The organism is Bremerella sp. TYQ1 (genome assembly GCF_020150455.1).
Classification (GTDB): Bacteria; Planctomycetota; Planctomycetia; order Pirellulales; family Pirellulaceae; genus Bremerella; species Bremerella volcania_A.
In genome coordinates this window covers 4,670,856-4,728,526 of sequence record NZ_CP083740.1, presented here as the reverse complement: position 1 = coordinate 4,728,526, position 57,671 = coordinate 4,670,856, and the positions used below count along the sequence as shown (strand labels likewise).

Sequence of the window (57,671 nt, the reverse complement as noted above, 5' to 3'; positions counted from 1 at the left end):
TTCGGCGACGACCTGCCGAAGCTGTTCCCGATTGTGGAACCAGAATGCTCCGACTCCGGTACGTTCGACAACGTCCTCGAGTTCCTGCTGATGGGTGGACGTACGCTTCAGGAAGCTGTCATGATGATGGTTCCGGAAGCTTGGCAGAAGCACGAAACGATGCCGGAAGACAAGCGTGCGTTCTACGAATTCAACTCGAGCTTGATGGAACCGTGGGACGGTCCTGCTTCGATCGCATTTACCGATGGTCACTACATCGGGGCCGTGCTCGATCGAAATGGTCTGCGTCCGAGTCGCTATTATGTGACGTCCGACGATCGCGTCATCATGGCGAGCGAAGTGGGTGTTGTGCCTGTCGATCCGAGTATCGTGATCGAAAAGGGACGCCTGCAGCCTGGCCGTATGTTCCTGATCGACTTTGAAGAAGGTCGCATGATTCCTGATGGCGAGCTGAAAACCAGCTTTGCCCGCAAGCGACCGTACGCCCAGTGGCTTCGCGAACAACGCATCGAACTGGCCGAGCTGAGCCCGAACAAAGAGCCCCACGGCTTCGATCCGGAAACCTTGCTTCAACGAATGCAGGCCTTCGGTTTCACCACCGAAACGATCAACTTCATGCTGCTGCCGCTGATCGAGCAGAAGCGTGATCCGATTGGTTCGATGGGCAACGACTCCGCACTGGCATGTCTGAGCGACAAGCCACGCATGCTGTACGACTATTTCAAGCAGCTCTTCGCCCAGGTCACCAACCCGGCGATCGACTCGATCCGCGAAGAAGTGGTCATGTCGCTGGAATGCTACATCGGCCCGGAAAGCAACCTACTGGAAACAACTCCAGAGCATGCTCACCGTCTGCTGGTGCCGCATCCGATTCTGACCAACGAAGAACTGGCCGCCTTCAAGCACATGGATCACCGTGGCTGGAAGACGAAAGTCATCGACGTCACGTTCGCCCGTAGCGAAGGACAAGATGGCTTGGTCAAAGCTCTGGATCGCATTTGTGCCGAAGCCGAATCGGCGATCGACGAAGGCTTCAGCAACATTGTGCTGAGCGATCGTAAGATCAGTGCCGAGCGTGTTCCTGTCAGTATGCTGCTGGCTACTGGGGCAGTTCACCATCACTTGGTGCGTGCCTCGAAGCGAACTCAGATCGGTATCATCCTGGAAACAGGCGAAGCTCGCGAAGTCCACCACCACTGCTTGCTAGTCGGTTACGGTGCGGACGCGATCAATCCTTACCTCGCCTTCGAAGCGTTGTGGAAGTCGCGTGAAGATGGTCTCTTCAAAGCCGAAGACTACCCCGACGACGACTCGTTGGTGGCCGCCTATCGCAAGGGTGTTGCCAAGGGCATCTTGAAGGTCATGGGCAAGATGGGCATCAGTACGCTTCAGTCGTACAAAGGTGCTCAGATCTTTGAAGCCCTCGGTCTGCAAGACGAAGTTATCAGCCGCTGCTTTGCTGGAACTTCCAGTCGCGTCCAAGGCGTCAGCTTCAAAGTGCTTGCCGAAGAACTGCTGCGTCGCCATGAACTCGGCTACCCAGCTCGCGAAGATGGCCGCCTTCCGGTTCTGCCGAACCATGGTGAATTCCACTGGCGAGCCGAAGGGGAACGTCACGCTTGGACCCCAGATGCGATCGCCAACATTCAAGTCGCCGCTCGTACCAACAGCCGTGAGTCGTACGATCAATTCGCGAAACTGATCAACGAAGATTCGCGTAATCGCTGCACGCTGCGTGGCTTGCTTTCGTTCAAGCAGGAAACGACTTCGATCCCCATCGAAGACGTCATGCCTGCCAGCGAGATCGTCAAACGCTTCTGCACCGGGGCGATGAGCTACGGCTCGATCTCTGGTGAAGCGCACGAATCGCTTGCCATCGCGATGAACCGCATGGGCGGTAAGAGTAACACCGGTGAAGGTGGCGAAGATTCGATCCGTTTCCAACCGATGGAAAATGGTGACTCGAAGCGTTCCGCCATTAAGCAGGTCGCTTCCGGCCGCTTCGGTGTGACGATTAACTACCTGACCAATGCCGACGAGATTCAAATCAAGATCTCGCAAGGTGCCAAGCCAGGTGAAGGGGGTGAACTTCCCGGGAAGAAAGTCGACGAGTACATTGCTCGCCTTCGCTACTCGACCCCCGGCGTCGGTCTCATCAGTCCTCCGCCGCACCACGACATTTACTCGATTGAAGACCTTTCGCAGCTGATTCACGACCTGAAGAATGCGAACCCTGAAGCTCGCATCAGTGTGAAATTGGTCTCCGAAATCGGTGTCGGTACCATCGCAGCCGGCGTTGCCAAAGCAAAAGCGGATCATATCCTGATCGCTGGTGACAACGGCGGTACAGGGGCGTCGCCGCTGACAAGTATCAAGCATGCCGGTCTGCCATGGGAACTTGGTATCGCCGAAACGCACCAGACGTTGGTCATGAACGATCTGCGTAGCCGTGTGGTTCTGCAAACCGATGGTGGTTTAAAGACCGGTCGCGACGTCGTGATCGCCGCGATTCTGGGAGCCGAAGAAATGGGCTTCTCGACCGCACCACTGATCACGCTCGGCTGCATCATGATGCGTAAGTGTCACCTCAACACTTGCCCAGTTGGTATCGCCACCCAAGATCCGGAACTACGCAAGAAGTTCAAAGGTCAGCCAGAACACGTGGTGAACTACTTGTTCATGGTGGCGGAAGAAGCTCGCGAATTGATGGCCAAGCTTGGCGTCAAAACGCTCGACGATTTGATCGGACGTGTCGATCTTCTGGAAGCCAACAAAGCGATCCAGCACTGGAAGGCTGATGGTTTGGACCTGACGCCGCTGCTGAAGCCAGCCGAGAATAAGAATCCTGATTCGCCGCAGTTCTGCGTGATGAAGCAGGACCACCGTTTGGAATTGGCTTTGGACAACTCGCTGATCGAGCAGTCGCAACCGGCTCTCGAGAACAAAGAAAAAGTCCAGATCAAAACACCGATCATCAATATCAACCGTACCGTCGGCACGACGCTCAGTCACGAGATCGCCAAGCGATACGGTGAAAACGGTCTGCCGGACGAAACCATCAAAGTCAATTTGCATGGTTCGGCAGGTCAAAGTTTTGGTGCCTTCCTCGCCCACGGGGTAACCCTGGAACTGGAAGGGGACGCGAACGACTACGTCGGCAAAGGCCTCTCTGGCGGTCGCGTCATCATTTATCCTCCGAAGCAGAGCTCGTTCAAGGCGGAAGAGAACATGCTCGTGGGGAACGTCTGCCTCTATGGGGCGACGCGGGGCCAGGCCTTCTTCCGAGGCCGAGCTGCCGAACGATTCTGTGTCCGGAACAGCGGTGCGCACACTGTTGTCGAAGGAGTTGGAGATCACGGATGTGAATATATGACCGGCGGCCGCGTGGTCGTCCTGGGCTCGACCGGCCGTAACTTCGCAGCCGGTATGAGTGGCGGTATCGCCTACATTTGGGATTACGAAGGCAACTTCCTGCAGAATTGCAATCTGGGAATGGTCGAGCTTGAACGGTTGGACAACCCCAGCGACATCGTGGAGGTGAAAGGCCTGATCCAAATGCATGCCAAGTACACGCAGTCACCTGTCGCCGAGAAAGTTCTCGCCGATTGGGACAATGCGGTAACACAGTTCGTGAAGGTCATGCCAACAGACTACAAGCGTGTCCTTCAAGAACGCATGCAACACGATGAAGAAGAAGACGTTCAACTAAGCGGAGCCGAAAGCAATGGGTAAGCCTACTGGGTTTATGGAATTTCAGCGGAACACCATTCCCTATCGTGATCCGCTGGTTCGTATCAACGACTACAACGAATTTCAAATCGACGTCACCGACAGCCACTTGCAAACGCAAGGGGCACGGTGCATGGACTGCGGTGTTCCGTTCTGCCAAAGCACGACCGGATGCCCTGTCGATAACCTGATTCCTGAGTGGAACGACCTGGTCTACAAAGGCCGCTGGCGTGAAGCTTTGGATCGTCTGCACAAGACCAACAACTTCCCCGAATTCACCGGGCGTGTTTGCCCGGCACCTTGCGAAAACGCTTGCGTGCTCGGCATCACTAATCCTCCGGTGGCGATCAAGAACATTGAATGTTCAATCATCGATCGCGGGTTCGAGGAAGGCTGGGTCAGCGCGATGGTTCCCGAGCATCGCACCGGCAAGAAGGTCGCCGTCATCGGCTCAGGCCCTGCAGGTTTGGCTGCCGCCGAGCAGCTCAACAAAGCAGGCCACAACGTTACCGTTTACGAACGTGACGACCGTATCGGCGGTCTGCTGATGTACGGCATTCCCAACATGAAACTCGACAAGGACACCGTCCAGCGTCGCGTCGATTTGATGGAAGCGGCGGGCATCAAGTTCGTTACCAATGCTCACGTTGGCGAGAACGTCGATGTTGCCGAGCTGAAGGAAAAGAACGACGCCATCATTTTGGCCGTCGGAGCCACGAAGCCACGCGATCTTCCTATCCCTGGCCGTGACTTGAAGGGCGTTCACTTCGCCATGGAATTCCTGCGGGCAAATACCAAGAGCCTTTTGGATTCTCAGCTGGCAGATGGCAACTACATTTCTGCCGAAGGCAAGAATGTCATTGTCATCGGCGGTGGTGACACCGGAACCGACTGTATCGGCACGTCGATCCGTCACGGCTGCGAAGGCGTCGTCAACTTCGAGTTGCTGCCGAAACCGCCAGAGGATCGTGCTCCAGACAATCCTTGGCCGCAATGGGCACGTGTCTTCCGAGTCGACTACGGTCACCAGGAAGCCGAAGCGAAGTTCGGCAACGATCCTCGTGAGTACTGCGTGCTGTCGAAAGAATTCGTCGACGATGGCAACGGCAACGTCGCTGGAATCAAGACGGTCACTGTTCAATGGACCAAAGATGACAGCGGCCGTTGGAACATGGCAGAAGTCCCCGGAAGCGAAAAGATCTTCAAAGCGGACTTGGTCTTGCTGGCGATGGGCTTCCTGGGTCCAGAAGCGACGATCGTCGAAAAGCTTGGCATGGAAACCGATCAGCGATCGAACTTCAAAGCCGAGTACGGTCGATTCGCCACGTCGGTTGACGGTGTCTTCGCCGCTGGTGACTGTCGCCGAGGTCAAAGCCTCGTCGTCTGGGCCATTAACGAAGGCCGAGCCGCCGCTCGTGAATGCGATAAATACCTGATGGGCGTTAGCTCGCTGCCGTAAGGCAAGTGTCCAAGACACCAACGGCAAACCAGTTTCGAAATAGGAAACGACGCGCGTCCCCTCATCACCGAGGGGATTGAGCCAACGTGAAGGGCTCCCTTCACCAAGCCAACCAATCAAGGTGTTTCATTTCACCTCAGATGCTCTAAGCTAGGGTGAGTCGCCAAAATCGACTCACCCTTTTTTATTGCCGAGTGTGCCCCAATGAACGATCTAGCCCAGAAGATTCTTAGCAATCCCATCGAGAACTATCCAGCTGCCACGGTGGCTTGTTTCGATCCGACCTGCGGCGATCTTCCGCGGCGAAAACTGGACGAAGATCGCCTGGTCAGCTATCTCGAAAAGCTGGCCGCCGCTGGTGCGGAAGCGGTCTTGCTGGCAGCTTCCACAGGGCATGGCCATCTGCGTACCGTCGAAGAATTAGAACGGTGGTTTGAAGTTGCCGCGAAAGCCAACGCTCCGTCGCTGGTTCGTATGGCGTTGCTACGTCCCGAAGATGGACCTGAGGCAAACGAGAAGCTAGTCGCGCTTTTGCGGGAACATAATTACCCTGTCGTGTTCGTTCGTCCCGGAACCAATCTTCCGGCCCATGCCACCGACGCCCAGATCGTCGAGAACATGCGTCCACTCGTCGAGATGATCGCCACCGCAGGCATGGCCGTGGGCGTTTACTCCATTCCCGATGTCAGCGGCGTTCCGCTTCCTGCGACGGCGACAGAAAAGCTTCTCGATCTGCCTGGTGGCGACGCGATTGTGGCCGCGAAGATTACCGAAGCAGACTACTTGAAAAGCACTCGCGAGTATCTCCTCAGCCCACGGCTGGCCAAGCTAAAGATCGTGCAAGGCTGGGATCCTCACCTGGCTCAAGCACTCAGCGAAGGACCACGGTCCAACATCGAAAACAAGCAGCGAGTCGGGATTACGTCTGGCCCGATGTCGTTTGCGGTTTACCAATACCTGTACATGCTGGACGCCGCCCAAGAGCATGACTGGGACGAACTCGCGCTGTCCCAAAAAGCGGTCACTGCACTCTTTCAAGCGATGCAGGACGACCCGACCAAGTTTGCCGATCTGCAGCGAGCCAAATTCATCATGGGCTTAGGCCTGCCGCTGACGGCCAGCCTGGAAACCGAAAAGATCGAACGCGTCCTGACCGCCCTCGAAGAACTTCCCCGCAAATCAGACCAACGCCGCCTGGCCAAAAGCCTCGACCTCATGGGCGACGGTCCCTACCACGACCGATTGATGAAGCTGTCTTAATAAACATCTGCCTCCCTGTTCATCAAACAGCGGCGAAGTTTACTTTTTCGCTTTCTTGATTTTCGCGTGTCGTTGCTTTAACAAGACATTGTTTGCAGTTTGATTGATCATTTGCACAGAAAGAATCGTGTGATGAATAAACGCGGGAAAATCAAGCGGCCGATTCTTTGGCTGTTTATGTACATTTTCGGGCTATTCACCGTTTCGGCAGCGTTCATTGACTATGGCCTGCCGAACGCTGGCCCCAATGCCCCTGGACAAGGAATCTGGTCGCTGATTGTTGGAGTTGCCCTCCTTGCTGGACTACCACAGATTTACTACCACTTCTTTGGCAGCGAGCAAGACAACTCCGGCGACTGGTCTGGAGATTAGTCTATTTCTGGCAGCGGGTTGGCTCGGACGGTTTGTTCTTCCATTAGCGTTCGGACGGCCGCATATGCTGACTCCCACCGGCCCTCGGTCGCTTGCTGGGCGATGCTTTGGAGCCAGGCAGCCTCATCTGGGCGTAGTTCTCCGGCTTCCGCCGATTGATGGATCATTTTCGTGATCTTGGTGATCTTGGCTTCGTTCTTTCCGTTGCATGCGGAGCCGAGCGCCATCGCGTAGTCGTAGCCTTTCGGGCTGATCTCGCCGAATGTGGGTCGCGACAGCCAGTAGGCCATCGCTCCGACGACTAACACGGCAACAACAATTCCGCCGATCACGGTTCCTCTCGATGAGTCCATGCTTAGAACCCCCTCGAGTTGATCACTTCTCCCTCATTCATGCTGGCCATTTCGGCCGCGAGAATAAGGTCGATCGTTTCTGGCTGAAAGCTAACCGATCCGTCACCGAAAAGTACGTTCCCGCCGCCAGGATGCTCGGAGTACATTTGACCGACATGCAGCGTTGGAAAATTCATCGGGTGGATGATCGGATCGCCAGTGATGTCGAGTTCACCACCGCTAGGACCGACATGCATCATCACCAAAGTCGCGGCCGCATCAGGACCATTTTCTGGCGTCGAGAATCTTGGGTGCGTAAACGCGCCAGGGACGACACCGACCCAAGTTTTATCGCTCAGCTTCGAGGAATGCTCGCTGATGAAAATCGTGTTTGTCGTTCCGTCGGTAATATCGCGAAAGCTGACTTTCGAGTTGCGATAGAACGGACCGTCGGCCACCTTCGAGGCATCACCATGAATTTGCACCGTTCTGGTGGCCCCGGTGTAGATGTTCGTGAAGACAGGACCACTGGCCGAAGAGCCGCAATCCCCCCAGCACGACTCCTGCCCATGGCTGGCGATGTAATGCGAACGTCCCACGACGATATTGCTGCCATACCGCGAAAGCGCATTACCGGAGCTGTCACGAATGGTAAACGGTTCGTGATCGCCACTGGAAGAAGGGCAGAGGTAAGCCTCTAGCTTCGTATCGATAAACGCTCGATTACCTGAATCCCAGATCGGTTGGCCCATATTCAGCGAATCGGTAATCGTACGCTGCTCCATGAACGGAAGAATCAATGCTCCCCAACCCCAACCTGGCGCGGCGTCCCACGTATCCGAATCGATCGATGCCGAAGCAGGGCCACTTCCGTCTCGCGTGGCGTAGCTAACGTAGCCTGAGGGAAACACGCGATGGGTCGACGCGTAGTTGTGAACCGCAAGACCGATCTGCTTCAAGTTATTGGTGCACTGCATCCGCCGAGCAGCTTCACGCGCTTGCTGCACGGCAGGGAGGAGCAGGGCAATCAACACGCCAATGATGGCGATCACCACAAGCAGTTCGACTAACGTAAACCCAGCATGCTGCCCAGGCGACTTCATTTTGGTTTTCATCTTCCCCTCGATACTTTCAATATCCGCACCAAGATTTTCTATGCGTCGACAACATCATTTTGAATACTCAAAAACTAAGTTGTACCGATACACTTTGTCAATAGACGAAACAATATTTTTGACCCCTCAAAACCGTTATCGCCGTCTAAGCTTGGTAGGTCGAAAAGAGAAACCACATCAAAAGCAGTTGAAACCTTTAGATAGTTGCAACGAAATCTCGTCCAACTTTGACTCTAATCTCGCCAGATTCCAGGTCGAAATAGATGACCCGGCCGCTCGATCCCCCGACATGCTGTGCCAGAATAGGAATCTTCTGCTGCTGTAGAAGCTCGCAGGCCTTCTCGATGTTCTTACGCCCGACTTCGTGGGCCGTGCTGGCCGTTTTGAACATGTTTGCGCCGCCACACAGCTTCGCCACGATCGCGCGACGACGAGCTCCGTTGCGAGCCAATTGATCCAGCATTTGCGGGATGGCCGTGTCGACGAAGCGACCTGGCTGCTTGGTGCATCCTTTGCTCTCGCTCAGCATCGTATGAGCAAGGGCCCCTTGCTGAGTTTCACGGCACCAGAGACATACCCCGACGCAGCTACCAAGCAGTGTTTCCAACAGCGAGGGTGCCGAAGAGACGACAATCCCGGCCATTGGGACGCGGATGGAACTTTTGCTGAGGTTCGCAGTCGCCATGGTGTTTCGTTTCCCTGTCCATTCTGCCAGGCCCCCCAAACGATCCGGGGTGCGACTAAATCTAGCTTACGACCACTAAATGGGAGGAATCGATGAAGTTATATGAACAGTTCGTGGCCGGAATTGGTTCATCTTCGATCAACGGAATCGATTACGCTGATCATAGCGATTGAGAGCTTTGCCGGAGGAACCTGCGCTTTTATGTATCGCGTTTCCACTTCCCCGCACGAAATTCCGCGATATCAGAAGATTTTCCAATATAAAGTTGACTGTGCTTTGATCAATTGGTACTAAATACTTTACAAGTTGATGAGGCTCTGATAACCTCCGCTTGTTTACACCCTTACGCATTAATAAGAAGAACTATGGCAAAAAAGAAGGCAAAAACGTCGACCGCTGACGCCAACAAACGTGTCCCTCGTAAAGAGCCATACGACAGCGACCGAATGAGCAACGTTGTCGAGCGTCTGCGTGAGCAAGCCGGGCGTATTTCGCAGCTGGCTCGTACGCTGGATGACGGCGATATCGACGAAGTCGTCATCGACGGCCACGCGATGCTGCTGCGAGGTTTGAACCAGATCGACAACTTCGCAGATAACGCAGCACGTGCCGTGCGTGAAGCGCGTACGATGAAGTTCGGCTAAACCAGTAGCTCCGACGCCATGAGTTTGGGCCTCCCGAAGGGAAATATGCACGGGGGGTCTGCCTGTCTCAGCTTCTGCGCGGAGGGAGCCAATGGCCGAGAAAAAGGTCTCCTGGGCCGCATGGGGCTGGCTGACGCTACTCGGCTTGATGTTGGTCATTCCTATCGTGGGAATTGCCCTCGATCAAGCTGCCGCCCTGGGTGCGTTTCTGTTTCCGGTTTTCGCTGGCACCTTTGTCGGAGCGGCAACGTTGCTGGCTGCTCTTTACGTGAAGAATTTTCCCTGGTGGTGGTCGATTGCCCTGGCAGTTTGGGCACTCGTTCTCGTCCTGTTTCATCGCGATCTGGGGCTGATTCTCATCGGTGCCGCACTCGGATGCCTGCTCGTTGCATTTCGAGCACCCATTATTCGCTTTGGACAACGTATCGTCCGATGGTACTTTCGCCGCAACGATAAGCCGACATGATCTCCCGCGGATCACGACTACTCTGCGGAGTTTTTCTCGCCGGCGTCTTTGCCTGCAGCGTTACTTTGCTTCGATGATTCTTTCTTCGACGATTCATTCCAAAGCATTTCAATCAGGCGGTAACCTTCGGGATCGTGCTGTTTTAGCTCCGAAACTACGAACGGGTAGAAATCGTTCGTCCCAAAGAACGCCTCGGTCAATTCGCCGAAATACTCTTTCTCGTCTTCGATGGCGTAATGCTTTTTCTTCGTTCCATCGATATGCAGCACTTCCTTGTAGCGGCCTGATTTCTTCGCACGCTGAAACGCTTCGATCACGCGAGCATCATCGTAGCCAAGGACCAAATCATGGTACCCGTGCGAAAGTTCGTGAAGCAGCATGAACGGTTGCTCTTTGGTCCATTCGAGAAACGTCTTGGCACTTGTGATCTCGACTCCCTTTTCTTTTTCGCGAAGAAAGCCGTTCTCACTGAGCCAATCGCCAGAAACATGGTAACACGCGCAAGGGTTTGCCCTGGTATTGTCACTTTCGATCCAAATTGGGATCTTCTGCAGGGCCGCGACAGCTTGCTCAGGGAGTCTTCTTTGGATGTCGTATAGCTGAAAATCGACTAACTCGAGAACCGCATTACCGGTCTCTTTATCTTCGCGCAATAGCGACTTATGAATGTAGAGATCCCAGCCACGAATACTTTGCTGGTAATAAGCACTGACGGGATCAGGCGTTTTCTCCTTGCCTGACTCTGCCCCAACAAGAAGCGTGGCAACAAGCAACCAATGCATGGAAAGACTCCGCAAAACGAACGCGAAACATTTCCTTCAGGATAGCCCACCAATAGCTTCCGCACAAAGAACGGACCGGTACTTACGTTGCAGAGTACTGCTCGGCGTACTCTACGATCCAAACGTCGATCAGATCGCGAAAGTCTGCTTCGTTGACTTCGCTTAGCTTCTCGAAGTGGGTTCGATTGAAAAGCTCTTTGTTTCGAATCATCCCTTTGGCGGCCAGTTCCAGAACGCGGACTGAAGAGTAGGGCTTCACCGAGAGTTCCAAGCGACTGTACAGATTCCGCCGCTTTCCGCCGGTCAGATCCAAGTCGTCACGCACGCAAGCGCCGCCCCATCCTTGATCGCCGAAGAGCGTTTCGTACTGAAATCCTGGAAAGTGATTTGGTAACTTCTGAAGGCAATCTTCGATATAATCCGAGATCTTCAGGCGTAGTCGACTGTGCAGTTCGCGGCACTCTTCTTCGGACATCGCCGCTTCGTGCGCAGCGCGACGTTTCGATTCGCTTCGCTTTTCTCCGCGTTCGATAGCGCGTTTCAGTCGATCTTCAAAGTCGGACATACGTGACTCTTTTACCTGGCACAAGACGTGGACACAAGAACATCCCATTATGACGCTTTCCAGCGTTGGGAAAAACCACGCCTAGAACTTGAACGTTGGCCAACGCCAGCTTTCCCTTTACGCCTGAGCGACTCGCACGGGGAAAGCTGGACCAGGAATGCTACTTCTTCGGCTTCTTTTTGCCGTCTTTCTGCATGTCGAAAAACTGCTGCAGATCGCCAAAGGAACGAAGCGGTTCCTTGCCTTCCTTCATCGCATCGGTAATTGGCTTGGAAGGCTTCGGCTTGGCGCGACGTTCCACATTGCGTGGCTTACCGCCATGCTTCCCTTTGCCGTGACCACCGCCGTGCGGCTTGTTTCCAGCTTTGCCTTTGGGACGCTGTGGACGATCTCCGCGAGGAGGTCGGTTTCCACGACTTTGCGGCTTTTCCTTCTTCTCGGCCGGTTGAATCGCGGGATCGATCGCCGTCAGCGAGACCCTACGTCGTTCGCGATCGATCTCGATCACCCAAACACGAATCACATCACCGACACTGACGACTTCGTGCGGATCGGCAACGTAGCGATCGGCCAAGCGGCTGATATGCACCATACCGCTGTCGTGCAGACCGATGTCGACGAATGCTCCAAAGTCGACGACGTTGAGCACCGTGCCCATCATCTCCATGCCAGGTTCCAGGTCTTCCAGCTTCAACACGCCGCGACGGAACAGCGGTGGTGGGAAGTCGGCACGTGGGTCACGACCGGGACGAGACAACGCGCCGGTGATGTCGCGGGCCAAGTGAACACCGATATTCAGTTCTTCCGCCAGCTTATCGATGTCGGCAGAGGCAATCTTTGCGAGCAACTGCTTGTGGTTTTCATCCGAAGCAGCAATCTCGGCCGGGGCTGGCTGCGGAGCGGGAACTTCTTCTTCACTTGCCGCAGCAGGGGCCTCGCCGTTGGTTTCGCTTGTACCTTCTTGCGGCACAGGCGGCTCGATTGGAGCAGCGGGCGTTTCTTCCGATGCCGCAGGAGCTTCTGCCGTCGCCGCTTCTTCAGCAGGAGACGAATTGGTTTCCGCCGTCGTCGATGCCGAAGCGACTGCCTCGACAACTTCCGTTTCTGCTTCCTGCATATCGGCTGGTGCTTCAGCCGTGATTTCTTCCGGGCTCAAACCGAACTGCTTGGGCTTCTCGACTTTGGGTGGCGGCGAAGGGACCGTCGATAAAACTTCGGTCAGCGAGCAGCCAAGCTTGTCGAGCAGCTTCGTGGCAACTTCGTAGCTTTCCGGGTGAATCCAAGTCGCATCAAGTGGATTCTCGGCAGGCACAACCTTCAGAAAACCTGCGGCTTGGACAAACGTTGCTTCGCCAATCCCGGCGACTTCGCGGATCTCTTCTCGCGACCGAAACGGGCCTTTCGCCTGGCGATGCTCGTAAATACGTCGAGCCGTCAGCTGATTGAGACCAGAGACGTAGCTCAGCAGGGCAGGGCTCGCTGTGTTGACGTCGACACCGACATAGTTCACGCAAGACTCGACAACGTCGTCGAGCGAGTCACGCAGGTGCTTTGCTTTGACATCGTGCTGATAAAGGCCGACACCGATGTTCGATGGGTTGATCTTCACCAGTTCCGAAAGTGGATCGAGCAGTCGGCGACCGATGCTAATTGTCCCCCGAATCGTCGCGTCGAACTTAGGAAACTCTTCGCGTCCCAGTTCACTGGTGGAGTAAACACTCGCACCAGCTTCATTTACGATCAGGTAGCAAAGATCACGGTCTTTCAGCTCATCCGCGATTGCACTGGCGACAATCTGCTCGGTCTCGCGACAAGCCGTTCCGTTTCCAATGGCGACAATCTCGGCATCGAACTGCTTGATCATCTCGACGATGCGTGTTCGACTCTTTTCGACACGATCTTGAGGGCCGATCAGATGGATGACGCCGGTTCCGAGCACGTTGCCGAACGGGTCGATGGCAACCAGCTTGCATCCACTTCGGAAACCTGGATCGATGGCAAGAACACGCTTGCCACGCACAGGCGGCTGCAGCAACAGCTTACGCAGATTGCAAGCGAAGACTTCGATCGCATGCGTTTCGGCTTTCTCGGTGAGCTCGCGACGAATTTCTCGTTCGATGCTCGGAATGATCAAGCGATTGAGGCTGTCCTTTAGGCACTGCTTTAAATAGTCGGTGTGCGAGTGCCCTTCCGGAATGACAACTTCTTCGGCTGTCTTAGCGATTTTGTCGACATCGACATCGATTCGCACTTTCAGGAACCGCGTACGATCCCCACGATTGATGGCCAACACGCGATGCGGTGGGATCTTCGAGACCGGTTCGTGGTAGTCGTAATAGTCTCGGAACGCTTTGTCCTTCTTGGCGCGTTCTTTTTCTTTCTGACGCTTTCGCTTCTCGCGGCGGATTTCCTGAATGGTTGGCTTTTTACCACCTTCTTTCTTGTCGCCGTCCTTCTTGTCTTCGCTTTTTTCCTGCGACGCAGCTTCGGTCGATTCGGTTGCGGTCGACTCAGCCGAATCGGTGCTTTCCGCTGACGATTCTTCAGCCGAAACGTCGTCCGAGGTCACTTCGCTGTCGGAGTCGTCCGAGTCGTTCTTCTCTGGCTGACCCGCGTTTTCGATGCGAGTGCTTGTCAGTTGCCCAGTCTTCCAAAACAGCTTACGCAAACGCCCTCGCAAGAAGGCATTTTCAGAAAAGACTTCGGCAACGATACACCCAACGCCTTGCAGTACGGCGTCGGTATCGGCGAGCGACTTCTCCGCATCAACGAATGCTTCCGCACGCGACTTCAAGTCCTTCGCTGCTTCAGCGTCCTCTAGCACCTCCAATGCGAGCGGCTCCAAACCTCGTTCGCGGGCTTGCGTTGCGAGCGTCTGCTTCTTGGGCTTGAAGGGGAGATACAGATCCTCGAGGTGCTTTTGCGTTTGAGCTTTCTTGATTTGCTCAGCAAGGGCCTCGGTCAGCTTCTCTTGCGATTGAATCGACTTGAGAATCGTTCGCTTGCGCTCGTTCAATTGGCGCAGCGTTGTGTTGCTGCTTTGAATCGCGCGAATCTGCTCCTCATCCAGCCCCCCGGTCTCGTCTTTACGATACCGGGTGATGAAAGGAACCGTATTCCCATCATCAAGCAGCTCGACGGTTCGCTGTACTTGTTCGAGAGGAATACCAACTTCACGGGCGACAACTTGAAGGTCCGTGACGATCGTCGTATCCATTTGGATGCCTGAGGAGCTTTCGCAAACTTGCGCGTCGAGAGAAATCGACGTAAGCGCAGATGCTGGTTGACTAAAGCGATATCGAATATCGATGATACCAGCACGGCAACATAGGGGCACCGGTGGCGGTTGTCAAGGATTAGTGAGGAAATAGGACCCCATATTTAACGTACGTTTTGCATGAATCTTTGCGGGACACCTCACGCAGGTGTTTTTCGATCACAAATCAGGGGAGCTTGAGGGGCTACGCAAGCTGCTTCGTCGCAGTCTGAGGCTTCGCTCGAATTGATAAGCGCGCAAAAAAAGTGCCGCCCCCAGTTTCCCAGGAAGCGGCACTCGCGTCTTCGTGTTCCAAGTTGCGACGAACGCTTAGTATCCGATGTCAAACGGAGCCGGATCGAGGAAGTCTCGTGGGCCACGTGTGGTGTAATACGGATAGGTGACTTGAGCAGACCCTGCACCACCTTGAACGGCTGGTGGCGGAGCACTCACGCTCGTTGGGTTGTTACAAGGGCTCGCACCGATTTGGTGATGGCAGCAGCCACTGCCCGCCAAAAGGCACACGGCTGCCAGAATGAAAAACAAGCGATTCATGTTGACTTTCCTCGCGCTGTAGCGGGCACGGCGTTGGGTCATTTTTTGGGGGTCAATCGTTTTCCGTTTCTCGGAGCGGGAGCCGAGAACGGAAACGCGCCACTCGCCAAGTGTCTATGACAAGCGAGTCCACTAGGATTGATCGGCCTTAGATCCGGGAAAATTGAACAATTCAGGTCAATCCCTACCAGCCGTTACAGATTTCCAACGATCAGGCTTGTTTCCAAGCGAGAAGCTCAAGTCTGCTAGCAGCCGCCTAGCCAAACTGAGCGTGCATCCACATTTTGGCTTGTTCCGGCGTAAGATTCGCCAGGATGCGTGTTTCTACCTCGAGGAGAAGCTCCGTTAGATTCTCTTGAAAGGCTTCCTTTTCGTGCTGCATACGCTGCCAAAGCTGCTCCATCGCCGCGCCAGCCTCTAATGCGATTTTGCGAACCGCAAGAAGTTGGTCTGCCGACAAATTCAGTTGTTTGACAAACGGACTGTCCTGCTGGAAAAGCATGACTTTTTCAACACGATGCAGCGTCGGTAGTGACTTTGAGAACTGGATCAGCTTCGTCATTTCCTCCGTCTCTGGAACGACAAAGCCGTGAGAGGACGCATGAGCAATTTCCTTTCGCCATGTCCGTTCCTCCGACTGAAAGTCCTTCAACTGCTCAACGAAGTCTTCCCAAGCGACTTCCGCCGATGGCATGAGCCGGGAAAACTGTCCAGAAATCGCGGACGCGTTGTAATAAAACGAGATCCCGAGAGCCAAAACCAGCGATGTTACCAGGCGGAGATTTCGTCCCAGTGAGTTGCGATGACGTTCGTAGATCTCGCGAACAACACGTGTCCCCAGACGCAAACAAACGCGTGACTTCGTTGCCGAGGCCGATTCGTCCTCGCGGGGGACAATGCTGATAATCTGGACTTCGTATTCGCTATTTCCGGCGATACTGAGACGAGCGATCTCGCCAAAGAAAGGGCATTCGGACTCGCTCACGAAACCGTTTTCGCCCAATTTTCTTCGCGGGATTTGAACGGCAACGGCGAAACCTGCCATCGATTCGTCCAGCAATTCCGCTTTGAATGTATCTCTACCGACCTGAAGCTGGGCTTTGACCCGCGAAGGGGCCACCGAAAAGCGCATCGAATTTCGACGGTCGGAAGTCATCGGCATTCAGAGAAGAAAAGACAAGTGAAAAGTTCATCGAAAGCATAGGTCGAAAAATGGTCGGACCGAGGCACCTAAATCTGCGATTTCGTCAAGAAACTTTTTGACATGAGATCGGGGTGTCCGATGAACTCCCTATAAGCCCTACAACTGGACCTGTAGAAATCTAGTTTGCCTCCAGCCCCCCAACTGACAACAATAAATCGTTGCCACTGTTTTCTCGTCCCTGATTTACCGTTCCCATAAAAGCCTATGAGTGTTGCCGCCAACGTGGCCCAGAATACGGTTGAGTGCTATCAGAAAGCTGGGCAAATCCTGCGAGATTCGTCCCTCCGACGAGGGAATGTCGTCTATCTCGATGAATCGACGGCCGACGATGTGATGGTTACTGCCGACCTGCACGGCAATCGAACGAACTTCCGTCGCATTCTCGATATCGCCGACTTAGACTCAAACCCAGGTCGGCACTTGGTCTTCCAGGAAGTCTGTCACGGTGGACCGACCTACCCGAAAGCTGGCGGCTGCATGTCGCACTTGATGCTGGAAGATATTGCTCAGCTGGTGATTCGGTACCCGAATCAGGTTCACTTTCTGATCTCGAACCACGAGCTGGCAGAGCTGACCGACTATCCGATCATGAAGGCGGGCAAAATGCTCAACCTCATGTTTCGTTGCGGCATGGGCCAAATGTACGGCGACGCAGCTCCGGCCGTTCGCGCCGCGCAGCTTCAGTTTCTCGGTAGTCTGCCGATTGCAATCCGAATCGGTGACCGCATCATGGTCTCCCATAGCCTTCCCAAGCAGTGCGACGAAGAACCGTTTGACGCAACGATTTTCGACCGTGAACTGAACGCCAACGATCGAGCCTGTGGTGGATCGCTCCACCGTTTGGTTTGGGGACGCGATTTCCGGCAAGAGAACGTTGATGAACTTTCGAAACAGCTCGGTATCGAACTATTCATCACAGGCCATGAACCGTGCCAGTATGGTTTCGCATCGCCGAACTCTCGCCAGATCGTGCTAGACTGTTGCAGTCGATTGGGTAAGTACTTAATGGTGCCGGTCTCGGAAGACCTGACCCAAGAAGACCTACTCAACCGGATTCATTCCCTGCACGATCCAATTCTGGCGGCAATGTCCTGACCATGGGTGACGATCCCCTCTTCGATGACGATACCGTCTCACCGGTTCGCGAGCCGCAACCACGACGGCCGTGGCGACCGCGTTTCGGAATTGGCTCGATCATGCTCGCAACGTTTCTTTTGAGCGTGCTGTTTGTAATGGGGCATTACATGCTGAACGAATCGAAAGAGGGTGCTCTCTCGAACCGTTTCAGCTTTATGTTTGTGACTCTTGCTGCCCCGATGCTTCTCTTAACGCTGCTGAGCCTCGGCAAAGAGCTACTGCGGTACTGGGAAAAGCAAGCCCAGCGCAAAGATCGCTAATCACTTCCGTTCGATCCGCAGTCGTTTCGGCAGACCATTCGGCATTGCCAATTCATCGCGAGCGATCAATCGCACAACATTGCGACTCGGTGAAAGCAACGCGTCTTCCGCGTAAACCACATCGAAGTCCGCCCCTTGGGGATTTTGTATCGCATGTGAATCGGCCAAAGCGTTCTCTGGCGTCAATTGCCGCCAACTCAATCGCCGCAGCCAACTGGCCAATTCGTTCAGATCGTGCTGTTGGCTATCGGCGTAGATCTCGAAGTCTGGCAACAAAAGCTGAGAGTTACCGATCGTTTCAAAGATTACCCAACGTTCATCCAACCACGAAAGCCGAAGGTTTGAAAACAAATCGAGTGGTGGCACCTCGGCGATTTGACTCGTCTGTAGAAGTTCAGCCAGCATCGCGACTGGCAACAAGACTTCCCCGGCAGGACAAAAATAGGCGATGACTTCGGGATGATGGCCGATCGCCAGGACTGTCTTCGATAACTCTACTAACCGCCGCAGTTGGGAAACAGGCGACAAAGTTTTGCCTGCCTCTTCCACGATCGAAACGAGAACGATCGCTTGATGTTCGGCAATTGCCCCCTCGACACCTTCCCAGCTCAACTGAAACTGACAAGCTCGCTCAAGCGACTCTTGCAAAAAGTCCCCATTGGCCGCGAGTGCGTCGGATCCAGCAAGCTCGCTCCAAGGGAAAGCACACGACTCAATCAGCACCATCGGTCCGTCATCGGAAAGCGTCGATCGGGCGAACGACTTCATCTCTCCAGACGGTCGCACCGCATCCTCCAGGTGACACTTGATGCCATTTGCAGAGAGATGCTGCTCGACATCATCCAGCGAAATTGTCCCCTTCGTCAGCAAGGCCAAAGTCTGCGTAGGTACTTGGATCGACACCGATTATCTTCCCTTTCGCAACATTGAATGCCAGGCGGACTACTTGGCTGGATCGTCCGTTTCAGCCTTCAGCTTTTCCAGTTCTTCCGCGGTGACATCAACCGTTTGGCGAATCTGCTCTTCGCTATGACAGCTGGTTATGAAGAATCGCAGGCGGGCTGCTTTCTCTTCCACTGCTGGATACATGATCGGCTGAACATTGTACCCGCGAGCGTATAATGCTCGCGACAATCGCAGCGCGAGAAGCGAATTCCCTGTGATCACGGGGACCACCGGTGTGTTGTCACTTAGCCCCGTATCGAGCCCTTTCTCCTTCGCCAGCTTCAGGAACAACTTCGAGTTGTTCATACACTTAGCGACTACTTCCGGATGCTGTTCAATTCGCTCGAACGATGCCAATGCGGCAGCAGCATTCGACGGTGGCATCCCCACGCTAAACACGAATCCAGGAGCCGTATACTTGAGGTACTCGATCATCGTCTTCTTACCGGCGATGTAACCGCCGCAGCTTCCCAGCGACTTACTAAGCGTTGCCATCAGGAAGTCGATCCGCGAGCCTGGAATGCCGAAGTGCTCGCAAATACCCCGGCCGGTCTTTCCCATCGTGCCGATCGAGTGAGCTTCGTCAACGAACAGCATGGCTTTGTATTTCTCTTTGATCTCGACCAGTTTCGGCAGATCGCAGTAGTCGCCATCCATACTGTAAACGCCTTCGACAACGATCACCGCGCGACGATATTTCCCTCGCATTTCGGCAAGCATTCGTTCGCATGCCGCAGTATCGTTGTGCGGGAAAGAGCGTCTTTGGGCGCCGGACAAAATGCACCCTTGCACCAAACTGTTATGAGCCAGCTCGTCGTGCAGGATCAAATCGCCAGGGTTCATCAGGTGCCCGATGGTCGTCTCGTTAGTCGAGTGACCGCCCACGAAACAAACCGAAGATTCTGTCCCTAGGAACTCGGCAATCTTTCGTTCCAATTCTCCGTGAATTGTTTTTTCGCCAGAGACCACACGACTAGCCGAAACGCTGCTACCGAACGTATCGATGGCAGCTTTTGCGGCAGCGGTTACTTCTGGATCGCCGCTGCTTCCCAAGTAGTTATAACTGCTAAAGCAAATGAACTCGCGACCATCGATGGTCGCCGTGTCGCGTGTGGTTCCTTCGTGGACATCGAAGTAAGGGCTTTCCATCCCCATGCGAGCAAACCGGGCAATCCGCTCCTGCAGTTCGACCACCTCCGGGAATTGGTCCGTTTGGTAGTCGGCCACAGGGATGTCTTCAATAGCCCTCGCAGGCTTTTCCTTAGCAGCCGGAGCAGACGAGTCACCACCACTGCTGACCGTGAAGTCTCCTTCGACACCCACCAAAGCAGCAACGGCCGTTGCCAGGCTAGTAACCGTTGTATCTTGCGAGAACTCCTCGACGGGGATGTCGATCTCAAGCTCCGCCTCGATTGCGTTTTTCAGCTCGATCCCCATTAACGAGTCGAGCCCCATTTCCGCCAGCGGCTTTGCGCGATCAAGCTGAGACGCACTGATACCGAGCGTTTTGGAGGCCTGATCGGCGACATAATCACTGATCAGCGATGCACGTTTGTCTTCGTCCGCCGAACCTAATCGGTCTCGCAGCGAACCACTACCTCCAGAGGATACAGTTCGCTCCTGACGATGAATCTTCGCAAGTTCGTCCAATAAGCGAGGGTGCTTGTTTCGGCCAAACTGTTTGAGAAACTTCGTCCAGTCGACAGGGAAAACACCGACGTTCGCGTGACGTGTCGGTAACAGCTCTTCGAGGGCAAGCAAGCCTTGCTGAGGGGCGATCATCCCCAAGCCGATCCCTGCAAGTCGACGTGCGTCAGCCGACTTCGCCATTCCGCCGCCGCTCCATGGCCCCCAGTTGATACTCAGCCCGGTAAGCCCTTCGGCACGACGCCCTGCACATAGTGCATCCATAAACGCGTTGGCAGCTGCATAGTTGGCTTGCCCTGGCGAACCAATCATCGCCGCAATCGACGAGAAGCACACGAAGTAGTCGAGCGGCAACTCACGCGTTTGCTGATGCAAATACCACGAACCATCCACCTTCGCAGGCAACACCTTCGCGAAGCGTTCCCACGACTGCTGCGAAAGCGTTGCATCGTCGAGCACCCCAGCGGCGTGAAACACGCCAGCTAGCGGTGAAAGTTCAGTCTCGATGTATTTTAAAACCGCCGCTACTTGCTCGGAGTCGGCCGCGTCCATCGTCGATACGGCGACTTGGACTCCCTCGGTTTCCCAAGCAGCAATCTGTTCGGCCGCGGCTTCACTCGCTTTGCCACTACGACTGGTCAGAACAATGCTCTTCGCTCCTTGTTCGACCAACCACGTGGCGACTTCCAGACCAATCGCCCCGGTGCCACCGGTGATCAAGTATGTCGCTTCGCCACGAATCAGCGGACGCTCGCCTGTTGGCGGCGTCATCTGAAGCACGACTTTCCCCAGATGCTTGGCCTGCTGCATGAAACGAAACGCTTCGACCGCTTCTTCAATGCGATAGGTCTGCAGCGGAAGCGCCGCCAGCTTGTGCGACTCGAACTGTGGAAGTAGTTCTTCGAGCATCTCCGCAATCAAGCCAGGCGAATTGCGTTCTTCGTCGCCCAAGTCGAACGGGAAGTACTTCGCCTTCGGACGAACATCCGCGAACTGCTCCGAAGTCCAGACACCAATCTTGCCGATCTCGACAAACCGCCCACTCTCGGTCAGGCACTCGACACTCTTGGGAATGAACTCTTGATTCAAGCTATTCAGAACAACATCGACGCCTTCGCCGCCGGTGTCATTCAGGATTGCATCGCTGAAAAGCGTTGTGCGGGAATCGTAAACATGCTTGATGCCCAGCGAGTGAAGGAAGTCCCATTTGCCGTGACTTGCGGTCGCATAGATTTCAGCCCCCACAGCTTGAGCAATGGCAACCGCGGCCTGACCGACACCCCCAGCGGCCGCGTGGATCAAGACCCGTTCCCCTTTGCGAAGCTTGGCCAGGCGAGTAAGTCCATAGTGAGCCGTCAGGAAGGCCAGCGGGATTGTCGCGGCTTCACCAAACGATTGATTGCTCGGCTTCTTGGCAACGTAGTTTTGATCGACCAACAGATGGCTTGTCATGCTGGCCGTCGAAAGCGCGATCACCTCATCGCCGACTTCCAGGTTCTTCACCTGGCTACCAACGGCCGTAATAATGCCACTTCCTTCGAAGCCGAACGTGACGTCCGCTTCGGTAAGAATACCGATCTCTTTTTCGTATTCCTGCAGCATCCCGAGGGCCCGCAGTACGTCGCGAAAATTGAGACCGGACGCTTTGACCGCGATCTCTACTTCGGTTTCACCGGGGGCCGTACGCGGCTTGGGAACCAACTCTAAGTTGGTCAACATGCCAAACTTCTTCAGGCCAAGCTGATACGACTGCTCTGGAACCGTCAACTCGCCATCAGCCGCCAAACGCATTGGCATCAGTCGCGATGCGAAACGCTTCTCACCTCGCAGAGCGATTTCGGTTTCCGAATCTGGAACCCAGATTTCACCGAACAGACGGCCAGCCGTATCGCGATCCGCCGCGTCGACATCAATCCGCGTACAATTCAACTTGGGAAGTTCATTCGCAATGACACCTGCCAGGCCCCAAGTCGCGGCCTCCAGCGGATGACCGATCTTATCGCCAGGGAAAATCCGCTGGCCGCCAAGCGTGACCGCATACAATCGTGGTGACTGATCTTCCAGTTCACCGAGTGCCTGAGCGACGTGCAGCAAGCCTTGGCAGCCAAGGGCGTGATCGACCATCGACTCGTTCGCTTTGCCGGAAAGGTCTTGCTGTGCCCACAGATAAATCACGCCTCGCAGTTTGCGATTCCCCCCTAGCTTGAGTGACTCAAGCAGGTCTGCAAACTGAGATGGCTCGGCAGGATCGAGCGTGGCATCCGCTTCACCGAATTCCAGTTCGGTGCCGGGGTAGACCTGCATGACTTGCTGCTTCCGCTGCGTCAGCTGATCGACCAGATACTCGGTCATCGGCCGGCCGTCACCGAAGACGAGCCACACCGAATCTTCGTTCTCATCCACCGTCAGTGGCTTGCCGATCCGCGGCGTTTCCAGCCACTTCACCTCGTGATACCAACGGTCGACATCCGCGACTAAGCGTTTTTGCAAGTCGATCTTAGCGAGTCGAGCAAGCTTAAGTCCGCGGACCTCCGCAAGCACTTCTCCCTCTTCATTGGCGAGAACCAGATCGGCTTCCACCTGCGGCATCCGCCCCGGCTTGCGTCCGGTGATCTTCGACCAACATGCGACGCGCTGCGGCGAGTGATCCTCGAAGCATATCACGCTGCCGATACCAATCGGGATAAACGTGGTCCCCGGGGTCAACTCATCGGCAAGCAGGCTTCCCACCGTTTGCAGGCAAGCATCAAGCAGGGCAGGGTGCACGTGATAATTTCGTGCATCACTTTGTAAATCGGTTGGCAACGCGACTTCTGCCAAGGCTTCATCTTCGCCATTGCCGAGACGCTTGATTCCCTGAAAAGCATGGCCATATTGCAAACCGCTTTGCTTCGCCCCTGCGTAGAACTCCTCGACATCGACTTGCTTTTCCATGCGGAAAAAAGCTTCTTGCAGGTCGGCCTTTTCGGGCCGTGCGGCAGCCGGGGCAATCTTTCCGGCAGCATGCAACTTCCAAATCGTATCGTCGCTATCGGATGTCTCGGCGCTCAAAATTCGGAACGTGGCATACCCATGTTCTTCCGGCAACAAAACAACTTGCAGCGTCTTGGAATGCTGCTCTTCAAAGACGAGCGGTTGTTGTACTTGCAGCTGTTCGACCGCCAACACACCTTCCCCGAAGTAAGTCTTCCCGGCGGCGATGGCTAACTCGACATAGCCGGTAGCGGGAAAGACCGGGCTACCAAACAGTTGGTGGTCGTTCAGATAGGCAGGAAAGCCTGGTGCCAGGTTCGTCTGATACAAGACTTCATCGGTCGCCGTGGGAATCTCGACGCCAAGCAGCGGATGCGAAGTCCGCGTCGGCATCAATCCTGTTCCGGTGCCAAAGTCGTCACCACTGCTGGCTGGCATCGTATCGGGTGCCCAGAAACGACTTCGCTGGAATGGATACGTTGGAAGTTCAACTCGTTTTCGCGCGTAAGGTGCATCGAAAGCACGCCAATCGATGGTGATACCGATTTCGTACAATTCGCCCAACGAGTTGAGCATCATCTGCCAGTCATCACGGCCGTTTCGCAGGCTCGGCAGCCAAGCGTTTTCTTTGCCTGGCACGCTGACGCGTCCAAGTCCTGAGAGAACCGGTTGAGGTCCGATTTCGACAAATACATTGCCACCCTTGGCAGCGATGGCTTGAATGCCGTCGGCAAAGCGAACCGCTTCACGCAAATGTTGCCGCCAGTAGTCTGGCTTGGTGAATGCGTCCTTCGAAAGCTCGCCGGTTAAGTTCGCAGCAATCGGAAATGCGGCCGGTTTCATTTCGATCGAAGAGACAGCCTGCTCGAACTCGTCGAGAATAGGATCCATCAGCTTCGAATGGAACGCGTGGGATACGGTCAAGCGTGTTGCTCGAATACCCTCAGTCTGACAAAGCTCCGCGACCTGCTCAATTGCTTCGGCAGCTCCACTCAAAACTGTTTGCTGTGGGCTATTCACCGCGGCGATGCCGACTTGCCCTGAATGACCATTCAGCAGCGTCTCGATACGTTCGGCACCTGCCGAAACGGCGAGCATCGCACCACCGGCCGGCAGGCTTTGCATCAGCTTGCCACGCAAGGCGATCAGCTTCAGTGCATCTTCGAGCGAGAACACGCCGGCGACGCATGCCGCAACATATTCGCCCACACTGTGCCCAATAGCCATGCTAGGCGTCACGCCCCACGACTTCCACAGCTGGAACAATGCATACTCGGTCGCAAACAGCGTAGGCTGCGACATGGCCGTTTGATGAATCTCGGTGCTATCCTTTTCTGCGAACAGCACATCCATCAACGGTACGTCGTACTTCTTCAGTTCAGAAGCACAGCGATCGATCGCGTCGCGATAAACGGGCTGCGTTTCGTACAACGCTCGCCCCATGCCGGGATACTGAGAGCCTTGCCCGGTAAACAGGAAGACGACCTTATTGCGGCGACGCACCGGTTCACCACTCGTTGAATCCTTCGAGCCTTTTTCGACCAACTTGTGAAGTGCCGCGATTGCTTCGTCTTTGTCTGCCGCATTCACAAACGTACGTGCATCGAGCGTCGAGCGCCCGACAGCTACGCTATGAGCGAAGTCTGCCAGCGATACCGATTCGTCTTGCAGCTCTTCTAGATACCGTTCAGCCAGCAGCGGCAGTCCATCTTGAGTCTGCGTGGTTAGCGGCAATAGGTGTCGTGGACGATCCTGAGTGATGCTCGCCTTCGTTCCTGCCGGCTTGGCAACGTAATCGCCGACAATCACATGGCAGTTTGTGCCACCAAATCCGAACGCACTTACGCCAGCGATTCGATTTCCAGCTTTCGCGTTCCACTCTTTCGCTTCGGTTACGATCTCGACATGAGCACCGCCCAGGTCGATGTAAGGATTGAGCGTTTCAAAATTCAGATGAGGTGGAATCTGCCCGTTACTTAGCGAAAGGACGAGCTTCAGCAGACCGGCGATCCCTGCAGCCGACTCCAAGTGACCGATGTTGGTCTTTACGCTTCCAAGACGCAACGGGTGCGTTTCGTCACGGGCAGTCCCCAAGACGTTCTTCAAGCTGCGAACTTCAATCGGATCGCCCAGCGATGTCCCTGTTCCGTGTGCTTCGATCAGCTCAATCGCTTGCGGCTGAAGCTGAGCATTTTCGAGAGCAGCCTTCAGCACTTCTTGCTGGGACGGTCCATTCGGTGCAGTGAGTCCGTTTGTCAAACCATCCTGATTAACGGCCGTACCGTGGATGACGGAAAGAATCCGATCGCCATCCCGCTCAGCATCGCTCAAACGCTTAAGAATGACTGCGCCGCATCCTTCACCACGAACATAACCATCCGCACTGGCATCGAACGTTTTGCAGCGGCCATCTGGGGCCATCATCCGTGCCTGGCAAAACGTGATGGTCCCTTCAGGGGTCAAAATCAAGTTCACGCCGGCCGCGACGGCAAGATCGGTTTCACCTGACTGGAGCCCTTGGCAAGCCAAATGCGCAGCGACAAGCGAGGACGAACAAGCCGTATCAACTGCAATGCTTGGACCGCGAAAGTTGTAGAGGTAGCTAATGCGATTGGCAGCAATCGAGAGGCTCGTGCCTGTCGCACTGTAGGCATGCAACGAATCGAGCCCGCGGAATAGCAGACGCTGATAGTCGCTGTTACTGATTCCGACATAGATTCCCGTCGCGCTGTTGCCGAGTGACTTCACAGGAACGCCGGCGTTCTCGAACGCTTCCCATGTCACTTCAAGCAGCAATCGCTGCTGAGGATCCATCTTCTCCGCTTCACGGCCACTGATACCGAATAGTGTCGGGTCGAAGTCGGCCACGTTGCTTAGAAAGCCACCCCGCCGCGTGTACATTTTGCCTGGGGTGGCAGGCTCGGGATCGTATAAGCGATCGACATCCCAGCGGTCCGGAGGGACTTCGCCGATGGCGTCCCGACCTTCGATCAGCAAGTTCCAGAAAGCTTCCGGGCTGTCCGCCCCGGGCAAACGACAACCGATTCCAATGATGGCAATCGGTTCATTTTTTGGCTGCATCGAAAAGGCTTCCGTCGCAGGTGGAAAAAAGCAGAAACGCTTGGGGCGATAGGACTTCGCTTATTTTTCGCCCGCCAGATAGCTGGAGAATTCTTCAATCGTGGGATAATCATACACGATTGTCGGATCGATCCGTTTCCCCAGCCAGTTCTCCATATCGCCGGTCATTCCGATGGCCGTAGCCGAATCGAGGGCGAAGGAATCGAACGTAGCGCTAGGGTCAATGGAGCTTGGATTCGTATCCAACTCTTTCGCAAGATAGTCGATAATCCAATCTTGGATCTCTTCGGCGGACTTCGGCGAATCGCCGGAAGCATCGGTTGTCATTGAGCACCTCGTGGCTAAGGGTAACACACCAGTTTACCGCTTATCCGCCGAATCGACCACTGACCCAGCCGAACGTTTTGATCTCTGGTGATACATCGTGGGTCGTCCCAACAGCACCCACAAACCCTTCACACGGCGCGAGTTCCATCAATCGGACAGCCGGCTTTTGAGGGAATACATCGAAATGATTCACCACTTTGCGGGCCTCGGGGGCCTGCAAATCGAGGGTTAACCGATCCAGCGGAGCACGCAGCCCGACGCCTACCGTCTTCAAATAGGCCTCTTTATGGGTCCAGAATCGCAGAAATTGCCGGTATCGATCCGGCTCTTGATGAGCACAGATGTCCTTTCGCTCCGCATCCGAAAGACATCGCTCTAACATGCTGGCAAAGCTGCGAACTTCGCGAATACGTTCGATATCGACGCCAACTTCGATGTCGTGCGACACAGCAACGACTGCCAATTCACCCGAGTGAGTCAGGTTAAACTGAAGTCCGTCCGCTTGACCGCGAATGACGTTAGGTTTGCCAAATTGGCTCGTTTCGTACGTAATTCCCGCCGGTTCGACATCCAAATATCGGGCAAGGATGTCTCGCAAAGCCGCATGAAAGACTACGTATTTCTGGGCCTGGTCTTCGCGAAAGTACTTGGAAGCCTTCAGCTGTTCGGCCTCGGAAAGCTGCTTGTGCAGCTCATCAACGATAGACTGGCCTTCGTCGAACGATATCCGCCACAAGTGAAGCTCGGACGGTGCGATTTCCAGCTGGCGCATTGGACGCGGCAGTGGAAACGGCTTAGTTGAAAGTTGAATCATCAGTGGTGGGCCCGTTAGGGGGGAGTGCGATGACCGAACTGGTGTCTGCTATAGGGTCGGTTTCGGCGTTTTCGCGCATCAGTGGCCATTGTTTCCGGTCGAGAGAGAGTAATCAGAAGAACCCCATTACCTTCGCGCCGACCATACTGAATACTACGTTAACACCGCTGAAATGGCGGGAAGCCTCCCCAAGCTGTGCAAACCTCTTGTTTCAAAAGGCAGGGGAGCACTTTGGTATTTTTCGCTGCCAGGGACAAATAGGCAAACTAAGTCAAATATTCACGCCAGCAATCGCTGCGCCAATCCCCCGAGCGAAATACCCCCAAAAGAACTAACGCAGGTAAATGTCCTGCATGAAAGAGGTTATCGAGCCGTTATGCCGCTTGTTGCCATCTTTTTCCAAGCGAAAGCTACCGTTAATCGGCATATTCCGTTGGATCGTTAAGACCATTCGACGCAAAGGCCTCTTTTCGCTCGACACATGCCCCACACTTCCCGCAGTGCTTTTCGAGCCCCTTATAGCACGTCCAGGTGGTTTGAAAGGGAACCCCCAGCTCGACGCCACGCTTAGCGATTTCTCCTTTGTCCATATTCACAAAGGGTCGCCAAAGCTCGATTGGATTCCAATCACAAAGACGCGCCGCGGTATCCATGGCATCGGCGAATTCTGGGCGGCAATCAGGATAGATCGCGTGATCACCGCTGTGGGCTCCGTAAGCAACCGCCGCACATTGGTTGCTGGCCGCCCAAGCGATGGCGACCGAAATCAGAATCATGTTGCGGTTCGGCACAACGGTTTGCTTCATGCTCTCTTCCGCATAATGCCCCTCGGGGATCTCCATTTCCCGGCCGGAGAGACTGTTGTTGCCAAAGATCGGATTGATGGCCGATAGGTCGGCCACTTGGTGCGGGACACTTACCCCTTCGCATAGCCTGCGAGCGAAGTCGAGTTCCTTGACATGCCTTTGGCCGTAATCGACGGATATTGCATAGCACTCGTGCCCGGAATCCAGCATGTGATAGAGCAGCGTCGCGGAATCCATTCCTCCAGAAACGACTGCGACAACTTTTGCCATGTTCGACTCTCCCACACCTGAAACATCCCAGCGATGACGAAACGTTAGTCTAGCGCCCGACTCGCATCCCGAAAACCACTTTCAAGCGAACAATGCCTTAGCAAATAAACTTGCAAATCGGGCAAACGTTCCATTACACTTGGCCCTAACGGCAGTCATGCGATGAATGCCTTCCCCTGCCTGGCAATCTACTTTGCCACCGAGCCTTCCTTTTCCTCCTATCGCCATCCCCTCGAACAAGTCAGGTGAATCATGCCTGCTTCCCGAACTTTGCTAGCCCTGCTAATCGCCTGGCCCATTGTCGCCGCTGCAGAAGCTCCGAACGAAGCGGCCTCCGATGACGTGAGTTACTACCGCGACGTACGGCCGATTTTCCAAGCCAACTGCCAAGGCTGTCACCAACCTGCGAAACGGGGTGGCGACTACCTGATGACCGATCACGCCTCTCTACTAAGCGGCGGCGAGTCAGGCTCGCAGGCGATCGTACCGAACGATCCGGAGGCCAGCTATCTGATGGAGCTCATTACACCTGCCGACGGCCAGGCTGAAATGCCGAAAGGAAGGAAGCCGCTTGCGGAAGCAGACCGCAAGATCATCCTCAACTGGATTCTTCAAGGCGCGAAGGATGATACGCCTGAGTCAGCGAAGTCGAAATACGATGCCGCAAACCCACCCAAATACGTTCGTCCGCCGGTGCTGACGTGTATTGCGTTTTCGCCAGATGGCAAACTGCTCGCCGTTTCCGGCTATCACGAAGTCGTCTTACAACATGCCGATGGCAGTGGCATCGCCGGTCGCTTGATCGGCATGTCCGAGCGAATTGAATCGGTCGCGTTTTCACCTGATGGAACGAAACTGGCCGTTGCCGGAGGTTCGCCTGGACGTCTCGGCGAACTGCAACTTTGGAACGTCGCGGATCAGACGCTGATTTTTTCCAACTCGGTTGCTTACGACAACGTTTACGGTGTCAGCTGGTCACCGGACGGCAAGCATGTTGCGATCGGCTGCGGCGACAATTCGGTCCGAGGCTTCGACGCCACTAACGGGAAACAAATCTTCTTCAACGGAGCCCACGAAGACTGGGCCCTCGATACCGTTTTCTCGAACGATGGTAGCCACCTCGTTTCGGTCAGTCGCGACATGGCGGTGAAGCTTTACGAAGTCGAAACGCAGCGATTCGTCGACAATGTAACGAGCATCACTCCAGGGGCGTTGAAGGGTGGCATCAACGCGATCACTCGAGTCCCAGGCGAAGATCAAGTACTCATTGGCGGCGCCGATGGCGTGCCCAAAATCTATCGTCTGTTTCGGGAAAAGGCCCGTAAGATCGGGGACGACTTCAACAAGATCAAAGACTTCCCCGCGATGCCCGGCCGTATCTACGATGTTGCGTTCACTTCCGACGGCGCGAAGGCGATTGCCTGCAGCAGTCTCGACGGAGCAGGGCACATCCATGTTTTTAACGTCACCGATGGCAAGCTGTTGCGTTCATTGTATGGGCCGCTGCATGCCATTTATTCCATCAGTATCTCGCCCGACAACCAACAGATTGCATCAGTTGGTTTCGACGGCGAAGTGATTCTGCATGAACTGGAAACCGGAAAGCAGCTGCGGCAATTCCCGGCCGTTCCAATTTCGCCGCAACCGATCTCCTCGAACTAGCTTTCGCCAAGACGCATCCCAGGACTCGTTCCGATGATTGCTCCACATACCCTCGCACTGATCGCTCTGCTCAGCTTCCCCTTGCTTGCCGTCGCGGATAGCTCAGCAAACCAAATCCCTGATGGGAAGCAACTTCGCAGCATCGAAGTTTTCCCGAAAGAGATTTCACTTCAAGGGCCGTTCGCCTACGCACAGATCTTGATCACAGCGAAACTTGAAAGCGGCGAACAGATTGACCTGACTCGTTCCGCAAAGCGTATCGACAACTGGAATGCCATCAGCACCACCCCACTTGGCCTGATCACGCCCAACGAGGATGGCTCCGGCGAACTTATCTTTGAAGTTGCGGGGCAAGAGGTGAAAGTTCCTGTCGAAATCCTAGGATCGCATGCCGATTACCAAGCCGATTTCGTTCGCGATGTGACCCCAGCGATGAGCAAGATGGGGTGTAATCAAGGAACATGTCACGGCGCGAAAGATGGCAAGAACGGCTTCAAGCTTTCCTTGCGAGGCTACGATCCGGTGTACGATCACCGGGCATTGGTCGACGATGTCGCCGGCCGCCGTTTTAATCGTGCGGTGCCTGGGCAAAGCTTGATGCTGCTGAAAGCGGCCGGCATTGTGCCGCACGTCGGCGGCCAACTGACCAAGCCTGGCGAGCGACATTACCAGATTCTCGAAAACTGGATTGCCGGCGGAGTGCAGCTAAATCTCGACGCGCCCAAGGTCGCAAAGATCGAGATTTTCCCGCAAAACCCAACCGTTCCGCTGCCAGGCATGACGCAGCAGTTTGCCATTCATGCGACGCTGACCGACGGCAAAGTGCTCGATGTCACTGCGGACGCATTCATTGAAAGTGGCGATATTGAAATCGCTACGGCCGATGCCAACGGCGTGCTGAAATTGCTTCGCCGTGGCGAAGCGCCGGTGCTTGCACGGTACGACGGTGCCTACGCCGCAACGACAGTCACCGTGATGGGGGACCGAACCGGATTCGAGTGGGTCCAACAGCCGCAGCTCAACTACATCGACCAACTGGTCGATGCAAAGCTGCAGCGAGTGAAAGTCGAATCTTCTGGTCTCTGCACCGACGATCAGTTCGTCCGCCGCATCTACCTTGACCTGACCGGGCTACCGCCAACCACCGATCAGGTTCGCTCCTTCCTGGAAGACCCACGAGCGTCGCAAGAGAAACGAGACGCTCTGATCAATCAACTAATCGGCAGCGGCCCCTACGTCGAATTCTGGACGAATAAATGGTGTGACCTGCTACAAGTCAATCAAAAGTTCCTTGGTGACCCTGGCGTGCATGCGCTGCGAAATTGGATCAAAGACTCGGTGGCAGGCAACAAGCCGTACGATCAGATGGTGTACGAAATCTTGACCGCCTCTGGCTCGACCATCGATCACCCGGCCAGCAGCTATTACAAAATCCTGCGAACGCCGGAAGACACAATGGAGAACACCACGCAGCTGTTCCTGGCTGTGCGATTCAACTGCAACAAATGTCACGATCACCCCTTCGAGCGTTGGACGCAAAACCAGTACTACAATCTGTCGGCTTACTTCGCTCAAGTGGGCCGCAAGGAAGACAAACGGTTCGCTGGGCAAAAGATCGGTGGCTCAGCCGTGGAAGGGGCGACACCCCTGGTCGAAGTGATCTATGACACCGGCAGCGGAGAGGTAAAGCATCAGCTGACAGGCAACGTCACCCCTCCCGAGTTTCCCTATCAATCAGATCTGATCGAGGACGAAGGTACGCGACGCGAGAAGTTGGCCCAGTGGCTTACCGATCCGGCCAATCAGTATTTCGCGTCCAGTTACGTCAATCGCATGTGGGGATACCTCATGGGACGTGGGATCATCGAACCGATCGATGACATCCGTGCCGGCAATCCCCCCACCAATCCTGAACTGCTAGAGGCTTTGACGCAAAGCTTCATCGACAGCGGATTCGACACGCGGCACATCATGCGCGAGATCTGCCAGTCTAGGACCTATCAGCAGTCGATTGCGACCAGCAAATGGAATGAAGACGACAGCATCAACTTTTCGCATGCGACACCACGCCGATTACCAGCGGAAGTCTTGTTCGATGCCATCCACCAAGTGACCGGAAGCAACTACAACTTGCCTCAACTGCCTGCGGGATTTCGTGCGGCTCAACTTCCTGGAACCGATGTTACCATTCCATTTCTGGACGACTTCGGTAAGCCAGCCCGAGAAAGTTCGTGCGAATGCGAACGGGCGACAGGGGTGATGCTCGGTCCGGTCATGAAGCTGGTCAATGGCCCGGTAATCAGCAACGCCATCGCCGACAAGAATAACGCCCTGGTTTCGCTTGCCGATGAAATCAAAGACGACCGAGCGTTAGTCGACGAACTGTTCCTTCGATTCCTGGGACGACATCCTAGCGAAGAGGAGGTTCAACTTGGCATTGAATTGATGAACGAACCGACGCCTGATTTAGAAGTCGCTCAACAAGCCGTCGATTCTCACCGGCAAGCATTGATGGCCGCGATGCCAGAGTGGGAATCGTCGCTCGGACGAATCGCCAGCTGGACGCCTCTTCCCATGACCGAGGGAACCTCGAAAGCAGGCGTGAAAATCGTCTCGAAAGAGGATCAATCGGTACTCGTGACAGGACCGCTCACCAAGGACGAATACGAAGTGGTCTATGAAATCCCTGCTGGGCCGATCACGGGACTTCGGCTCGAGGCCATCCCGGATGATGCGTTGCCATCGAAAGGACCCGGCCGAGCTCAGAACGGGAACTTCGTACTCAGCGAACTGAAAGCCCAACTCCGCTTGGCCGACGGCAGCGAAGGACCGGAGATTTCGTTCGGTCGTTCTGAAGCGACATTCTCGCAAGACAACTGGGACGTTCGCGGCGCCGTCGATGGAAACGTCAGCAGCGGGTGGGCCGTCAGTCCTCGCTTCGGAGAAAAACATACCGCGTTGTTTGAAACCGATAGCGACATCACAATTCCCAGCGACGCCAAGCTGGTGATTCGCATGGATCAGCAGTATCAGGACGGAAAGCATCTTTTGGGTCGATTCCGTTTCTCGATCACCGCCAGCCAACGGCCGATCCGGCTAGAAAACAATCTGCCGGCCGACATCCGAGACATCATCGCCAAGCCTGCGGAACAACGAACTGCTGAGGAGACGCAAAAGCTTACCTCGATGTATCTCTCCAGCGATTCGCAGCTGCAGGAACTGGAAGCGAAGTTGACGCAGGCACAAGCACTCGACAAAAACCGTCGCCTCACAGGCCTACAGGACTTAGCATGGGCTTTGATCAACAGCCCAGCGTTTCTCTTCAATCGGTAATCTCTGGACTAGGTGAACGCTCCCTGCCACCCTCAGGAAGGGAGTTCTCGGTGGTACTACTATCGGCACCCTAACAGGTCTGCGAAAATCAGCGTGGTTAATTGACGGAAACCTTTTACGGTTTCGAGCGGTACTTAAGCTATAGCCCCGCTTTCGCCCATGCTGACAACTTACGATCTGACAAAACGATACGGCAATTTTCTGGCTCTCGATCACGCCAACATCGAGGTCGCCGAGGGGGAATGCTGCGGCGTGCTCGGCCCCAACGGGGCAGGGAAGTCGACTCTGTTTCGACTGCTGATGGGTTTTCTTCAGCCAACCAGCGGCCATGGAGAAATCGGCGGCCTGGATTGCCAGAAAGACAAAAAAGGGGTTCATAGCCTCGTTTCCTATCTCCCTGGCGACGTCCGCTTGTTCGGCGAAATGAAAGGGAAACAAGTCCTAGAATTCTTCGCTGATATCCACCCGCGGGGAAGTCGTGAGCGCTCGTACGCGACGGCAAAACGACTGGAGCTCGATACCTCGCGTCGCGTCGGTTACATGAGCACCGGGATGCGGCAGAAATTGGGCCTCTCCATCGCCCTAGCAACCGATGCCCCGGTGCTGATTATGGACGAGCCCACAACGAGCCTCGATCCAAATGTCCGCGGCGAGGTGATTCGCATGATCGGCGACGTCCACAAGTCGGGCCGAACGGTAATCATTTGTTCGCATGTCCTCTCTGAAATCGAAGACATCTGCAATCGGGCAATCATCATGCGGCAAGGCAATGTCGTGCATGATCAATCGCTTGAGGAACTCGCGCGACGTCACTCAGTGACATTCCAGCTTGTCCAACCGCTGCCGCGAGTGCCGGAGGAGATTCGGGCGCAGGTTGTCTCGGCTCGGCAAGTAGGCCATACCGTTCGATTGGAAACTGATGGCGAACTTCGCGAGGTGATGGCCTGGATCACGCAGTTGCCTTCGAGCGATTTGAAGGTTTCTCGCTTGGGTCTGCGGGAAGTGTACGACCGATTTCATTCTCCAGCGAGCGAGCAGGCAGCATGAACCTGGCCATGTTACGGCAAGTTTGGCGTGAGTCTCGCCTGTTGATGCTCGGCTGTTCGGTGGCGCTGTTTGCGTTCTGCTGGGTTCGCGTCTGGATTGTTGGGCGGATCGACATGAGCCGCTTTCAAGGCATTCTGGAAATCTTGCGGCCCGAATTCGAGAACTTTTCAGCCGTCGATTTCGAGCAGGCCCTCACCTACCCAGGCCGCGTCGCGTTTACGTTTACCGAGCCAATGGTCATTCTGCTGATTGTCGTATGGGGAATTGCTCGGGGCAGCGATACCGTCAGCGGACCACTTGGAAAGGGAACAATGGAAATGATGCTGGCTCAGCCGGTCAGTCGTTTTCAGTACCTGATGAGCAAGAATCTGATCACGCTGATTGGGGCGGTTGTCATTGCCATGAGCGCCTACGCTGGCCTGGCTTGCGGAATTGAAACGACGTCGGTGAAGCGAGAGAACCAGCCGATCAAAATGCAGATCCCGCTGATCAAGATCGAAGTGGAAGTACCGTTTACGAAAGATGCCAACGCACCGACGCGAATGCCTCTTTCCGATTTTGTCGACACGGAGGACATGTTTCCCTCGGCGATGAACTTGTTGGGGCTGGGGATCTTCTTTGGTGGGTTCACCACGCTGATGTCGTCGTGGGACCAATACCGCTGGCGGACGATCGCAATTGCCGCGGCGTTTTTGATCATCCAGCTGATGCTGAGGGTTCTCTCGCTTTCACTGGAAGAACTTACCTGGCTCAAGTTCACCACCATCTTCTCCCTCTACGAACCTGAAGTGCTTGTCAGCTACGCAGTCAATACGCGCGACGGAGCGTGGAGTTTCTTCTTTCAGAAATCGCAGGAAGAATGGAAGCTCGGCGGATTGGCCTATCTGACATTTCTCGCCGGAGGAGGGCTCGCTGGCTTTGCCGGAGCGACGTGGATCTTCTGTCGGCGTGATTTACCCGCCCCGGTTTAAAGTGGCTCTTGAGGGAGGCTCCATCAGGGACGCGCACAAAAAAAGCCACGCGATCAATCACGTGGCTTCGTGCAAAGCACGGGAGGAGGGACTCGAACCCCCAACCCTCGGTTCCGAAGACCGATGCTCTATCCATTGAGCTACTCCCGCGTACCGTTGCGGTAATTGAGTGATGATACCATTTTGGCTCGCGACCGCAACTACCGAGACCGACAGTTCTTAGGGGATAAAGGTTCGCTGAACCGCCTAACCATTGCGGTTTTGCGCACTACTCGCGAAGAGGGCAAATCTACTGCATAATGGTGGAGCAGTAGCCAGCTGCCCCAAACCTCATCGCTTCCCCTGCAGAAATCCACAAGTTTATGGCCTACATCACGTTGCGGATCATCGACGGCGCCGACCGGGGAGCGGTTTATGAAGGCCTTGAGACCCCAGTTTCCATTGGTCGCGAAGAGGGAAACACGCTTCAACTCAAGGACGACCGAGTCAGCCGCTTTCATCTGAAAATTCAGGAAGATCACAACAAAATCGTCCTGACCGACCTGGAAAGCACCAACGGTACCAGGGTCAACGGCGAAGATATTCACCTTCGTATTCTCCGCCACGGCGACATGATCCAAGTCGGTCGATCGGTAATTATTTATGGTTCGGAAAAACAGATCGCCGTTCGCCTGGCCGCTTTGCGAAAGCAGCAGGAAGAAAAAGATGGCAATCTCCCCGAAGATGATCGAACCGTCGGCCCTGACGATAACGAGTCGGAATCTTCCCTTGAATTCGAGTTGAACTGGAACGCCCAGCAAGACGACCTGCAAGCGGCCATCTACTCGCTGCAGCCGCCAGAGCTCCCCGAACGCTTGAGCCCAGCCCAAGCGGCACAGCTTGCCGAACTGATGGACTACGTTCACATCCGCATTCGCCATCTACTGATCAGTGTCGAGATGAACGAACGCACCGAAAGCGTGTCACTCGAAATGCGCGAATGGCAAAACCTGCTTGACCTGCAATCTCGCTTGGCCATGCTACTGCGAAGTATCGGCGAGCCGGAGTAACTTCGAAATTCAGAGGCATCTCGCTGTGTGATCATTAGGGGTGCCAAGCTCGCCGGTGATCTGATTTTCGCATCATTGTTTTCTCGGCAATGAATGTCTTTCGGTTTTCATTCGGCGGCAACCTGATAGAATCACCCTGTTGATGAATCCTCTCGCCGCGTCCATCTAACATCTACGCGGCCCAGTCCATGGAGCGGAGCCCGAATGAGCCAGTCGTTCGTCCATTTGCATTGCCATTCGCACTACAGCCTTTTGGACGGAGCGGGCCCAATCCCCAAGCTCGTCACGCGAGCCAAAGAGCACGGAATGAACGCCCTTGCTCTGACCGACCATGGTAACTTGCATGGTGCACTGCAGTTTTATAACACCTGCAAATCGAACGAAATCAACCCAATTATTGGGTACGAAGCGTACATCGCGCCCGGCAGCCGCTTGGAAAAATCAGGCGGGATGCGTGGATCGAACTATCACCTGACGCTGCTGGCCCAAAACAAAACGGGTTTCAAAAACCTGGTGAAGCTGGCCTCGGCTGCTTACCTGGAAGGTTTCTACTTCAAGCCCCGTATCGACAAGGAATTGCTGGAAAAGCACAGCGAAGGCATCATCTGTCTGAGCGGTTGTGTCAGCAGCGAATTCTCGAAGATCGTTATGAACGGCACTAACACTGCCGAGGTGGTCAAGGAAGCGGAAGAAACCGCTGGTTGGTTCCACAAGCTGTTCGGCGATCGCTACTTCGTCGAGATCATGAACAACGGCCTCGACATCCAGCGCATGCAACTGGAAGGGGCCGTCGATGTTGCCAAAAAGATGGGCCTGCCGCTGGTCGCCACAAGCGATACGCACTATGTCGATCAAAGCGACGCAGAAGCCCAGGACATTTTGCTGTGCGTGAACACGGGGAAATTCCGTACCGATGCTTCGCGTATGAAGATGGAGAACGATCAGTTCTATCTTCGTAGCCCTGACGACATGTATGCCAGCTTCCCGGGACTGGAAGACGCGTGCTCTCGGAGTCAGGAAATTGCCGACACTGTCGACATCGACTTAGAACTCGGCAAACGCCACTTCCCTTCCTTCAAAATTCCCAACGGAAAGACGGCCGACGAATACCTCCGCGAACTTTGCATTCAAGGTTTAAAGGAGCGTTACGAAGGCAACGACGAAATGTTGTTGCCCAACGGTGAACTGAGCGAAGTTGTCATGGCTCGCTTGGACCGCGAACTAGGCGTGATCAGCAAGCTCGGCTTTCCGAACTACTTCCTGATCGTGTGGGACTTTGTCGTCGAGGCCCGCAAGCAAAACATTCCCGCAACGGCTCGTGGTAGTGGTGTCGGGGCCATCGTCTGCTTTGCGCTCTACATGAGCCACGTTTGTCCAATCAAGTACGACTTGCTGTTCGAGCGATTCCTGGATGAAAACCGCTTGGAAGCCCCTGATATCGATATCGACTTCGATAAAGAACGTCGGGGAATGGTCATCAAATATGTGAAGGATAAATACGGCGAAGCGAACGTGGCCCAGATCGGTACGTTCGGTACGCTCGCCGCGCGGGCCGCGATCAAAGACGTCGGCCGTGCGATGGGGCTTCCGTTGGACATGGTCAACGAAGTGACCGGGATGGTGCCCGATCAGTTGGGCATCAAGCTGAAAGCGGCCCTCGAGCAAAGTGCCGAAATGCAGGCCGCCTACAACGCGAACCCCGACATTAAGGAACTGCTCGATCTGGCGATGAAGATCGAAGGGCTCGCGCGAAATGTTGGTACGCACGCCGCAGCGGTGGTGATCGCCGACGAGCCACTGACCGAGTACGTTCCGCTTTGCCGTGTTTCTGGCAAAGAAGACATCATCACCCAGTGGTCGATGAACGACGTCGAAGCGGCCGGCCTGTTGAAGATGGACTTCCTCGGGCTCCGCAACTTGACGATCCTGCGTAACGCGGTCGATCTGATCAAAAAGGTTCGCGGCGAAGACCTCGACATCTTGCGACTTCCGCTGGACGACCGAGAAAGCTTCGAGCTGCTTCGTCGCGGCGAAACGAAGGGTGTGTTTCAGCTGGAATCTGGCGGGATTCGTGATCTGCTGAAGCGTATGAAGCCGGACACCTTTCTCGACATTATCGCGACGAACGCGTTGTACCGACCTGGTCCGCTGGAAGGCGGGATGGTCGACGACTACATCGAAGTGAAGCATGGCCGCAAAGAAGCGGTCTACAAACATCAGGTGCTTAAAGACGTTCTGGAAGAGACCAACGGCGTGATGGTCTACCAGGAACAGGTGATGCGGATCTTGAACCGTCTCGGCGGGATCCCGCTTGCCAAAGCGTATACCTGTATTAAGGCGATCAGTAAGAAAAAAGAAGCGATCATTCAGGCCAACCGCGAGCAGTTCCTTGAAGGGGCTCAAGAGAAGGGCCTGACGAAGCAGGAAGCAACGGACTTCTGGGACATGATCGTGAAGTTCGCCGGGTATGGTTTTAATAAAAGCCATTCGACCGCTTACGCTCTGGTGGCCTATCAAACGGCTTACCTGAAGGCGCATTACCCGATCGAGTTCATGGCCGCCCTTCTTTCTGGCGACATCAGCGGACGTAACTTCAAAACGAAGGACTCGCTGGTCGAACACATGGAAGACGCCGAGCGGATGAACATCGAAATTACTCCGCCGGACGTGAACATCTCGGACGAAGAGTTCACCGTGAAGGACGGCAAAATCGTCTTCGCCCTCAGTGCGATCAAAGGCTGCGGCGGCGGTGCGGCCGAAGCGATTGTGGCGGCTCGCGAAAAAGATGGACCATTCACCGACATCTACGATTTCTGCGAACGCGTCGATCCTTCGCAGTGCAGCAAAGGGGCGATTGAAACGCTGATCAAAGCGGGTGCGTTCGACAAACTAGGTGGGCATCGATCCCAATACGTTGCCGCACTTGATAAAGCCATTCAGTCTGGTGCCTCGGCAATCGCCGATAAAAAGGCAGGCCAAAAGAACCTCTTCGCCGCGGTCGAAGATGCTGCCGAAGCCGCCAAAGCAGTTGCCCTGCCAGACGTCGAACCATGGCCCGACAAAGAGCTGCTTGGCTACGAGAAAGAGTGCTTGGGCTTCTATTGGTCGAGCCATCCGCTGGCAGAATACAGCCGCAAATTCGAGATGTGCTGCTCGCACAGTACTGCCAACTTAGCCGGCGTGAAAGACAAAACCGAAGTCACCATGGGCGGCATGGTCGGATCGATCAAGCTGGCTCATACCAGAAAGGCTCGTGCCGGCAGCACGCACACGAAGTACGCCAACTTCGACTTGGAAGATGTCGACGGCGGTATCCGCTGCATCTTATGGCCGGAAGATTACGCCAAAGTGGGCGAGACCCTCCGTCCCGATGGTGTGTACATTATCTCAGGTCGACTCGATCGTCGTGGCGGCGATGACGAAGACGCCAACTTGATCGTGAACGAACTGATTCCGATCGAGGAAGTCGAGACCCGTTACGCTCGCGGCGTGATGGTTCGTGTCGATGAGCAAACCCATGGCGAAGAGAAACTCGGCACGCTGGTCGAGATCGTCCGAGGCTACCCCGGCAACTGCGAACTGAAGCTGCTGCTCGTGCTGAAAGATGGCCGTCAGGTTGCTTTGAAAAGCCAGAAGGGGGTCGACCTTTCGCCGGAAATGCGGACTCGCGTGGATGAACTTCTTGGAGAAGGCAACTTCGAGCTGCTCCTGCGACGCCCTGCTAACGGTGGGGTTCGCAACTCTGCTTAGGTGCATCTAACCGGTTATCTGGTCAATACTTAGACCGATTGTTCCGGTTATTCGGGAGGCCCCGGCGGCAATGGCCAGCGATTCGCCCCTCTTTTCGCGAATTGCTTGCCTTTCCTATCCCCTCAAATTAAGATCACTGGTAATCCTTGCCTCATTGTTCAAGGAAATCAGGGACACTACGCCCCGAGTGTGCGATAATTGCATCGGGGTTCCCCGGACATCACGTCCGCCAATCCATCACCTTCTCGAGCTCAACTGTATCCAGGGATCTGCTATGGACTTGCGACTAATGAAGCTGTTGTCGTTGCTCTCGGTCGCCCTATTGCTGTTATGCAATTCCGTCGCTCTCGCCCAGACCGGCGACGACGACGATGACGACGACGACACAACCATCGGTGCCGGTATCGTTGTCGACGCTCAAGGCGTTCTCAAGATGCGTCGTGCCGTCGATCCAACTGGTCGACTCATGAAGCAGCGCGTGCAACAGGCCGCTTCCATGCTGCCACCGGAACTCAACCGTCCGAGCAAGCTTCGTAAGATCTCGCTCAATCGCCTCGAAAAGGCGGTCGCCGATGCGTTGGCGAAGGGTGGCGGTATTCCTCATGAATTGGAAAACCTGGCCGGCCTCAACGAAATCAAGTACGTCTTCTACTATCCAGAAACGAAGGACATCGTCCTCGCTGGTACAGCCGAAGGCTATGTGAAAGACCTCAACGGCGTCAGCGTCGGTACTTACACCGGCAAAGCCACACTGCAACTGGATGACTTAGTCGTCGCGCTGCGTGCGTTCGGTCCTTACAGCAAAGGCCCCAGCAACGTCGGCGTCTCGATCGATCCAACCCAGGAAGGTCTCGCCAAGCTGAACCAAGTCATCGCTTCGATCCCACAAACGAGCGTTCGCCCTGGCGACACTCGTGCGATCGTCACCGCAATGAAAAACGCCCTGGGCAACCAGATCGTTTCCGTTCGCGGCATTTCGCCCAAGACCCACTTCGCTCGCGTGATGGTCGAAGCCGACTATCGCATGAAGCTGATCGGTATCGGCTTGGAACAGCCACCGGTCAACATTCCTAGCTACGTCGAAAAAGCTCGACCAGGCTCGATCGCTTCCAACGCGATGCAGCGTTGGTACTTCGTCCCGAACTACGACTGCGTCAAAGTCTCGGACGATGGTCTTGCCATGGAACTCCAAGGCGAAGGCGTCAAACTGATCGGTGCCAGCGAAATGGTTACCATGCAAGGGGGACGTCAGCAAACCAATGCATCCGACCGCGCCAGCTTCATGTTCACCAACACGTTCACCAAGAAGTACGGCGAACTGGCAGAACGCGAAGCCGTTTATGGCCAGCTGCGTGACCTGATCGACATGCTGATCGCTTCCGCTTACATCCAAGAGCAAGACTACTACAACGAAAGTGGTTTCGATCTCGGCGTGCTGGGCGACGAAGATGCCTATCCCGTCGAAACACTCGCTGCTCCAGAAACTGTCGAAACGGCCGTTAACGCCATCTGGAAAGGCAACCGCCTCCTGACGCCAATCGGTGGTGGTGTGGTCATCGATGCCAAGCAGGCCCTCACGCCAGACAACGTCCAGAAGGACAACGAAGGCGAACTGGTCGAAGCTCAACAAGAGATCAAGCTCGACAACCTGGCCGCCGGACAATGGTGGTGGGACTAAGCGTCACCACGCATCGAATCGCTCACGAAAACGCCGAGTCGCCTGACTCGGCGTTTTCTGATTCTTGATCGAAGCAAACCGGTCTGCACGCGACGCCCCGGTTATCCGTTGGACACAAAGCTCGTATAATGGATGCCGATCTAAAAACTCACCCCGAAGCACTAAGGGAAATCGGATGAAAGTCGCCACCATCGAAACGAGCAAAGGCACCATCAAGCTGGAACTGTACGACGACAAAGTTCCTAAAACGGTCGGCAACTTCGAGAAGCTCGCCAGCGATGGCTTCTACGATGGGCTCAAGTTCCATCGCGTCATCCCCGACTTCATGGTTCAAACCGGCTGCCCACACGGTACCGGAACCGGCGGTCCCGGCTACAAGTTCGAGGACGAATTCCACGCCGACTTGAAGCACGACGGACCAGGCGTTCTCTCGATGGCCAACGCCGGCCCGAACACCAACGGCTCGCAGTTCTTCATCACCCACGTCGAAACGCCTTGGCTGGACGGCAAGCACTCCGTCTTCGGTAAAGTCACCGAAGGTCAGGACATCGTCGATGCGATCGAACAAGGGGACACCATGGACAAAGTGACCGTCAGCGAAGGCTAATCGGTCCTTGCCATCTCCCCCAAGCTCAGGCGGTCCTCATCAGCAGGGCCGCCTTTTTTATGTCCAAGCGTCCCTTGAGAATTTTTGTTTGTGGAAAACTTTTCCACGCGTTCCTTCGCATTGAGATTCCTTACCCGGATTCGAAGCATCCTTCAGCAATACCTCACGAACTTTTGTTGTACGCTTGGACAATACTTCGTTAAAATAGACGCACACTCAGCAAAACAGGTTTTAGTGGGACGAAACCTGGCAGCTTTGGTGCTCTGGCGAAACACGAATCAGCTTGGCTGCGGCTGAACTCGATCAACCACCACGACGCGAACATCACACACATTGGTATGCGTTGGTCCGGTCATCACCAGCCGGTTCAGTGGTTGGAAAAAGTGGTAAGCGTCGTTCTTCTTCAGGAAGCTCTCCGGGTCGAGACCGCTCGACTTCATTGCACTCACCGAAGCCGCATCCATCCAAGCTCCCGCGGCGTCGGTCGGGCCATCTTCGCCATCGGTCCCGCCACTTAAGATCGCCATCCCATCTAGCGGCCCGTCGGGACGCTGCTGCATCGCTTCCAACGTCGCGGCGAGAACCAGCTGTTGGTTCCGTCCGCCTAAGCCACGTTCGTCTTCGTCGGCCAGCTTCACGACTGGTTCGCCTCCGGTGATCAAGCAGTCGGGGCCCGACTCGGTTTGCATCTTCAACGCCATCTTCACCAGGTGCTGCCCGACCGCTTCGGCTTCGCCCTCCATGTTGGTCGCACAGTGCATCACGTGCGAGTAGCCTCGCTTCTCTGCTTCGATGCCAGCTGCGTCGACAGCGACGGCGTTATTGCCGATCACCCAGTTGGCGACGCTGCATGTCGTGCGGCTATCGTTCCTTGGATAACGCTCCGCTTTCGCTTGCAACACGCGCACGACATTCGCAAACTTCTCGATATGTCCCACGCCGAACGCCTTCAAAACTTCCAATGCGTCGGCTGCTGTGGTCGTGTTGGGAACTGTCGGCCCGGAAGCAATCACGTCGAGCGGATCGCCCAGCACGTCCGAGATAATCAAGCTGACCAGGTTGCCTGCCTGGCAGCTCATCGCAAGTCCATGCCCCTTGATGCGGCTAAGCTGTTTCCGCACCGTGTTTAGCTGCTCAATATTGGCGCCGTTGCTGCTGAGGAACTTCGTGAGCTCTTGTTTCTCGCTCAAGCTGATGCCGTCGATCGGCGCCGGTAGCAATGCCGAGCCTCCGCCCGAGATCAAACAGATGCAGAGATCGTGAACCGTCATCGATTCGCACATTCGCAAAATCTGACGTGTGATCTCGACTCCTTCGACCGTCGGCGAATTTTGCCCGGCCGGTCGCCCTGGCTTCAGCTGAATGTGCGACAACTCTTGAACGCAGTCGGCTGGCACGCTGATCAATCCGCGCACGTTCTTTTCGTCGAGGACTCGCTCGCCGAGTGCTTTCTGCAAACCGATCGCCATCCCGGCACCAGCTTTGCCGCCGCCGATGACGAAGATTCGCTTGATCGCGGAAAGATCGAACTGCGACTCGCCAACAAAGAGCGTGTTCTCGACCACTTCCACGGCATCGTAGACCAACTCGTCACTCTTCACCGCATCGACCCCAGCCTGCCAAATGGCGCGAACGTCGGCGGCAAGTTGCTCAGGAGATCGTTTCATACGCTCAAGCCTCGTAGGGTCCGCTATCAGGTAATCGGCTTCTAAAACGTCAGCCCCAAAGGGGCGACCGTTAATAGCCAGGGGCGACAGCCCCTGGTACCAAGCTCTATCATTCTAAGCCCCAACGGGGCGTCCGGCACCACGGTTCAATCCCACAAATATCTCTCGTCATACTCAACACCATGTCGATCAAGAAACATCAACAGCTCATCTTGAAAAGAGCGAGAGCGATGATGCGCTGCGTCGCGTGCGGTCCCCTTGTCTTTGCAAGATTCGGGTGCCATGCCTTCGTCTTCGTAGGCATGCTTTCGGGCATCATGGCATGTCGTCGAAGACGAGGGCAACGCACCTAGGCTAACGATCCTTAAACCTGCGTCCGCACAGCGGAACCTACGAAATTCTTACGATGTCGGTCCATTGTTGTTTTTGTTCGACGAGGACTTGGCCGAGAGGGTTGTCTTCGTCGGCACAGCAGACCAGGCCGATCAAGTAACCGTTGGCTTGATAATCGAAACGTCCGGCGACCGCTGTCCACGGGGTGCCTTCGCCATGTTGGCCAGGCAAGTTGGCTTGGGTGAAAAACCGTTGGCTGAAACCGCGGGTACTCATCTGCCCTGGCCAACGATACACGTCAGGCCGATGGGCACGGACGACCGCCATCATTTGTGGCAGGAAGCTTTCCATCAGCCCGCGGAGCGTTTCTTCGCTCAGCACATCGTGCCCACGACCGGCCGGGGCGACGACGATTGCCACGATGCGAACCGGCACGTTGTACACTCGGACCTCGGGTCCCATCAACGATTTTGGACCAGACGGAAGCATCGGGTCGATCGCGATTTCAACGGGGGCAACCTCTGGCGGTTCGTCCTTCTTGGGCAACACATACAGATAAACGACGACCCCAACAACGATCAGTCCTATCACCAGCCCAACGAGCAGCGGAGAAGGAATCGGCAGGGCATCGAGTAACGCGAGCAGAATCACAGACAGGTCTCAAGGAAGAATCGCAAAGGAAGACGACTTGATGGTAGCGAATCGTGAATAGGCATCGCAACCGTGGCAATGGTTTTCCATGAAATGACCAGACACGCCCATCAAACATCTGGGTGCCATGGGGGAGTGTTTCCGAGGAAGAACCTACGGCTGATAGGTTTGGAATCGATCGCCTGCTTCGGCTTCGAATCCGGGAGCGATCTCGGGGCCGCGGGCCGCTTCGTAGATCGAGACGGTAACGTCGTCGAGATAGACCTGACCGACGTCGTTCAGCTCGACAGTCAGATTCATCGTGTCTGAGTCTCCGGTGGCTCGGATCAAGCTGAACTCGGTCCACTCGGTCGCTTCGGTCATGTGAATCCCAAGCTCGCGACCACCCAGCGTATCGTGGATGACGACGCCGCCTGACTCGGGAGATAGATTCTGCGGAATACGAATCCAGCCGCGGATCAGCACCAAGCGATCAGGCGGCAGTTGTACGGTGGCGCTGCGAACGGCAATTGGGGCCTGCTCCGGCCGCGCGTACAAGCCGTTGGTATCGGGCGCCACGCGAAGCGAAACGGAATAGTTCCCGCCGTGTGGCTGTTGGGGCGAGAACTCGACCGCCGAATCGAACCCAGGCTGCGGCGAACGGACTTGGATCCAACCGCTGGAAAGGACCAACGTCGGGTCTTCCAAATCGCCGGCCGGAAGAATGTTGGTTCCGGGGCGAAGGTAATTCAAGTTGCCTTGCAACCGCGAAGCGAACGGTACCAGGTCGTACGAAATAAGTGTCGGGTTGGTCAGCGGGAACTGATACTGCGAAGCCCACTGAGCCCATTGCTGCCGCTGCACAGTCGCCACTTTCCGCTCTGCTTCGGTCACGCGGCGGTAGGCTTCCTGCAGGTTGTACTCTTCAAACATCGTCCGAGCCTGGCGAATGTCGGCCCAAGCGGAATCGATATTGCGGCGAATGGCTGGAGACTCGGTCGGCGATTCGAGGGCACTTTGCACGCGGCGAGCCAATTCGAACTCTTGGCTGACCGATTCCATCCGCAAACGAACGATCTCGACGCGATGCTGCTCACTCCGGCGACGCATGTCACGAATGACCCGAGGGTCTTGGGTTAGGACAATCAGGGAAACGTGCTCGCTCGAATCGAGTTCGATCTGCATGTCGCCCAAGCCGCGACGATGATTGACTTGATGAATGCCGCTGTCGCCGATCCGCCACGCTTCAGCCGCCATCGGTACGCCCCGCACGCGAATTCGGGCCGGATATTCGGGCAGCGGATTGACGACGAATTGATCGTCCGGGTTAGTTCGCACAGCAATCAGCAAGATGGCGGTTTCGGTGGCCAGCATCGAAACGTGAATGCGAGGATCGCTCGAAACGGCGCCTTCGCGCGGGCTGCCTTGGGCGACCCACGGGTAGATCAGTTCCATGCGGCGATTGATGATATCGAGCGAATTGCGTCGTGCTTGATCGACGGGATGCTCTCCGTTGAGCGGCGAATGACTTTCAAACACAATCCCGCGCACACCATTGGCAACCGACAGGAAAGCGGCTTTCTCTAGCTGGTATCCCTGGAAGCCCATCGGCACGTTCGACTCTTGGGCCAAGTAGGAAACCTGACGCTGCGTGGCCGGGCTGAACTGCGTGGGGATCATGGCCCAACGCGTCACGCTGGGCGAAGCGAACAGCCCCCAAGACTGCGTCCACTGAGCGTAGTCGGAAAGGGACTGCGACGTGCCAAGAGGTGGGCGGCGTGTCGCGATGATCTCGCTGTGCTGACTGAAATCGTGGACGCGATTCGGTGCGATGGCCAAAACCGGTCGCGGCTTTTCTCCATCGAGCAGTCGCAAGTCGGAGGCGCGGATAGCGAAGTCGGAGAAACCATCTTCACCTTCGGTGACCGGCAATTCCCACGCAAGGACCGCCGATTGATCGGCCGGGCTGCGCGACTGCGGCGGCGAACTGACGCTCCACATGTTGTAGCGCAACAGTTCTTGCTGCAGCTGCGGCGAAGGTGCCTGACTGGTGCGAATGGCGGTGAAGCCAAGTCCACGCAAAAGGGAAAGAGGTTCGCCATTGTAATCGATGATACGAGGTACCGCAGGGTGATCATTTAGTTCAATCACTTGCCCATTGGAGGCGGACTGCGAACGAGGAGGAGCCAATTGCACGTTCGCTCCTGTTGTACCGGAAGTTGCCGGAGCACCCCGCATGCCGCGCAGTCCTCCTTGGGTGTTAGCTCCTGGTGTGCTGGCTCGCTGCGTGGTTGTGGGTGTTGCGGAAGCGACATTCAGTAAACCGCTTCCTTCCAAGTCGTCGATCTGCACACGGACGAGCCCTGGCGCGGAGTAAAGGTTCAACATGATCATGTCGACGTACGCTTCGCGCGGGTCGAACTGCGGACCGTGCTCGCTACGCAATGCCGAGACTTGCTGCTGGACTTTCTGATCGATCCCACGAATGCCGATTTGTACCCACGTGTCGGGCTGGTCGGATCGATCGCCGAGCACGCGCGACGTGACCGGTTGCCCGGTGCGGGGATCTCGGCTGCGGGGAAAGACAATCCGCGCCGCGATCTGCAGGCCGGCCATGTTCGACTTCACCCATGCCGAGTACTGCAAGTCTGGAATGACACGGGCCGGGGTGACCGCGTGGCCATAGTAAGCGTAAGAGCCTTGCCCGTAACGTAGGGCGATCAGTTCGCTGCTGGCCCCTAAGTGAGAGTCGCCGGCCAAACGTTTATGTTCCAGTCGGCTGACAGGTGCGTCGGCATCCATCGGCTGCCAGGTAACAACCGCCGTTTCGAAGTCTTCGATGACCTCGGCCCAAGCGCAGCACGGCAGCGCCATGATGCCCAACAGCAACATGGCCCTTACAATCAGAAAAAACGTAGGTCGATGCCGAGGCGTTTTCACGCCGGATGTTTCCTTCGCACAACACGATGTTTCATTGGTCGTAAGTCGTGCTTGTACCTAGATTTAGAATCCACTTCCAGATCAATCACGTGGCGAAAATACCACATGTCGGAGTGATGCCACTTTTTCCGAGATTGCGGAAGTTGTTTGCCACAAGCCACTTACGACCTTTAGACTGAATGCATGCACGTTCGTGGCACGAGGGCTGCAAATAATCGTGTCAGAAGCGAACAACCCAATTCGGAGAATCAACATGAGCCAAGCCAACCAACGAGTCGACGATCAAGCTGCTGCCCAGGAAGAACTGCCGAAGGACTTGGTCGAGCTGGCTATCATGATTGCCAAGTTGCCAGAAGAGCACCGTCAGGAACTGGAACCTGCGGTGAACAAGGTGATCGAAAACAGCCGCCGACGTCGCCGCATTTATACGCTGGTTCAAGAAGCACTCAGCCAGCTGCGGTTGGACATGAAGTACTTGATGTTCGATCTGGAAGCGACGCGTCGCGAACGCGATCAATACAAAGCAGATGCCAACGGCGGCAGCGACGAAAACCACGGCGATATCTAAACCACGGTTTCTTTCGTCACCGATAACCACCTAACGCGTGGCAATGCAGACCCCGGCGGGAGCAATGCGTTGCCACGCGTTTTTAATGGTCTATTTGGAAGACAACTCGAAGTCGGCAACGTTGCTGCCTTTTTCGGTGACGGTGAACTCGAGTTCAGTCCGCGCGTTGTACCGAGCCGGAACGGTCTCGCGGACGGCAGGGATCGGTTTCCCGTCCATGGTTTCGGTGGGACCTTGTGCGGTGGTGATCTGCACACGGTTGGGTCCAATCCGAGCCCCTTTCTGGTCGCCGGTATAGTTCAGCTCGTAGTGTCCTTGCTCGTCGGTCATGGCGCCCGAAGGACGTCCTGTGCCGGAAACGAATAAGACGGTCGCGTTGGGGAGCGGTTGACCATCCATGGTCACCGTGCCGGAAACCCGAACCACCTCGGGATCTCCAGCCGACCCACAACCGGCCAATCCAACGGCCAACGTACAAAGCGTGAACAACAACATTCCATCACGATAGGCGAAGCGCATAGCATCCTCTTCATCTGACTTGGGAAAAAGTAGAAGGAAACGTCTCGATCCAACGGACATGCCGAGCGATTAAAGCCCGCTGAGCACTAAGCCGTCGCTGATCGAAAACAGACGCTGATAGACGCCGTAGTTCGCTCCGTTGTTGTTCTTGTCGTAAGGATTGCTGGCGTTCCAACCGGTCGCGGTGTGCTGAATCGTTTCGGTAAGGAAACGAACCGAACCATCGGTGAAGCAAAATTGAGCTCCGCCGGGATGCATACTGCCGGCCGTACGATGCGGCTGCGGGTTACCTTCCGGCTGCGTCCAATTCATCGCCCACTGTCCATGCACCAACACCGCATTGGTCGCCCCTTGGGCATAGTCGACAATGTCCTTCCCGCAGTAGATGCGCGATCGATTCCGCTTGTTGTTGTCCATCGCCCAGCGTGTTTCGGCCAGGATGACGGTGTTGGTCGTTCCATCGGTGACGTCGCGGATGCCGGCGATGAAGCCGCGATTGGTTCGGCCAAACACACCATTGAAACGATCGCGGTTGGCGTTCTGCCCGACGCGATGATTCGAGTAACCGTCGTACGAAGAACCAGCCCCTTGGTAACTGCTGGTCGCCGAATCGGTGATGGCCCCATCAGTCTGCTGATCAGGCTTGGTGTCGGAAGGACAAGCGAAGATATCCAGCGGCGTCTGGCAAACGGCTCGGTTGTTACTGTTGGTACTGTCGCCGGCAGGGAAACGTGGATCGAACCGATCGAACTGGTTGCCTTGCTCGATGAACTCTAAGAGTCCCGTGGCCCAGCCGAAACCGGTTCCCCCTTTTTCGCTGTTCACATCGCCATCGAAATGTCCCTGATACTGATGGCCGATCGGGAAGTTGTTGTGGATATCGTGATAGTTATGCAGTGCGAGTCCAAGGTTCTTCAGGTTGTTGCTGCAACTCATCCGGCGAGCCGCTTCGCGAGCTTGTTGCACGGCAGGTAATAAAAGCGCGATCAGCACACCGATAATCGCGATGACGACAAGCAGTTCCACCAACGTGAAACCGGACTGCCTCTGGGATCCATGTCGAGAAAAATTCAACGATAGGCGCATGGGAGATCTCCAGTAATAAGAAGAAAGGATTTGCCACGAAGGCGAGAAAAGGAAGTCGTTTAGTGGCTGATCACAAGCTGCCCCTGAGACCATGACGAGGAAAAATAAACGGCCACAATCGCGACTTTAGTACTCACGAATACCGCCCTACAGAGCTAATGTCAAACTCCATGCTAGGCAGAAACAATGTTTTGCGCCTTTTTTCCATTCTTTTAACTTCCATGCGTAAAGCATCGAAATTTGGCTTCGAATTCTTCGACAAACTAGGCATTTTGGACCTTTTGCACGATCTTGGCGCTTCTCGTTCCACAGACGATCGGCTTGGGATCCTAAGGGAGACCAGAGAGCTCGGATGTCGCTTGCCGAGAGGACGAAGAGCAGGGGGGCGGCAAGAGAATTGTTTCTTTCGCGCCGGGGCCTCGGTACACTAGACCATTGGCTGTTGAAACAGAAATTGTTTCCCGGTCCTGCCTGAAGAAATCATTTCCCCCTACCTACGTGAGGAGTATCTCATGAAGTCGGTTCTTTCCGTCTTTGCTTCGCTGGCGTTGTTGGCTGCGTTTTCGATGACTGCCGTGGCAGCTGATGACGTTTTGAAAGGCGAAGTCAAATCGCTCGAAGGCGAAAAAGTCGATCTGTCCAAGTACAAAGGCAAAGTGCTGTTGATCGTGAACGTCGCGAGCAAGTGTGGTAAGACACCGCAGTACGAACCGCTGCAAGCGTTGTACGAAAAGTATGGCGACAAGGGCTTCGCTGTGTTGGGCTTCCCTTGCAATCAGTTCGGCAAGCAGGAACCAGGCTCGGCCGAAGAGATCCGTGAGTTCTGCACCGATCGCTACGACGTGACATTCCCAATGTTCGAGAAGATCGAAGTCAACGGCGACGACACGGCTCCGCTGTACACCAAGCTGAAGAGCTTCGAAGCCGACCCCGGCGACGTGAAGTGGAACTTCGAGAAGTTCCTGATCGGCAAAGATGGTGAAGTGGTCGCTCGCTTCCGCACCCGCGTCGAACCTGACGACGCGATGGTGGTCCAGTCGATTGAATCGGAACTGAAGAAGAAGTAGTAGTCGAAATTCCACTCGGCAACGAAGTACCCATGAAAAGCCGCTGGCGCAAGTCGGCGGCTTTTTTTCATTGCGGCCCACAGCGGCCCAGATTGTGATAATAATAGGGACGTTCCCCCGCTTCGTTCTCCCCGCTGGAAGGCCGTACGTTTTGCCTGAATCGACTCTTCAAAAGCAATTGAAAAAGGACCAGCCGTTCGAGTCACTCGAACTGGAGACCTTTCTCAACTTGCTGCGCACGCACAACATGATCGCGGCCGCTCCTGGTCGCCTGATGAAGCGGCACAGCTTGTCCAGCGCTCAGTACAACATCCTGAAAATCCTCGACTCGCATCATGGGGAAGGGCTGCCGTGCTTAGAGATCGTGCAGCAGATGGTGACCAGGGTTCCCGATATTACTCGGTTAGTCGATCGCCTGGCCGATGCCCAGTTGGTGGAACGTAACCGCAGCGAAAGCGACCGTCGCGTGGTGATGATCACCATTACCCCCAAAGGTCGCGAATTGGTTGAAACGATCCGCGAACCACTGCTCGACATCCATAAGCAAAATCTGGGGCACATGACCGAAGAAGAGCTCTCGCAGCTGAATCAACTGCTGGTGAAAGCTCGTATCCGAGCAGAAGCCGCCCCCTTGAGCGACGGCTCGGAATGAGCCCGTTTCCTACGTAGGGCCCGCAGGTCGTAAATCGGGAGCCAGGCGTTCGACATGCGATACGCAGGCCCGACCATCCACCAACCGGAACAAGCAACAACGACTTAAAACGATGTGTGGAATAGCTGGGGCATTTTGGACCGATCCGCAGCACGAAGTGAGCGAGGAAGTACTTCGGCGGATGACCGATTCGCTGGCACATCGTGGGCCGGACGATTCGGGGATCTTCCATCGTTTTCCGCACGCACATGGTCCATACGGCACGGTGCCTGGCATTGGCTTGGGGCACCGCCGACTATCGATCATCGACCTCTCTGGCGGGCATCAACCGCTGGCCAATGAAGACCAAACCGTGTGGACGGCGTTCAACGGCGAGATCTTCAATTTCCAGTCACTGCGTGCTCGGCTGGAAGGGGCAGGGCACACCTTTCAAACGCACTGCGATACCGAAGTCATCGTGCACCTCTTTGAAGATGAAGGGGTCGACGCGTTCTCGCACTTCAACGGTATGTTTGCCATCGCACTGTGGGACCAGCGGCATCGACGGATTGTGCTCGCGCGAGATCGCCTCGGGCAAAAGCCGCTGTACTACTGCGTGCACGACGATCGATTGCTCTTCGCCAGCGAACTGAAAGCGATTCTGCAAGTCCCTGGTGTTTCGCGGGAAGTCGACCCTGGAGCGATCGATGCGTATCTGACCTATCAATATGTGCCGCATCCGCGAACGATTTTCAAAGGCATCCGCAAACTGCCGCCGGGATGTTACCTGACGTTCGACGGAAAGAAGCTGGAAGTCGCCAGTTATTGGAACCCTGACTTCAGCCGAGAAACGGCGATCAGCTTGGACGATGCCAAAAGCGAACTGATCCGGCTGTTCACCGACTCGGTCAAATTGCGGCTGCAATCGGACGTTCCGCTGGGAGCATTCCTTTCCGGCGGGATCGATTCGTCGTTGGTGGTCGCAACGATGAAACAACTGACCGATCAACCGGTAAAGACGTTTTCGATTGGCTTCCCCCAAAAGGAATACGACGAAACTAGCTATGCCAAGCAAGTGGCCGAGCACCTGGGGACCGAACATCACGAGTTTCAAGTCACCCCTGACGCGCTGGAGATGCTGCCGAAGCTGATCTATCACTACGACGAACCGTTCGCAGATAGCTCCGCGATACCGACGTGGTACGTTTCGCAGATGACCCGCGAACATGTCACCGTGGCTCTCAGCGGCGACGGCGGCGACGAACTGTTTGCCGGGTACGATCGTTACCGAGCCGTGCGTCTCGCCGCGATGGTCGACTGGTTGGGTCCTATCGGCCGCGTCGGTTCCAAGTTGGGAATGAAGTTTTTGCCGGCTGGCGGACCGCAAAAATCGAAGCTGCGACGCGCGCGACGATTCGCCGAAGCGATTGCCATGTCGCCGGGGCGGCGTTATCTCGACTGGATCAGCATCTTCAACGAAACGCGTCGCGGGGAACTGTACGCCGACGAGTTCGTGGAACGTTTGCCCGATACCGATCCTTACGCGTTCCTCTATTCCGCGTGGAAGCGAGTCGGCAAACGAGACGTGCTGACCGCCGCTTCTCTAGCCGATCTGACAACCTATTTGCCGTGCGATTTGAACACCAAAGTCGACATCGCCTCGATGGCTCATGCCCTTGAGTGTCGTCAGCCGTTCTTAGATTATCGCCTGGCCGAGTTCGCCATTGGCTTGCCATCCAAATGGAAGTGGCGGCTAGGTCGCGGCAAGTTTCTGCTCAAACATGCCTTCGGCGATAAGCTGCCAGATGTGATCTGGAAGCGGAAGAAGATGGGCTTCGGTGTCCCGCTCGATTCCTGGTTCCGCGGCGATTTGAAAGAGCTTCTGCACGATACGCTGACCAGTGAAACGGCCATGAGTCGCGGCTACTTCCGGCAAGATACCGTCGAAACGCTTCTGCGAGAACATACCGAAAACCAATTCGATCACAGTGCCCGGCTGTGGGCTCTGCTGGTGCTCGAGTTATGGCATCGCGAATGGGTCGACCGTTAAGTGACGCAACATGGTGCCGGAATGGCTCGTTCGCCTTTGGTGATGCCTAACGGGTCGACTTCTGTGGTTCGTCGGCGACGCGGAACAGTTTTCGTTCCTGCATCGGAACACTCTTGGGTCCGAGCGAAACGGCCAACCAACCTTCGTGCAGAGCAAGTTGGTTCACTTTGAACTGGGCCAGGCGAGGATCGCTTTTGGCGCCTTCAGGGAAGAGCGGAATCTCGTGCTTCTTGGAAAGCACTTTCAGGAAGACCGCTCGCAGCGCGATTTGATCGCGGAAGCCGAGTCGCTTGCCACGCAGAAAGACGGTACTATCGCGAATCAGTTTGGCGTCGTAATCGACACTCGTCGGACTGTACAACGCCGACACTTCGAGATCTTCCCAGTGGTTGTCATCGACTTTCAGCGAATCGATCCGCAACGTCAGCTGGGCCTGACCATCTTTGAATTCGACGCGGATCGGGTCATCTTCTGAGAAAGTAAACGCGACTTCCGCCGGCAGGTCTTCGTCGACATCGCCACTAACCGCGGGGAAGCGGGTACCGATTTCTCGCATGAACTCTTTCGGCGTCAACTCACGACCACCCAAGCGAAGCTGGCGGATCATGTTGTTCAGGCCAGACTGATGCAACTGAGCGTTCAACACGCTGTCGATCGGACTGCTTGGACGAGGCGTGTGTGCGGCCAACTGCTTCGGCCCTGCTCCTCGAAAACGTCCCGAGATACTACGACTGCTGGTGTTCAAATCGACCACCGATGGCTGCAGACCAATACGTACCAACGGCTCGACAACGTCGACATACAGTTTGTCTTGCCACTGCTGCACTTTCGCGTTCAGCTGGTCGTTCAGTTCACGTTCTGCTTTGCTGCGAACTTTCCGTTCGACTTCCGCTTCGGCGGCATATTTCTTTTCTTCGGTCTGCCCGCGAGCGACGCTACGAACGAGCGAACCGATCAGCGGGATGCCATCGTAGTCGCTTTCCAGATCGTCGACACTAGTCGTCGCATCGGCACGTGCAACGGCAGGGGAAACCCAAAAGCCTTTCGAGTTCACCACCACTTGTTTCGCAGCATGATAACGCGAACGGCCGCGGTTGAAGATTTTCACGGGACCGCTGTGGCTGGTCGTTTGGCTATCGACGTTACCGACAACCTCCAACTGAACACGCCACTGCTGATTATCTGGCACCGGTCGTACATGCAAGCGTGTCACGCTACGGCTGCGGCCAAGCACGCGTGCCCCGAGGATAAAGTCGTCGACAGGCTCTTCATCCGGCTGAAGCTCTGGCATGAAGGCTTGCATGAACTGCTGCGTGACTTCGAACCGCGAGTTCGCGTTGCGGTACGTATGATCGATCAAATCACCAAACTCGATGATGGATGGTTCAGCATGATGCTGCAGCAGGCTGGCTTCCAGTGCGATCTGCTTCGCATCGGACGCCGATTGATTCGATTCGTATCGTTCGACCGCGGCGAGCGTCTTTTCTGGATTGAAGTTGATGCCGAGCCATGGGCGTAGCGAATTGGCCAGGTTCACGAAAGGCGCTTGGGCGAGAAGCTGCTGCTGCGATTCGTCAAACTGATCTCCTTCCAGCCGAGAAAGAACCTGGCTGGCGACCTCTTGCATTCGCTGGGGCGAAGGGTTGCTTTCCATGGCCTGATGCAAATGCTTGAAACGGAGGTAATCGCTCCAACTGAGCAGTTGCCCACCGTCCCGCAAGATAGCTTCCGATGCTTCCAAATGCTGACGCAAGTTGCCAAGCGTTGTGGGGGAAGCACTCAGTTCGGCATCGCTTTGAATGATCGTATGCGCGGCGTTCCATAGGTCGATACGACGCAGCAGCGCATAGTAAGTTTGCGTGACGTCGGTACGTTCCCAGCCGTAGTCGAGACTGTCGACCAGGGGAATTGCATCGCTGGTCAATTCCGCAAGTCGACGCAGATGCGGCGTGGCGGCATCGGTGCCGATCGTCGACTCTTCGCGGAGCTTTTGCAGGACGTTACGCAAATCGGACGACCATGTCTTGGTCTCGGCGTATTCATCCAAACGCTTCAGCATCGCGTCGAGGTGGGGCGTCTTCGGCCAGCGAAATACGACCGGACGTGCCGTGTCGACTTGCGGCAAGACCTTGGGTGGTTCAAGCGACGGGATCGCGTCGGCGGCACTTTCAGGCTCGTCGGTAATGCGATACAGATTGTCGCGGTTTCGCGTGTCTGGCTTGTAGGTGACCAGTGGCATTCGTTCCAGCGGTGGCAGCTGACTGTCAATCGGCAGCTGAATCGTGGGATCGCGCCATGGGCTGACTTCCACGACCGGCAGCGACGGAACTGCTTGCGGAGCACTGAGCGTCTCGACAGGCTGCTGCAGCGGCTGCGTGATGTCGTTCGGATCAGGCTCGGCAGGAGCTTCGACAGGCAGGAGCATCTCGCGAATCTTTTCAACAGCTTTGGGAAGCTGCTGATGTAGATAGCGAAGATCTGGCAGGCCGCCGCCGCGCGATTCCGATTTGTCGGCGACCGGCTGCGCGGTTTCCTGGGTCGGCACCGGCTGAAGTGGTTGGTACTGCCGTTGAACGGGAGGTTCGAGTGGCAATGTCGATGGGTCGTCGAATGCCGACCGCACGCCTTGCTCGGGAGGCGCAGCCCAAAGGGAAGCAGCCTGGGCAAGCATTGCCAGGGGAGCAAGTACCAACCAAACGGTGATTTGTCGCTTGGTTTCCATCCGCCTTGTGATCGTCACGCTCAAGAAACTACGCCGGGGGTCAGGAGGGCTGCATTTCCGCAATAAGCCGTCTCTCCCCTACATCGGTCATAACCGGGGCGGAACTGAAACGTTCGCCAATAATGATGCATTGCTAGCGGTCTAGAAGCGCAGCGGCGCCACAAGAGTGGGGGGATCGCTCAGCAAAATCGGTCGCTAATCTTCGACCGCTTCGTCCTCGTCGCGAAGCAAGCGATAGATACCAACATGAGCCGGAGCGTAGACACGCACGTCCCAGTTTTCTGCGTCGGGAAGATTCGCCGCGTCGAACTGGTCGTCGAACTCGACAATCAGAATGCTTTCATCCGGGGCAGCATCCAGCAACATGTTGATCTGCTTTTCCATCTCTTCCCACCGCGAGACGAAAAACTCGTACGGCGGGCAGATGAACACCACCCAGGGGGTTTGCGGAACGTTCTCGAGTTCCTTCTTCACCCACATGAACGAATTGTTGGCGTAGATCGAGACCTGATCGACGACTTCCAACGCCTCGGCATTGGTGCGGATCAGTTTCGAGGTCGGCACGTGCCGCTCGATCAGGTGGGCCTGGGTGGCACCGCGGCTGATCGCTTCCAAGCCTAGCGCGCCTGTCCCCGCAAACAGATCGATAGCGACTTTCTCTTTGATCGAAGGGCCGA

The 57,671-nt window shown here is 55.6% G+C and carries 40 protein-coding genes and 1 tRNA gene (2 of these 41 cut by a window edge); 20 read left to right on the top strand and 21 right to left on the bottom strand.

Annotated elements, in window-relative coordinates:
• From gltB to LA756_RS19105, 4 genes are all read left to right on the top strand, one after another.
• On the top strand, window positions 1-3,732 hold the 3' portion of the coding sequence (gene gltB / locus LA756_RS19120) for a glutamate synthase large subunit (RefSeq protein ID WP_224436331.1). It extends 879 nt beyond the left edge of the window; only the last 3,732 of its 4,611 coding nucleotides appear in the window; its start codon lies beyond the left edge, outside the window; the stop codon is at window positions 3,730-3,732.
• Window positions 3,725-5,188, top strand: a complete 1,464-nt coding sequence (locus LA756_RS19115; protein WP_224436330.1) for a glutamate synthase subunit beta — start codon at window positions 3,725-3,727, stop codon at window positions 5,186-5,188. The genes gltB and LA756_RS19115 overlap by 8 nt, the downstream gene beginning before the upstream one ends.
• 204 nt (window positions 5,189-5,392) lie before the next feature.
• A complete protein-coding gene (locus LA756_RS19110; protein ID WP_224436329.1) occupies window positions 5,393-6,448 on the top strand; it encodes a dihydrodipicolinate synthase family protein in 1,056 nt (351 codons plus the stop codon).
• Between the two features lie 132 nt (window positions 6,449-6,580).
• Window positions 6,581-6,820: a hypothetical protein gene (locus tag LA756_RS19105; protein WP_224436328.1), complete on the top strand. Its 240-nt coding sequence runs from the start codon at window positions 6,581-6,583 to the stop codon at window positions 6,818-6,820.
• Here the strand turns inward: LA756_RS19105 and LA756_RS19100 are convergent.
• The 3 genes from LA756_RS19100 to LA756_RS19090 all read right to left on the bottom strand — a co-directional run bounded on the left by LA756_RS19100 (window position 6,817) and on the right by LA756_RS19090 (window position 8,952).
• Window positions 6,817-7,173 carry a hypothetical protein gene (locus tag LA756_RS19100; protein WP_224436327.1) on the bottom strand — a complete coding sequence of 119 codons (357 nt, stop codon included), beginning with the start codon at window positions 7,171-7,173 and terminating at the stop codon, window positions 6,817-6,819. The genes LA756_RS19105 and LA756_RS19100 overlap by 4 nt on opposite strands.
• A gap of 2 nt (window positions 7,174-7,175) precedes the next feature.
• Window positions 7,176-8,267: a DUF1559 domain-containing protein gene (locus tag LA756_RS19095; protein ID WP_224436326.1), complete on the bottom strand. Its 1,092-nt coding sequence runs from the start codon at window positions 8,265-8,267 to the stop codon at window positions 7,176-7,178.
• A gap of 196 nt (window positions 8,268-8,463) precedes the next feature.
• Window positions 8,464-8,952, bottom strand: coding sequence for a chemotaxis protein CheD (locus LA756_RS19090; protein WP_224436325.1), 489 nt, complete (start codon window positions 8,950-8,952; stop codon window positions 8,464-8,466).
• Window positions 8,953-9,317: 365 nt separating this feature from the next.
• Between LA756_RS19090 and LA756_RS19085 the strand changes: the two genes are divergently transcribed.
• Both LA756_RS19085 and LA756_RS19080 read left to right on the top strand, forming a co-directional pair.
• Window positions 9,318-9,596: a hypothetical protein gene (locus LA756_RS19085; RefSeq protein WP_224436324.1), complete on the top strand. Its 279-nt coding sequence runs from the start codon at window positions 9,318-9,320 to the stop codon at window positions 9,594-9,596.
• A 91-nt stretch (window positions 9,597-9,687) separates the two neighbouring features.
• Window positions 9,688-10,062, top strand: a complete 375-nt coding sequence (locus LA756_RS19080; protein ID WP_224436323.1) for a hypothetical protein — start codon at window positions 9,688-9,690, stop codon at window positions 10,060-10,062.
• Window positions 10,063-10,079: 17 nt separating this feature from the next.
• On the opposite strand, the gene LA756_RS19075 is transcribed toward LA756_RS19080, so the two are convergent.
• From LA756_RS19075 to LA756_RS19055, 5 genes are all read right to left on the bottom strand, one after another.
• Window positions 10,080-10,844 carry a metallopeptidase gene (locus LA756_RS19075; RefSeq protein WP_224436322.1) on the bottom strand — a complete coding sequence of 255 codons (765 nt, stop codon included), beginning with the start codon at window positions 10,842-10,844 and terminating at the stop codon, window positions 10,080-10,082.
• An 82-nt stretch (window positions 10,845-10,926) separates the two neighbouring features.
• Complete coding sequence (locus tag LA756_RS19070) at window positions 10,927-11,409, bottom strand: hypothetical protein (protein ID WP_224436321.1); 483 nt, start codon at window positions 11,407-11,409, stop codon at window positions 10,927-10,929.
• Window positions 11,410-11,569: 160 nt separating this feature from the next.
• Window positions 11,570-14,626 (bottom strand): Tex-like N-terminal domain-containing protein, encoded by a 3,057-nt coding sequence (locus tag LA756_RS19065; RefSeq protein WP_224436320.1) that lies wholly within the window; start codon window positions 14,624-14,626, stop codon window positions 11,570-11,572.
• Between the two features lie 369 nt (window positions 14,627-14,995).
• The gene (locus LA756_RS19060) at window positions 14,996-15,220 is read right to left on the bottom strand and encodes a hypothetical protein (protein ID WP_224436319.1); all 225 of its coding nucleotides are present in this window, start codon (window positions 15,218-15,220) and stop codon (window positions 14,996-14,998) included.
• Between the two features lie 256 nt (window positions 15,221-15,476).
• Window positions 15,477-16,352, bottom strand: coding sequence for a hypothetical protein (locus tag LA756_RS19055; RefSeq protein ID WP_224436318.1), 876 nt, complete (start codon window positions 16,350-16,352; stop codon window positions 15,477-15,479).
• Window positions 16,353-16,628: 276 nt separating this feature from the next.
• On the opposite strand from LA756_RS19055, the gene LA756_RS19050 reads away from it, so the two are divergent.
• On the top strand, window positions 16,629-17,519 hold the full coding sequence (locus LA756_RS19050; protein WP_224436317.1) for a metallophosphoesterase: 891 nt from the start codon (window positions 16,629-16,631) through the stop codon (window positions 17,517-17,519).
• 2 nt (window positions 17,520-17,521) lie between these two features.
• Window positions 17,522-17,821: a hypothetical protein gene (locus LA756_RS19045; protein ID WP_224436316.1), complete on the top strand. Its 300-nt coding sequence runs from the start codon at window positions 17,522-17,524 to the stop codon at window positions 17,819-17,821.
• On the opposite strand, the gene LA756_RS19040 is transcribed toward LA756_RS19045, so the two are convergent.
• The 5 genes from LA756_RS19040 to queC all read right to left on the bottom strand — a co-directional run bounded on the left by LA756_RS19040 (window position 17,822) and on the right by queC (window position 28,684).
• Window positions 17,822-18,724: a hypothetical protein gene (locus tag LA756_RS19040; RefSeq protein ID WP_224436315.1), complete on the bottom strand. Its 903-nt coding sequence runs from the start codon at window positions 18,722-18,724 to the stop codon at window positions 17,822-17,824.
• Window positions 18,725-18,763: 39 nt separating this feature from the next.
• A complete protein-coding gene (locus tag LA756_RS19035; protein WP_224436314.1) occupies window positions 18,764-26,467 on the bottom strand; it encodes a type I polyketide synthase in 7,704 nt (2,567 codons plus the stop codon).
• 60 nt (window positions 26,468-26,527) lie between these two features.
• Complete coding sequence (locus LA756_RS19030) at window positions 26,528-26,794, bottom strand: acyl carrier protein (RefSeq protein WP_224436313.1); 267 nt, start codon at window positions 26,792-26,794, stop codon at window positions 26,528-26,530.
• Window positions 26,795-26,834: 40 nt separating this feature from the next.
• A complete protein-coding gene (locus LA756_RS19025) occupies window positions 26,835-27,608 on the bottom strand; it encodes a 4'-phosphopantetheinyl transferase superfamily protein (RefSeq protein ID WP_224436312.1) in 774 nt (257 codons plus the stop codon).
• Between the two features lie 416 nt (window positions 27,609-28,024).
• Complete coding sequence (queC, locus tag LA756_RS19020) at window positions 28,025-28,684, bottom strand: 7-cyano-7-deazaguanine synthase QueC (RefSeq protein WP_224436311.1); 660 nt, start codon at window positions 28,682-28,684, stop codon at window positions 28,025-28,027.
• Between the two features lie 252 nt (window positions 28,685-28,936).
• On the opposite strand from queC, the gene LA756_RS19015 reads away from it, so the two are divergent.
• From LA756_RS19015 to LA756_RS19000, 4 genes are all read left to right on the top strand, one after another.
• A complete protein-coding gene (locus tag LA756_RS19015; RefSeq protein WP_224436310.1) occupies window positions 28,937-30,346 on the top strand; it encodes a c-type cytochrome domain-containing protein in 1,410 nt (469 codons plus the stop codon).
• A gap of 33 nt (window positions 30,347-30,379) precedes the next feature.
• Window positions 30,380-33,679, top strand: coding sequence for a DUF1549 and DUF1553 domain-containing protein (locus LA756_RS19010; RefSeq protein WP_224436309.1), 3,300 nt, complete (start codon window positions 30,380-30,382; stop codon window positions 33,677-33,679).
• A 159-nt stretch (window positions 33,680-33,838) separates the two neighbouring features.
• The gene (locus tag LA756_RS19005) at window positions 33,839-34,726 is read left to right on the top strand and encodes an ABC transporter ATP-binding protein (protein ID WP_224436308.1); all 888 of its coding nucleotides are present in this window, start codon (window positions 33,839-33,841) and stop codon (window positions 34,724-34,726) included.
• The gene (locus LA756_RS19000; RefSeq protein WP_224436307.1) at window positions 34,723-35,697 is read left to right on the top strand and encodes an ABC transporter permease subunit; all 975 of its coding nucleotides are present in this window, start codon (window positions 34,723-34,725) and stop codon (window positions 35,695-35,697) included. The genes LA756_RS19005 and LA756_RS19000 overlap by 4 nt, the downstream gene beginning before the upstream one ends.
• Before the next feature lie 77 nt (window positions 35,698-35,774).
• On the opposite strand, the gene LA756_RS18995 is transcribed toward LA756_RS19000, so the two are convergent.
• Window positions 35,775-35,847: transfer RNA gene (locus LA756_RS18995), tRNA-Arg, on the bottom strand.
• A gap of 212 nt (window positions 35,848-36,059) precedes the next feature.
• Here LA756_RS18995 and LA756_RS18990 point away from each other — a divergent pair.
• The 4 genes from LA756_RS18990 (at window position 36,060) to LA756_RS18975 (ending at window position 42,781) form a co-directional block, all read left to right on the top strand.
• Window positions 36,060-36,746, top strand: a complete 687-nt coding sequence (locus LA756_RS18990; RefSeq protein ID WP_224436306.1) for an FHA domain-containing protein — start codon at window positions 36,060-36,062, stop codon at window positions 36,744-36,746.
• Between the two features lie 204 nt (window positions 36,747-36,950).
• Window positions 36,951-40,496, top strand: coding sequence for a DNA polymerase III subunit alpha (gene dnaE, locus LA756_RS18985; protein WP_224436305.1), 3,546 nt, complete (start codon window positions 36,951-36,953; stop codon window positions 40,494-40,496).
• Between the two features lie 274 nt (window positions 40,497-40,770).
• Entirely contained in the window at window positions 40,771-42,174 is a 1,404-nt protein-coding gene (locus LA756_RS18980; protein WP_224436304.1) for a DUF1598 domain-containing protein, read from the top strand.
• A 175-nt stretch (window positions 42,175-42,349) separates the two neighbouring features.
• Entirely contained in the window at window positions 42,350-42,781 is a 432-nt protein-coding gene (locus LA756_RS18975; RefSeq protein WP_224436303.1) for a peptidylprolyl isomerase, read from the top strand.
• A gap of 278 nt (window positions 42,782-43,059) precedes the next feature.
• On the opposite strand, the gene LA756_RS18970 is transcribed toward LA756_RS18975, so the two are convergent.
• The 3 genes from LA756_RS18970 to LA756_RS18960 form a co-directional block, all read right to left on the bottom strand.
• Entirely contained in the window at window positions 43,060-44,448 is a 1,389-nt protein-coding gene (locus LA756_RS18970) for a glycerate kinase (RefSeq protein WP_224436302.1), read from the bottom strand.
• Window positions 44,449-44,838: 390 nt separating this feature from the next.
• Window positions 44,839-45,432, bottom strand: coding sequence for a hypothetical protein (locus LA756_RS18965; RefSeq protein ID WP_224436301.1), 594 nt, complete (start codon window positions 45,430-45,432; stop codon window positions 44,839-44,841).
• A 153-nt stretch (window positions 45,433-45,585) separates the two neighbouring features.
• The gene (locus LA756_RS18960) at window positions 45,586-48,351 is read right to left on the bottom strand and encodes a hypothetical protein (RefSeq protein ID WP_224436300.1); all 2,766 of its coding nucleotides are present in this window, start codon (window positions 48,349-48,351) and stop codon (window positions 45,586-45,588) included.
• A gap of 253 nt (window positions 48,352-48,604) precedes the next feature.
• Here LA756_RS18960 and LA756_RS18955 point away from each other — a divergent pair, with 253 nt between their 5' ends.
• Window positions 48,605-48,919, top strand: coding sequence for a transcriptional regulator (locus LA756_RS18955; protein ID WP_224436299.1), 315 nt, complete (start codon window positions 48,605-48,607; stop codon window positions 48,917-48,919).
• Window positions 48,920-49,009: 90 nt separating this feature from the next.
• On the opposite strand, the gene LA756_RS18950 is transcribed toward LA756_RS18955, so the two are convergent.
• Together LA756_RS18950 and LA756_RS18945 are read right to left on the bottom strand one after the other, a co-directional pair.
• Complete coding sequence (locus LA756_RS18950; protein ID WP_224436298.1) at window positions 49,010-49,438, bottom strand: carboxypeptidase-like regulatory domain-containing protein; 429 nt, start codon at window positions 49,436-49,438, stop codon at window positions 49,010-49,012.
• A gap of 69 nt (window positions 49,439-49,507) precedes the next feature.
• Window positions 49,508-50,524 (bottom strand): DUF1559 domain-containing protein, encoded by a 1,017-nt coding sequence (locus tag LA756_RS18945; protein ID WP_224436297.1) that lies wholly within the window; start codon window positions 50,522-50,524, stop codon window positions 49,508-49,510.
• 566 nt (window positions 50,525-51,090) lie between these two features.
• On the opposite strand from LA756_RS18945, the gene LA756_RS18940 reads away from it, so the two are divergent.
• The 3 genes from LA756_RS18940 (at window position 51,091) to asnB (ending at window position 54,272) form a co-directional block, all read left to right on the top strand.
• On the top strand, window positions 51,091-51,591 hold the full coding sequence (locus LA756_RS18940) for a glutathione peroxidase (protein ID WP_224440405.1): 501 nt from the start codon (window positions 51,091-51,093) through the stop codon (window positions 51,589-51,591).
• A 151-nt stretch (window positions 51,592-51,742) separates the two neighbouring features.
• Window positions 51,743-52,243 (top strand): MarR family winged helix-turn-helix transcriptional regulator, encoded by a 501-nt coding sequence (locus LA756_RS18935; RefSeq protein ID WP_224436296.1) that lies wholly within the window; start codon window positions 51,743-51,745, stop codon window positions 52,241-52,243.
• A 112-nt stretch (window positions 52,244-52,355) separates the two neighbouring features.
• Window positions 52,356-54,272 (top strand): asparagine synthase (glutamine-hydrolyzing), encoded by a 1,917-nt coding sequence (gene asnB, locus LA756_RS18930; RefSeq protein WP_224436295.1) that lies wholly within the window; start codon window positions 52,356-52,358, stop codon window positions 54,270-54,272.
• 46 nt (window positions 54,273-54,318) lie between these two features.
• Here the strand turns inward: asnB and LA756_RS18925 are convergent, their stop codons facing one another.
• Both LA756_RS18925 and LA756_RS18920 read right to left on the bottom strand, forming a co-directional pair.
• Window positions 54,319-56,994: a hypothetical protein gene (locus tag LA756_RS18925; RefSeq protein WP_224436294.1), complete on the bottom strand. Its 2,676-nt coding sequence runs from the start codon at window positions 56,992-56,994 to the stop codon at window positions 54,319-54,321.
• Window positions 56,995-57,189: 195 nt separating this feature from the next.
• A protein-coding gene (locus tag LA756_RS18920) for an RsmD family RNA methyltransferase (RefSeq protein ID WP_224436293.1) crosses the window boundary here: on the bottom strand, window positions 57,190-57,671 show its 3' portion. The gene runs 184 nt beyond the window's last position; only the last 482 of its 666 coding nucleotides appear in the window; its start codon lies beyond the right edge, outside the window; its stop codon occupies window positions 57,190-57,192.

Excerpts from the sequence above, each read along its gene's own strand:
- LA756_RS18980 (WP_224436304.1), top strand. The coding sequence starts at position 40,771 with ATGGACTTGCGACTAATGAAGCTGTTGTCGTTGCTCTCGGTCGCCCTA.
- dnaE (WP_224436305.1), top strand. The coding sequence starts at position 36,951 with ATGAGCCAGTCGTTCGTCCATTTGCATTGCCATTCGCACTACAGCCTT.
- LA756_RS19090 (WP_224436325.1), bottom strand. The coding sequence starts at position 8,952 with ATGGCGACTGCGAACCTCAGCAAAAGTTCCATCCGCGTCCCAATGGCC.
- LA756_RS19045 (WP_224436316.1), top strand. The coding sequence starts at position 17,522 with ATGGGTGACGATCCCCTCTTCGATGACGATACCGTCTCACCGGTTCGC.
- LA756_RS19105 (WP_224436328.1), top strand. The coding sequence starts at position 6,581 with ATGAATAAACGCGGGAAAATCAAGCGGCCGATTCTTTGGCTGTTTATG.
- LA756_RS19030 (WP_224436313.1), bottom strand. The coding sequence starts at position 26,794 with ATGACAACCGATGCTTCCGGCGATTCGCCGAAGTCCGCCGAAGAGATC.
- LA756_RS19035 (WP_224436314.1), bottom strand. The coding sequence starts at position 26,467 with ATGCAGCCAAAAAATGAACCGATTGCCATCATTGGAATCGGTTGTCGT.
- LA756_RS19060 (WP_224436319.1), bottom strand. The coding sequence starts at position 15,220 with ATGAATCGCTTGTTTTTCATTCTGGCAGCCGTGTGCCTTTTGGCGGGC.
- LA756_RS19100 (WP_224436327.1), bottom strand. The coding sequence starts at position 7,173 with ATGGACTCATCGAGAGGAACCGTGATCGGCGGAATTGTTGTTGCCGTG.
- LA756_RS19000 (WP_224436307.1), top strand. The coding sequence starts at position 34,723 with ATGAACCTGGCCATGTTACGGCAAGTTTGGCGTGAGTCTCGCCTGTTG.
- LA756_RS19050 (WP_224436317.1), top strand. The coding sequence starts at position 16,629 with ATGAGTGTTGCCGCCAACGTGGCCCAGAATACGGTTGAGTGCTATCAG.
- LA756_RS18950 (WP_224436298.1), bottom strand. The coding sequence starts at position 49,438 with ATGCGCTTCGCCTATCGTGATGGAATGTTGTTGTTCACGCTTTGTACG.
- LA756_RS19080 (WP_224436323.1), top strand. The coding sequence starts at position 9,688 with ATGGCCGAGAAAAAGGTCTCCTGGGCCGCATGGGGCTGGCTGACGCTA.
- LA756_RS19005 (WP_224436308.1), top strand. The coding sequence starts at position 33,839 with ATGCTGACAACTTACGATCTGACAAAACGATACGGCAATTTTCTGGCT.
- LA756_RS19075 (WP_224436322.1), bottom strand. The coding sequence starts at position 10,844 with ATGCATTGGTTGCTTGTTGCCACGCTTCTTGTTGGGGCAGAGTCAGGC.
- LA756_RS19015 (WP_224436310.1), top strand. The coding sequence starts at position 28,937 with ATGCCTGCTTCCCGAACTTTGCTAGCCCTGCTAATCGCCTGGCCCATT.
- LA756_RS18970 (WP_224436302.1), bottom strand. The coding sequence starts at position 44,448 with ATGAAACGATCTCCTGAGCAACTTGCCGCCGACGTTCGCGCCATTTGG.
- asnB (WP_224436295.1), top strand. The coding sequence starts at position 52,356 with ATGTGTGGAATAGCTGGGGCATTTTGGACCGATCCGCAGCACGAAGTG.
- LA756_RS19070 (WP_224436321.1), bottom strand. The coding sequence starts at position 11,409 with ATGTCCGACTTTGAAGATCGACTGAAACGCGCTATCGAACGCGGAGAA.
- LA756_RS19095 (WP_224436326.1), bottom strand. The coding sequence starts at position 8,267 with ATGAAAACCAAAATGAAGTCGCCTGGGCAGCATGCTGGGTTTACGTTA.
- LA756_RS19025 (WP_224436312.1), bottom strand. The coding sequence starts at position 27,608 with ATGATTCAACTTTCAACTAAGCCGTTTCCACTGCCGCGTCCAATGCGC.
- LA756_RS19110 (WP_224436329.1), top strand. The coding sequence starts at position 5,393 with ATGAACGATCTAGCCCAGAAGATTCTTAGCAATCCCATCGAGAACTAT.
- LA756_RS19055 (WP_224436318.1), bottom strand. The coding sequence starts at position 16,352 with ATGCGCTTTTCGGTGGCCCCTTCGCGGGTCAAAGCCCAGCTTCAGGTC.
- queC (WP_224436311.1), bottom strand. The coding sequence starts at position 28,684 with ATGGCAAAAGTTGTCGCAGTCGTTTCTGGAGGAATGGATTCCGCGACG.
- LA756_RS18945 (WP_224436297.1), bottom strand. The coding sequence starts at position 50,524 with ATGCGCCTATCGTTGAATTTTTCTCGACATGGATCCCAGAGGCAGTCC.
- LA756_RS18955 (WP_224436299.1), top strand. The coding sequence starts at position 48,605 with ATGAGCCAAGCCAACCAACGAGTCGACGATCAAGCTGCTGCCCAGGAA.
- LA756_RS19115 (WP_224436330.1), top strand. The coding sequence starts at position 3,725 with ATGGGTAAGCCTACTGGGTTTATGGAATTTCAGCGGAACACCATTCCC.
- LA756_RS18940 (WP_224440405.1), top strand. The coding sequence starts at position 51,091 with ATGACTGCCGTGGCAGCTGATGACGTTTTGAAAGGCGAAGTCAAATCG.
- LA756_RS18975 (WP_224436303.1), top strand. The coding sequence starts at position 42,350 with ATGAAAGTCGCCACCATCGAAACGAGCAAAGGCACCATCAAGCTGGAA.
- LA756_RS19065 (WP_224436320.1), bottom strand. The coding sequence starts at position 14,626 with ATGGATACGACGATCGTCACGGACCTTCAAGTTGTCGCCCGTGAAGTT.
- LA756_RS18925 (WP_224436294.1), bottom strand. The coding sequence starts at position 56,994 with ATGGAAACCAAGCGACAAATCACCGTTTGGTTGGTACTTGCTCCCCTG.
- LA756_RS19010 (WP_224436309.1), top strand. The coding sequence starts at position 30,380 with ATGATTGCTCCACATACCCTCGCACTGATCGCTCTGCTCAGCTTCCCC.
- LA756_RS18990 (WP_224436306.1), top strand. The coding sequence starts at position 36,060 with ATGGCCTACATCACGTTGCGGATCATCGACGGCGCCGACCGGGGAGCG.
- LA756_RS19085 (WP_224436324.1), top strand. The coding sequence starts at position 9,318 with ATGGCAAAAAAGAAGGCAAAAACGTCGACCGCTGACGCCAACAAACGT.